This window comes from Desulfovibrio sp. JC022, assembly GCF_010470665.1.
Classification (GTDB): Bacteria; Desulfobacterota; Desulfovibrionia; order Desulfovibrionales; family Desulfovibrionaceae; genus Maridesulfovibrio.
On record NZ_VOPZ01000011.1, the window covers coordinates 57,526 to 115,196 of the forward strand.

General features: G+C 46.3%; 48 protein-coding genes (2 of these 48 only partly in view). 32 read left to right on the plus strand and 16 right to left on the minus strand.

Annotated features, from left to right (window positions below; translation table 11 throughout):
- Positions 1-1,123, plus strand: partial view of a serine hydrolase gene (locus tag FMS18_RS17305; protein ID WP_239061086.1) — the 3' portion only. It extends 122 nt beyond the left edge of the window; only the last 1,123 of its 1,245 coding nucleotides appear in the window; its start codon lies beyond the left edge, outside the window; its stop codon occupies positions 1,121-1,123.
- On the opposite strand, the gene FMS18_RS17310 is transcribed toward FMS18_RS17305, so the two are convergent.
- Positions 1,113-1,403 carry a hypothetical protein gene (locus FMS18_RS17310; protein WP_163295924.1) on the minus strand — a complete coding sequence of 97 codons (291 nt, stop codon included), beginning with the start codon at positions 1,401-1,403 and terminating at the stop codon, positions 1,113-1,115. The two genes, FMS18_RS17305 and FMS18_RS17310, sit on opposite strands and share 11 nt — an antisense overlap.
- Positions 1,404-2,133: 730 nt before the next feature.
- On the opposite strand from FMS18_RS17310, the gene FMS18_RS17315 reads away from it, so the two are divergent.
- Together FMS18_RS17315 and FMS18_RS17320 are read left to right on the plus strand one after the other, a co-directional pair.
- Entirely contained in the window at positions 2,134-3,687 is a 1,554-nt protein-coding gene (locus FMS18_RS17315) for an alkaline phosphatase (RefSeq protein ID WP_163295925.1), read from the plus strand.
- Between the two features lie 83 nt (positions 3,688-3,770).
- Positions 3,771-4,901, plus strand: coding sequence for a YibE/F family protein (locus FMS18_RS17320; protein WP_163295926.1), 1,131 nt, complete (start codon positions 3,771-3,773; stop codon positions 4,899-4,901).
- 61 nt (positions 4,902-4,962) lie between these two features.
- Here FMS18_RS17320 and FMS18_RS17325 read toward each other — a convergent pair whose 3' ends face one another.
- The gene (locus tag FMS18_RS17325; protein WP_163295927.1) at positions 4,963-6,279 is read right to left on the minus strand and encodes a M23 family metallopeptidase; all 1,317 of its coding nucleotides are present in this window, start codon (positions 6,277-6,279) and stop codon (positions 4,963-4,965) included.
- Between the two features lie 288 nt (positions 6,280-6,567).
- On the opposite strand from FMS18_RS17325, the gene hysB reads away from it, so the two are divergent.
- The 3 genes from hysB to hysD all read left to right on the plus strand — a co-directional run bounded on the left by hysB (position 6,568) and on the right by hysD (position 9,773).
- On the plus strand, positions 6,568-7,515 hold the full coding sequence (hysB, locus tag FMS18_RS17330) for a NiFeSe hydrogenase small subunit (RefSeq protein ID WP_163295928.1): 948 nt from the start codon (positions 6,568-6,570) through the stop codon (positions 7,513-7,515).
- A gap of 23 nt (positions 7,516-7,538) precedes the next feature.
- Positions 7,539-9,077: a NiFeSe hydrogenase large subunit HysA gene (hysA, locus tag FMS18_RS17335; RefSeq protein ID WP_163295929.1), complete on the plus strand. Its 1,539-nt coding sequence runs from the start codon at positions 7,539-7,541 to the stop codon at positions 9,075-9,077.
- 222 nt (positions 9,078-9,299) lie between these two features.
- A complete protein-coding gene (gene hysD, locus FMS18_RS17340; RefSeq protein WP_163295930.1) occupies positions 9,300-9,773 on the plus strand; it encodes a NiFeSe hydrogenase maturation protease in 474 nt (157 codons plus the stop codon).
- 67 nt (positions 9,774-9,840) lie between these two features.
- Here the strand turns inward: hysD and FMS18_RS17345 are convergent, their stop codons facing one another.
- Genes FMS18_RS17345 through sucD form a run of 3 tightly spaced genes read right to left on the minus strand, consistent with a single transcriptional unit; the run spans position 9,841 to position 13,818 of the window.
- Entirely contained in the window at positions 9,841-10,635 is a 795-nt protein-coding gene (locus FMS18_RS17345; protein WP_163295931.1) for a pentapeptide repeat-containing protein, read from the minus strand.
- A gap of 2 nt (positions 10,636-10,637) precedes the next feature.
- Positions 10,638-11,729 carry a glycosyltransferase family 4 protein gene (locus tag FMS18_RS17350; RefSeq protein ID WP_163295932.1) on the minus strand — a complete coding sequence of 364 codons (1,092 nt, stop codon included), beginning with the start codon at positions 11,727-11,729 and terminating at the stop codon, positions 10,638-10,640.
- Positions 11,722-13,818: a succinate--CoA ligase subunit alpha gene (gene sucD, locus FMS18_RS17355; RefSeq protein ID WP_163295933.1), complete on the minus strand. Its 2,097-nt coding sequence runs from the start codon at positions 13,816-13,818 to the stop codon at positions 11,722-11,724. The genes FMS18_RS17350 and sucD overlap by 8 nt, the downstream gene beginning before the upstream one ends.
- A gap of 263 nt (positions 13,819-14,081) precedes the next feature.
- Between sucD and FMS18_RS17360 the strand changes: the two genes are divergently transcribed.
- The 3 genes from FMS18_RS17360 (at position 14,082) to FMS18_RS17370 (ending at position 15,852) form a co-directional block, all read left to right on the plus strand.
- Positions 14,082-14,867, plus strand: a complete 786-nt coding sequence (locus FMS18_RS17360) for a hypothetical protein (protein ID WP_163295934.1) — start codon at positions 14,082-14,084, stop codon at positions 14,865-14,867.
- On the plus strand, positions 14,864-15,355 hold the full coding sequence (locus FMS18_RS17365) for a hypothetical protein (protein WP_163295935.1): 492 nt from the start codon (positions 14,864-14,866) through the stop codon (positions 15,353-15,355). Before FMS18_RS17360 ends, FMS18_RS17365 begins: the two co-directional genes overlap by 4 nt.
- A 134-nt stretch (positions 15,356-15,489) precedes the next feature.
- The gene (locus FMS18_RS17370; RefSeq protein ID WP_163295936.1) at positions 15,490-15,852 is read left to right on the plus strand and encodes a hypothetical protein; all 363 of its coding nucleotides are present in this window, start codon (positions 15,490-15,492) and stop codon (positions 15,850-15,852) included.
- 55 nt (positions 15,853-15,907) lie between these two features.
- Here FMS18_RS17370 and FMS18_RS17375 read toward each other — a convergent pair whose 3' ends face one another.
- Complete coding sequence (locus tag FMS18_RS17375) at positions 15,908-17,071, minus strand: HD domain-containing protein (RefSeq protein WP_163295937.1); 1,164 nt, start codon at positions 17,069-17,071, stop codon at positions 15,908-15,910.
- A 90-nt stretch (positions 17,072-17,161) separates the two neighbouring features.
- On the opposite strand from FMS18_RS17375, the gene FMS18_RS17380 reads away from it, so the two are divergent.
- The 8 genes from FMS18_RS17380 (at position 17,162) to FMS18_RS17415 (ending at position 27,398) form a co-directional block, all read left to right on the plus strand.
- Positions 17,162-17,842, plus strand: a complete 681-nt coding sequence (locus tag FMS18_RS17380) for a TVP38/TMEM64 family protein (RefSeq protein WP_163295938.1) — start codon at positions 17,162-17,164, stop codon at positions 17,840-17,842.
- A gap of 38 nt (positions 17,843-17,880) precedes the next feature.
- Positions 17,881-19,056 (plus strand): Crp/Fnr family transcriptional regulator, encoded by a 1,176-nt coding sequence (locus FMS18_RS17385; protein ID WP_163295939.1) that lies wholly within the window; start codon positions 17,881-17,883, stop codon positions 19,054-19,056.
- A 1-nt stretch (position 19,057) separates the two neighbouring features.
- Positions 19,058-20,197: a Crp/Fnr family transcriptional regulator gene (locus FMS18_RS17390; protein WP_163295940.1), complete on the plus strand. Its 1,140-nt coding sequence runs from the start codon at positions 19,058-19,060 to the stop codon at positions 20,195-20,197.
- Positions 20,198-20,353: 156 nt separating this feature from the next.
- Positions 20,354-21,277 carry a biotin--[acetyl-CoA-carboxylase] ligase gene (locus tag FMS18_RS17395; RefSeq protein WP_163295941.1) on the plus strand — a complete coding sequence of 308 codons (924 nt, stop codon included), beginning with the start codon at positions 20,354-20,356 and terminating at the stop codon, positions 21,275-21,277.
- A gap of 301 nt (positions 21,278-21,578) precedes the next feature.
- Complete coding sequence (locus FMS18_RS17400; RefSeq protein ID WP_163295942.1) at positions 21,579-25,157, plus strand: PEP/pyruvate-binding domain-containing protein; 3,579 nt, start codon at positions 21,579-21,581, stop codon at positions 25,155-25,157.
- Between the two features lie 142 nt (positions 25,158-25,299).
- Positions 25,300-25,740, plus strand: a complete 441-nt coding sequence (locus tag FMS18_RS17405; protein ID WP_163295943.1) for an exosortase system-associated protein, TIGR04073 family — start codon at positions 25,300-25,302, stop codon at positions 25,738-25,740.
- A gap of 88 nt (positions 25,741-25,828) precedes the next feature.
- Positions 25,829-26,653, plus strand: coding sequence for a thioredoxin domain-containing protein (locus FMS18_RS17410; protein ID WP_163295944.1), 825 nt, complete (start codon positions 25,829-25,831; stop codon positions 26,651-26,653).
- 97 nt (positions 26,654-26,750) lie between these two features.
- Positions 26,751-27,398 (plus strand): class I SAM-dependent methyltransferase, encoded by a 648-nt coding sequence (locus FMS18_RS17415; RefSeq protein ID WP_239061087.1) that lies wholly within the window; start codon positions 26,751-26,753, stop codon positions 27,396-27,398.
- A gap of 86 nt (positions 27,399-27,484) precedes the next feature.
- On the opposite strand, the gene galE is transcribed toward FMS18_RS17415, so the two are convergent.
- The gene (galE, locus tag FMS18_RS17420) at positions 27,485-28,471 is read right to left on the minus strand and encodes a UDP-glucose 4-epimerase GalE (RefSeq protein WP_163295946.1); all 987 of its coding nucleotides are present in this window, start codon (positions 28,469-28,471) and stop codon (positions 27,485-27,487) included.
- A 239-nt stretch (positions 28,472-28,710) separates the two neighbouring features.
- On the opposite strand from galE, the gene FMS18_RS17425 reads away from it, so the two are divergent.
- Complete coding sequence (locus FMS18_RS17425) at positions 28,711-30,246, plus strand: DUF4139 domain-containing protein (protein ID WP_239061088.1); 1,536 nt, start codon at positions 28,711-28,713, stop codon at positions 30,244-30,246.
- Positions 30,247-30,307: 61 nt separating this feature from the next.
- Here the strand turns inward: FMS18_RS17425 and FMS18_RS17430 are convergent, their stop codons facing one another.
- On the minus strand, positions 30,308-30,523 hold the full coding sequence (locus FMS18_RS17430) for a hypothetical protein (RefSeq protein ID WP_163295948.1): 216 nt from the start codon (positions 30,521-30,523) through the stop codon (positions 30,308-30,310).
- A 246-nt stretch (positions 30,524-30,769) separates the two neighbouring features.
- Here FMS18_RS17430 and FMS18_RS17435 point away from each other — a divergent pair, with 246 nt between their 5' ends.
- From FMS18_RS17435 to FMS18_RS17490, 12 genes are all read left to right on the plus strand, one after another.
- Entirely contained in the window at positions 30,770-31,249 is a 480-nt protein-coding gene (locus FMS18_RS17435) for a chemotaxis protein CheW (protein WP_163295949.1), read from the plus strand.
- A 188-nt stretch (positions 31,250-31,437) separates the two neighbouring features.
- Positions 31,438-34,887 carry a transcription-repair coupling factor gene (gene mfd / locus FMS18_RS17440; protein WP_163295950.1) on the plus strand — a complete coding sequence of 1,150 codons (3,450 nt, stop codon included), beginning with the start codon at positions 31,438-31,440 and terminating at the stop codon, positions 34,885-34,887.
- A 33-nt stretch (positions 34,888-34,920) separates the two neighbouring features.
- Positions 34,921-35,883 carry a peptidylprolyl isomerase gene (locus FMS18_RS17445; RefSeq protein ID WP_163295951.1) on the plus strand — a complete coding sequence of 321 codons (963 nt, stop codon included), beginning with the start codon at positions 34,921-34,923 and terminating at the stop codon, positions 35,881-35,883.
- A gap of 130 nt (positions 35,884-36,013) precedes the next feature.
- Positions 36,014-36,952, plus strand: coding sequence for a SurA N-terminal domain-containing protein (locus tag FMS18_RS17450; protein ID WP_163295952.1), 939 nt, complete (start codon positions 36,014-36,016; stop codon positions 36,950-36,952).
- Positions 36,953-37,056: 104 nt separating this feature from the next.
- Positions 37,057-37,944 (plus strand): RodZ domain-containing protein, encoded by an 888-nt coding sequence (locus FMS18_RS17455; protein WP_163295953.1) that lies wholly within the window; start codon positions 37,057-37,059, stop codon positions 37,942-37,944.
- Between the two features lie 31 nt (positions 37,945-37,975).
- A complete protein-coding gene (gene recO / locus FMS18_RS17460; protein ID WP_163295954.1) occupies positions 37,976-38,716 on the plus strand; it encodes a DNA repair protein RecO in 741 nt (246 codons plus the stop codon).
- 157 nt (positions 38,717-38,873) lie between these two features.
- Positions 38,874-39,746 carry a glycine--tRNA ligase subunit alpha gene (glyQ, locus tag FMS18_RS17465; protein ID WP_136675816.1) on the plus strand — a complete coding sequence of 291 codons (873 nt, stop codon included), beginning with the start codon at positions 38,874-38,876 and terminating at the stop codon, positions 39,744-39,746.
- A 16-nt stretch (positions 39,747-39,762) separates the two neighbouring features.
- Positions 39,763-41,856, plus strand: coding sequence for a glycine--tRNA ligase subunit beta (gene glyS, locus FMS18_RS17470; RefSeq protein ID WP_163295955.1), 2,094 nt, complete (start codon positions 39,763-39,765; stop codon positions 41,854-41,856).
- A gap of 179 nt (positions 41,857-42,035) precedes the next feature.
- Positions 42,036-42,299 (plus strand): 30S ribosomal protein S20, encoded by a 264-nt coding sequence (gene rpsT, locus FMS18_RS17475; RefSeq protein WP_163295956.1) that lies wholly within the window; start codon positions 42,036-42,038, stop codon positions 42,297-42,299.
- A 188-nt stretch (positions 42,300-42,487) separates the two neighbouring features.
- Positions 42,488-43,855 (plus strand): Trk system potassium transporter TrkA, encoded by a 1,368-nt coding sequence (trkA, locus tag FMS18_RS17480; RefSeq protein WP_163295957.1) that lies wholly within the window; start codon positions 42,488-42,490, stop codon positions 43,853-43,855.
- Positions 43,855-45,309 carry a TrkH family potassium uptake protein gene (locus FMS18_RS17485; protein WP_163295958.1) on the plus strand — a complete coding sequence of 485 codons (1,455 nt, stop codon included), beginning with the start codon at positions 43,855-43,857 and terminating at the stop codon, positions 45,307-45,309. The genes trkA and FMS18_RS17485 overlap by 1 nt, the downstream gene beginning before the upstream one ends.
- Before the next feature lie 19 nt (positions 45,310-45,328).
- Entirely contained in the window at positions 45,329-46,471 is a 1,143-nt protein-coding gene (locus tag FMS18_RS17490; RefSeq protein WP_163295959.1) for an FkbM family methyltransferase, read from the plus strand.
- A 32-nt stretch (positions 46,472-46,503) separates the two neighbouring features.
- Here FMS18_RS17490 and nadB read toward each other — a convergent pair whose 3' ends face one another.
- The 3 genes from nadB to nadC form a co-directional block, all read right to left on the minus strand.
- Positions 46,504-48,084, minus strand: a complete 1,581-nt coding sequence (nadB, locus tag FMS18_RS17495) for an L-aspartate oxidase (protein WP_239061089.1) — start codon at positions 48,082-48,084, stop codon at positions 46,504-46,506.
- A 77-nt stretch (positions 48,085-48,161) separates the two neighbouring features.
- Positions 48,162-49,184, minus strand: coding sequence for a quinolinate synthase NadA (gene nadA, locus FMS18_RS17500; protein ID WP_163295961.1), 1,023 nt, complete (start codon positions 49,182-49,184; stop codon positions 48,162-48,164).
- An 11-nt stretch (positions 49,185-49,195) separates the two neighbouring features.
- Positions 49,196-50,071 (minus strand): carboxylating nicotinate-nucleotide diphosphorylase, encoded by an 876-nt coding sequence (gene nadC / locus FMS18_RS17505; protein ID WP_163295962.1) that lies wholly within the window; start codon positions 50,069-50,071, stop codon positions 49,196-49,198.
- Between the two features lie 171 nt (positions 50,072-50,242).
- Here nadC and mgtE point away from each other — a divergent pair, with 171 nt between their 5' ends.
- The gene (mgtE, locus tag FMS18_RS17510) at positions 50,243-51,595 is read left to right on the plus strand and encodes a magnesium transporter (RefSeq protein ID WP_163295963.1); all 1,353 of its coding nucleotides are present in this window, start codon (positions 50,243-50,245) and stop codon (positions 51,593-51,595) included.
- A gap of 237 nt (positions 51,596-51,832) precedes the next feature.
- Positions 51,833-53,257 (plus strand): transferase, encoded by a 1,425-nt coding sequence (locus FMS18_RS17515; RefSeq protein ID WP_163295964.1) that lies wholly within the window; start codon positions 51,833-51,835, stop codon positions 53,255-53,257.
- A 210-nt stretch (positions 53,258-53,467) separates the two neighbouring features.
- Here the strand turns inward: FMS18_RS17515 and FMS18_RS17520 are convergent, their stop codons facing one another.
- From FMS18_RS17520 to FMS18_RS17540, 5 genes are all read right to left on the minus strand, one after another.
- Positions 53,468-54,139 (minus strand): adenylate kinase, encoded by a 672-nt coding sequence (locus tag FMS18_RS17520; protein WP_163295965.1) that lies wholly within the window; start codon positions 54,137-54,139, stop codon positions 53,468-53,470.
- A gap of 72 nt (positions 54,140-54,211) precedes the next feature.
- Positions 54,212-55,237, minus strand: a complete 1,026-nt coding sequence (gene tilS, locus FMS18_RS17525; protein WP_163295966.1) for a tRNA lysidine(34) synthetase TilS — start codon at positions 55,235-55,237, stop codon at positions 54,212-54,214.
- A 92-nt stretch (positions 55,238-55,329) separates the two neighbouring features.
- Entirely contained in the window at positions 55,330-55,665 is a 336-nt protein-coding gene (locus FMS18_RS17530) for a hypothetical protein (protein WP_163295967.1), read from the minus strand.
- Between the two features lie 11 nt (positions 55,666-55,676).
- Positions 55,677-56,996 (minus strand): glutamyl-tRNA reductase, encoded by a 1,320-nt coding sequence (gene hemA / locus FMS18_RS17535; protein ID WP_163295968.1) that lies wholly within the window; start codon positions 56,994-56,996, stop codon positions 55,677-55,679.
- A gap of 1 nt (position 56,997) precedes the next feature.
- On the minus strand, positions 56,998-57,671 hold the 3' portion of the coding sequence (locus FMS18_RS17540; RefSeq protein WP_163295969.1) for an inner membrane protein YpjD. It continues 154 nt past the right edge of the window; 674 of the gene's 828 nt are visible here — the last part of the coding sequence; its start codon lies beyond the right edge, outside the window — the gene reads right to left on this strand; the stop codon is at positions 56,998-57,000.

Sequence of the window (57,671 nt, forward strand, 5' to 3'; positions counted from 1 at the left end):
GAAAAAGATGTATGAGCATTGGAGCAGGAGAGGGTTTGCTTTATTATTTGTGATCCTTTTTGTTTTGATGATTTATATCTGTTCTGAGGCGGCCGGGCACAACGATTTTAACCGAATATTGCAGCAGGCAATTAAAGAATTAAACGTCCCCGGTGCTGTGCTGATGGTTGAAAAACCTGATGGTGGAATTTTGTTCTATAGAGCCGGTATACGCCGAATGGGCAGCCGTAAACCCATGAGTAAAAACTTGAAATTTAGGGTGGGGAGCATAACTAAGACTTATGTCGCATCAATAGTGTTGATGCTGGCCAGCGAGGGCCGGGTTCAACTCGATACAGAAGTTCATGAAATTCTGCCGGAAATTGTTTCCAAGGACGAGCACGTTACTGTCCGCCATTTGTTGCAGATGAGAAGCAGTTTGAGAAATTTCACTGAAGATGCCCAGTTTTTGAAATTGTTCAGGGAAAGGCCATGGATGCATTGGACTCCGGAACATTTATTAAGTTTCGGTAATGAGGTTAATTACCGTTCTGGAAGGAAATTTGAATATAACAACTCTAATTATGTTTTATTGGGATTGATCATTGAGAAACTCACCGGGGACAGTTTTGAAAATCAGGTTTATGAGCGTATTCTTGCTCCGCTTAACTTAAAGTCTACATCCTTTCCGGTCAAAAGTGCCAACATTGCGGAACCATTTGCGAGGGGCCATGACTACAATCCTCAAACCGGAAAGGTGATTGATTTGAGCCTGAGAATTAATCCTTCATGGGCTTGGTGTTCAGGAAACGGAGTTTCAACGGTTTCGGATTTGATGAAATGGAATAAGGCATTTTTAAATGGATACGGACTTAGTAAACGTATTTTTGCTGAACAGATGGATTTTCAGCCGGTGGCCCGAAGAATTTCATACGGTCTTGGAGTGATGAACAAATATGATGCCGTGGGCCATAATGGAAATTTTGCCGGGATATACACAGCAGTGGCTTACAGGTATAATGGTTACTATTTTGTTATCCTGACCAATGGACAGGCAAAAGGAGGAGGGCGCAAAGCCACAGCCGAATCAATTTTTTGGCAACTGATAGATAAGTCGACTCTTTTTAATCAGTCTAAAAGCTGAAGTTGAACCCCAACCCCAATCCGAATACTCCGGGGTGCCCGTCGGGACCGTCGTGGGCCGGTGTATCCGGGCCGTCCAGACCGAAAATAAGTCCTGTACTCATCTCGTCACTGATATTTAGTCCGGTAATTATGTCGCTGAAGGATATTTCTTTTTCTACAGATGTAATGGTTTGTGCTTTTGCCTGCTTTGATTTTTCGGGATAACCGAAATCAGCAGCGTGAGCATTAACCAGTCCGAATAGCATCAGGGCTGTAGTTATGATGATTGATTTCCACATTTTCCACCTTCCCTTTTTAGTTGCGGAAATTTTATCCCCTCGTTGTATGAAATATTACAAAATATGGACCAAGTGGCCTGAAACTCATGAATTCAAGTGGATAGGGCTGTGGTAATTATTGTGTTTTAAACATGGTGGGAAAAATAATCGATTTTTTAACAATCGAAACCTCGTGGAAAGGAAAGTTTGTCCCAGCAAGAAGGGTAGGTCTGTTGTTTGTCAGCTAAGTATTGAGAGGCTCTTCTTTTTTCAGAAACGAACCAATTGGGTCGGAATTTAAGATATTGTTTTCTAAAACGATCAAGTGTTGTTCTTATTATGATTCAATTCGAAAATAAATTTTTATTTTTAATTTTATTATTCTTATTATTTTTAATTGAATTCCAGATTGTTACAATTGTGTTACGATTGTTTTCTGATAGCTTTTTGAAAAACACCCATTGACAATACTTCCAAACACTTTAAAAGTTGGAAAAATTTTTTGCATAAAGCAAAAATATTGTGTTGTTGCTGTGGGTTTTGAAGGTCTCCATTTTGGAGACGGAGGATCACATAAGATGCGGGCTGATCCTGCCTGAGCTTCGCAATTACCTATATGCAATGTTGCATTGTGAACTTTCGTGGATATGCGGCGTGGAGTGATGCCGGATGTTTGCGTGAAGGGAGCATTACAGCTTTCATGTCCGGTTTTCGGCATGAGGCATAACTCGAAACGGTAAGGAATGTGATTATGTTAAGAAGGATTGTTCGCCCGTTGGTTCTGGCTGTCTGTCTGGCAATGGTAGCGGCTACCGCATTTGCCGGTGCGCCCAAGTATGTATTTTACTTCATTGGTGATGGTCTTGGACCCACACAGCGTATGGCTGCTGAGCTGTACAACAAAATGGAAAAGAATGACGCTGACGCTAAGCTGGTCATGAACACTTTTCCTCAGTCTGCACTGGTTACCACCTATTCCGATAACACCCTGATCACCGACTCCGCAGCTGGCGGAACCGCTCTGGCCTGTGGTTACAAAACCACTAACGGTTATGTCGGTAAACTTCCTGACGGAACTGATGTTAAGTCCATTGCTGAAGCAGCAAAGGATAAAGGCTATGCAGTAGGTATTGTTACTTCTACTCGCCTGACTCATGCTACTCCTGCTTCCTTCTCCGCTCACAACCCTGATCGTAACGCAGCAAATGAAATCGCTGTAGATCAGGCTGATTCCGGTTTTGATTTCTTTGCAGGCGGCGGCTACCGTCAGTATGTTGCAAAGGACAACGCACAGGGCCTTAAGTCCAAGCGTAAAGACGACAAAGACGTTGTTAAAATGTTCGCTGATAAAGGCTACAAGACTTTCGTTGGTGACTCCACCCGCGATGCATTCCGCGCTTACAAGCCCAAGAAAGGCGAAAAAGTTTTCGCAGCTCTGACATACAGCCACCTTCCTTACGAAGTTGACCGCCGTAACAGCAAGCTCACCGAAAACAAACTTCCTGCTCTGGTTGAACTGACCGAGAAAGCTGTTCAGTCTCTTGATGCTCAGGACAAGCCTTTCTTCCTGATGGTTGAAGGCGGCCGTATTGACCACGCAGCTCACGCTCACGATCCGACCTCCACTATTCTGGATACCATCGCTATGGATGAAGCAGTTGCAGTTGCATACGAATTCTACAAGAAACACCCTGAAGAAACTCTCATCGTAACTGCTGCCGACCACGAAACCGGTGGTGTTGCTCTGGGTATCTCCATGGACTCCAAAGGTTACTTCCTGAACCTCAAAGAACTCGAAAAAGTTCAGGTTTCTGCTGAAGATAACCTCGATAAATACTACAACAAGCTCTGTAAGAAAGAGTCTGATCTTAAAAAACGCCACGCTGCTTTCATCGCATACGTTGAAAAACAGTGGGGCCTGACCGATCGTACTCCTTCTGAAGACAAAATCCTTGCTGACGCAATGGTTGTTCAGGATAAAAACCAGCACCTCCCCGCGGACAAGCAGACCAACTACGGTTACGCTTACACCCCGACCATGTGTGCTGTTACCGACCTGATCTCTCAGCGTGCACGTATGTTCTGGTCCTCTTTTGTTCACACTGGAACTTTTATTCCTGCAACCTCCATCGGTGTGGGGGCTGAAAGATTCACCGGGTTTATCGATAACACCGATATCCCCAACCGTATGGCTGAAGTCATGGAAGTTAAACTTTCTGACATCAAGCACACCGATTCCAAGGCTCTGTTGGGTGATACCTTCGGTCCTCAGACAAAATACTCCAAGATTCCCTACAACAAATAGTTGTTACGGATAAAAGGCATATTTGTTTATGATTTAAAGGTCCCCGCATGAGCGGGGGCCTTTTTCCATATTAAGAGGTATCCATGAAAAGGTTTATATCCCCGATTTTTTTTATCCTGATGATCGTCGGCATTATCGGATTGTTACAGTCTGAGAATTCCGGTCCTGACCTGAATACCGGCATGCACGAGTTGCGTGCTACTGTTACCGCAGTGAATAATGAAGCCCTTGTTGAGATGGGTACAGCCCGTATCGGCGGGCAGCATGTTACTGCCATTTTGCAGGAGGGGGAAGCCAAAGGGCAGACTGTAACCGGGCCGAACCAGTTGACCGGACAGCCGGAGATGGACGAGATTTTCCATCCCGGAGACACAATCCTCATGGCTGTTCGGATCAATGACGGAAAAGCCGTGGAAGCACGAGCTGTGAACCAGTTCCGTCAGGGCTGGGAGCTGGCTCTGTTCGGTCTGTTTGTTATTATTCTACTGATATATGCCCGTTCAATCGGCTTGAAAGCTCTGTTCAGTTTTATCACCAGTTTTTATATTATCTGGAAATTTTTTATTCCCGGCCTGCTAAGTGGAGGTAACCCCATTCTGCTGACCGTAATTACTCTTACTTTGCTGACCGTAGTCATTATTACCTGTGTTGCCGGATTTTCACGGGTCACAGTGGTGGCTACAATGGGCACTCTCTGCGGTTTGCTGCTGGCCCTGACCCTGACCCTCTTTTTTGGTGAAAAGCTTAAACTGGCAGGTATGACCGCGCCATTTGCGACCATGCTGATCTTTTCAGGGCACTACACACTGGATCTGCTTGATATATTTTATGCTTCGGTCATTCTCGGTGCTTCCGGTGCAGCCATGGATATTGCCATGGACGTTGCCGCTTCCATGAATGAGGTTCTGGATAAAAAACCGGATATCACCCGTAATGAATTGATTGCATCAGGCTTTAACGTGGGGCGCATGGTTACGGGAACCATGACTACAACTTTGCTGCTGGCCTATTCCGGCGGCTATCTGACCATGCTCATGCTTTTTGTTACCAAGGAGACATCATTTACCCGCATGCTTAATTTTAAGCTTGTGGCGGCGGAGATCTTCCGTACGCTGGTGGGGAGTGTCGGGTTGGTACTGGTTGCGCCGATTACGGCCATACTGGCAGGATTTATTTTATGCGGAGTCAAGGAAGTAAATAAGTCTTCTAACTAAAAAATCCCGGACAAGTAATTGTCCGGGATTTTTTAGTTTTACAGGATAAAATAAATTTTATTTATTTCAGCTTGTTGCTGATGTTGTTCTTGATCCAGCGTCCATCCCACCATTCAATGGGATTGACCGGGATACCGGCGCAGATGACACCGTAGTGCAGGTGGTCACCACCGGCCATACCTGTGGCACCTGTTTTACCGATGACCTGCCCCTTGGCGACCATATCGCCGGGTTCCACACTGATCTGGCTCAGGTGGGAGTAGAGGGTCTGCAACCCGAGACCGTGGTCGATAATTACAGCATTGCCGTAGATGCCGAAATCGGATTCTGCAAGTACAACTCGTCCGTTGTTCGCCGCAGGGATAGGAGCTTGGCGCGTGCTGGCAAGGTCGATTCCCAGATGGGTCTGTTTGTCGATGCCCTTTCCGGCATAGTAGTATGTGCGTTTGTCGCCGAAGTCTGCACGGGTGGCGGCATTGGGCAGACGCTTGAATTTTCCTTCGAAGAGGAAAGTAGGGGAGGTGTCTTCAGCCACACGGTGAAGTTCAGCCCTGTTTTTCTTGCGCAGTTCACGGTTTACCTTCAGGAAAAGCTGAACCTGACTGGGCAGGCCGGGGAAATCGCCTTCAAACTGGGGCATCTTGGTATTCAGAAAGCGGTCGGAAATATTAATGCGGTCATGACGGTATTTCTTGCCGTTGGCGTGGTACCAGAATGATCCCTTGCGCATATTTCCAGCTTCATCTTCTGCAATCAGCACCGGATTGAAATCTTTCTTGTCAGTGTAGTAGGGCATGGCAAATAAACAGGCGTAGGTTCCGTCCGGCTGTTTGTGGCCCGGAAAAAAGTCTTCGTTTACCTGAACACCGGTTTTGGCCGGGGTTTCATTGACATTGTAGATCAGCAGTCCACAGCCGCCCTGATTAAGGTTATGGGTAGTTGTTTGAACAGTGATTTTAGGAGCGATGGTGTCAAGAGTGTAATTACCTCTGGCGATGACTGCGTTGCCGCTGCCGAATCCGGCGAGTGAGGTATCCACAGCCCAGACTGCCAGCTCAAACGGGCCTTCCTTGATCTGTTTTTTCTTGATCAAAATATCTTCATTGTAATCAAAACTGCCTTTGGGAAGAGTTTTTTCCGTGAGGGTCAGTTTTTTTTCGCCCTGTGAAAGAATTATTTTCACAGCCTTAAGGCCAGACTGCGTGTCACTGATATTTACATTGATTGGTGTCTTGTAAGTTACAAATCCTTTGTTCGGTGTCAGGGTGGCCTGAGGTGAAGTTGTGTCCTTGTAAAGCAGGTAGGCACCGGTTCCGATAACCGCAACAAGTAATATTAGTAGGAGAATTTGTCCGATACGACTTTTTTTCTTAGCCATTACATATCCTTAAAATTGTTCTTGTGAATCGAGATTCGTAAATTTTTCGTAATCCAGCCGACCTTAACCCTAAAAGGGGACAGGGTACAACATACAACATTGTTAAAAAAAGAACGATCTATAGGTTGCATCGAGACAGTCTATGCATGTATCAATTTTGTATCAGATATTGTTGACGAAAAATGCTGGAGTGTGTATTTGGTTTTAAAAAATATCGTCGCCGTGGCGGTTTTTTTTACTTAGTAAGGACAGTGCCTTACTACGCCGGCAACCACCAAGGAGGTAGGGATGAGTTTGACCAGGCGAGATTTCGTGAAAATGTGCACAGGAACTGTGGCTGGCTTTGGGATTTCCCAGATGTTCAACCCCAGTGTAGTGCATGCGCTGAAGAAGTTTGTACCGAATGTTTTCTGGCTGCAGGGACAGGGCTGCACCGGCTGTTCGGTTTCACTTCTCAACTCAGTGCATCCCTCTATCGCAGAGGTACTTCTCGATGTAATTAACCTTGATTATCACCCGACTATTATGGGTTCCGAAGGCCACGAAGCCTGGGATTTCATGATGGATCAGGCTAAAGAAAACAAAGGCAAATACATCGTTATCGTTGAAGGTTCCGTTCCCACAGCTGAGAACGGCCATTACTGTATCGTAGGTGCAGGCGCGGATCATAAAGAGTACACCATGACTGAAGCCACTCTCGAAATGGCTAAGAATGCTGCTCTGGTTGTAAACGTTGGTACTTGTGCTGCATATGGCGGTATCCCCGCTGCTGAAGGAAACCTTACCGGCTCCATGTCTGTAACCAATTTCCTCGCAGAAAACGGTGTGAAGACTCCTGTAGTCAACATTCCGGGTTGTCCTCCCCATCCTGACTGGATGGTGGGTACTCTCGTTGTTGCTATCAATGCCATCGAAGAAAAAGGTCTTGATGGAGGACTTGCTGAAGTCGTCAAAATTCTTGATGAAAACGGTCGTCCTACACCTTTCTTCGGTGAAAACATCCACGACAACTGCCCCTATCTTGAGGCCTTTGACAACGATGAGTATGCTGAAATCTTCACCGATCCGGTTAAATGCCGTTACGAGCTGGGCTGTAAAGGTCCCAACGCCAACTCCGATTGCTTCAAACGCAAGTGGAACGGCGGCGTTAACTGGTGTGTTGAAAACTCAGTATGCATTGGCTGTGTAGAACCGGGATTCCCGGATGAAATGTCTCCCTTCTACGAAGCCGGTTAACCGGAAAAGGAGTATAAATCCTTATGTCTTCAAAATCTCATGCACCCGCCGGTAAAGACGGGAAAATTAAGATTGCCATTGATCCGGTAACCCGAATCGAAGGTCACCTCAAGGCTGAGGTCGTAGTTAAAGACGGTAAAGTAACTGATGCATGGCTCTCCGGCGGCATGTACCGCGGTTTCGAGAACATCCTTGTAGGACGTGATCCCCGCGATGCAGCTCAGCTGACCCAGCGTCTGTGTGGTGTTTGCCCCACCGCTCACTCTACTGCTTCCACCCGCGCTCTTGATGATGCTTTTGGCGTAAAGCTGACCACAAACGGTCGTGTTACCAAAAACCTCATCTTCGGTGCTAACTACTTGCAGTCTCACATTCTGCATTTCTATCATCTTGCAGCTCTGGACTTCGTACGCGGTCCCGGCAAAGCTCCCTTTGTCCCCCGCTTCGAACATCCTGACCTGCGTCTTGATGAAAAAACCAACAAGGTAGCTGTAGACCAGTACGTTAAGGCTCTTGAAATCCGCCGTATCTGCCACGAAATGGTAGCTCTGTTCGGTGGTAAAATGCCTCACGTTTCCGGTCAGGTCGTTGGTGGTGCAACTGAAATTCCGACCAAGGAAAAGCTCGCTGAATACGCAAGCCGCTTCAAGCAGGTTCAGAAGTTCATTGAAGAAACCTACGTACCTACCGTTTACCTTATCGGTTCCGTCTACAAAGATCTGTTCAAGATCGGTGGCGGTTACAAAAACGCCATGGCTTACGGCGTATTCCCCATGGATGATGCTGAGTCCGAATATCTGCTCAAGCCCGGTGTTTACATCGATGGTAAAGATCAGGACTTCGACCAGAAGCTCATCAAGGAATACACCAAGTATGCATGGTACACTGATGAGTGTTCCGATCTGCACCCCAGTGAAGGTAAAACCATTCCTGATGTGCACAAGAAGGACGCTTACAGCTTCTGTAAAGCTTCCCGCTACAACGGCAGCGCTGTTGAAGTTGGTCCTCTGGCGCGTATGTGGATTCATAATCCCGAACTCAGCCCCATGGGACAGAAGCAGCTCAAGGATCTCTTCGGCATCGAAGCCAAGATGTTCCGCGATCTGGGCGAAGACATGGCATTCTCCCTTATGGGTCGCCACGTTGCTCGCGCAGAAGAAGCCTACATGGTTGCAAACGCAATCCAGGATGCATGGCTCAAAGAAATCAAGCCTGGCGAAGAAACCTTCGTCAAGTCTGAAATTCCTGAGTCCGCAGAAGGTCTCGGTCTTACCGAAGCACCCCGTGGCTCCCTGCTGCACTACATCAACATCAAGGATTCAGTAACTGCTAACTACCAGATGATCCCCGCGACCCTCTGGAACAGCACCCCCCGTGATGATAAAGGTCATCGCGGAACCATTGAGGAAGCCCTCATTGGTACTCCGGTTCCTGATCCGTCAAGTCCTGTAGATATCTCAAGGATCATTCGATCCTTTGACCCGTGACTGGGTTGTGCCGTGCACGTGCTGCACGCAGAGACCGGTGAAGAGCATGTTGTTCACGTAGGCGAAGGTTGCTAACGTAACGACATTTCACTGAATATAAGCTCCCGGGCGCAGGGTTCCTGTGTCCGGGAGTTTCCCTTTCATACGATTATGATTTTTCGTATGATGATTTTGAGGCGGAATTTTTAATAGCTTTATTTAAAATTATTAAGGATTCCAAAGGGGATTATCCCCTTTGGCCGCCGGAGGCGAAATCTTTCGTCAAAGGCGCGAAGCGCATCAACTAAGGATTTCATAATGAAAAAACTGCTGGTTTTAGGGATTGGGAACATTCTCCTTGGCGATGAGGGCGTCGGGGTGCATGCTGTAGAAGAATTGAAGAAAGATGAATGGCCGGAAAATGTCCATCTTGTGGACGGCGGTACATTTACCCACGATATTTTTCATATTCTGGAAGGCTATGACGGCCTTCTGGTACTGGACATCGTTCATGGCGGGAAGGATGCCGGTACCATTTATTATCTTGAAGAAAAAGATATCATCGACAACGATAAACAGCGTCTGTCTTTGCATGACATTGATCTCGTTGATTCCCTGAATATGGCCGGAGCTGTCGGGAAGCGTCCTGAAATGCGTATTTTAGGCATGGAGCCTGAGAACTACACCGAATGGAATATGGACATGACAGAGACATGTCAGGCCGTATTCCCCGGTTATCTTGATAAGGCTCGGTCTGAGATTAAACGCTTTATTGCGGAGTTCGCTCAGTAGGGTGGTTGATTTTAGGTTGGATTATAGATTTTGATTAACGGCAGTTCCGTATGGGGCTGCCGTTTTTTTAATTGTCGATCCAATCGTAGTATTTAAATAAGCTTGGTTTAATTTGTTTAAGTTTCGTCTTTAACCCTGGATCAATGGTGGCATTATATAGTGTTTGTGTTTTCGATAGCTGCTCTGCTGTAAGATTCTGTGCTCCTGATAAATCGCTATATGCTAACTTTGCACCAGCTAAAATTGTTTGATTAAATTTTGCGTTAGAGCAATTTGCGTAATTAAGATTAGCTGTAGACATATTTGCATAACTTAAAGTCGCATTGTTTAGTTCTGCTCTCTTAAAATACGCATTTTTCAAATGAGCACCTTCTAAGTTTGCATTGTTTAGTTCTGTTAAATTGAATATGCCTCCACCTAAATTTGCCTCAGTCATATTAGCAAAGTTTAGATCTGCTTCACTTAAATCGAATCTTATACAATCACTAATTGGTGTGTATGAATTATTTTCTAATGCTTTATTGAGGGCTTTTTTGAGGTTAAAATTATTAAATTTTGCACCAGCTAGTTCTGTTTTATAAACTTCAATTGTTCTTTTTAGTGCCTCGCGGCCTTCAAAGTATTTCTCTTTAAAAAGCAAGGTGTCTAGTATGCTGAATGGGAAGTAAATTACTGGTTTGGGGGCAACTTCTAAATTCTGTAAATGTGCTAATGATGCGCAAACGATTTGTTTATTAGCAACACTCATGTGGGTATTGAAATTTGAAATTTGCGACCGCGCATTTGTTAAGTCGCTTGTGTGTATTTGCATAGCAATGGGAAAAAGTATTAAATATACGTTAAATAAAGTAAAACGTCTCATTCCTACTCCTCCACAATCTCAACTAACTTCCGCAAAACCAGCGGAGTATTGAAATTTTCCAAAACCCGCTGACGTCCGGCTGCACCCATTTTATTGCGTAATTCCTCATCAAGAATCATCTTTTTTAAAGCTGCTGCCAGCTTTTCTGTGTCTTCTACGGGAACAAGAATCCCGGTTTCACCGTCAGCTACGACTTCGGGGTTGGAACTTATATCAAATCCTACTACGGGTTTCTCCAGAGTCATGGCTTCCACAAGGGCATAACCGAACCCTTCCCAGAGGGATGGCAGGCAGAAAATATCCTGTGAGGCATGAAAAGATTTCATGTCTTTGATAAAACCGAGGAATGAAATTTTGTCGTTTACGTCCAGTTCTGTGGCGTAATCTTTTAATTCCTGCTCCATTTCACCGCTACCTGCGATGAGTATTTTGAAATTTAATCCTTTCTCTTTGAGCAGTTCTGCAGCCTTGATGAGATGTTTTTGGCCTTTTTGAGCGGTCAAACGGGCGGCATTCCCGATTACAACTTCTCCATTTTCGGGAGAGTAAGGCGGAAAAAAGTCCTGTTTATCAAATTCAGCAACATCGAAACCGTTGTATATCTGGCGAATTTTGCTTTCATCAATAAGGTCGGAATTGTTGGCTAGAACAGTCCGTTTTGTCTCTAAGGAATTGACGATTAAACGATCAACAACGTTCTTAAAAATATAGCGATTGAACAGCGAATTCTTCACCGGAACGGCAATTCCGCGACGGTAGATTACACGGTTAACTCCGGCACGTTTGGCGGCAATGCCTCCGCTTTTAAGGTCTGAGGGCAGGGCGGTGATCAGGGTCTGGATGTTGTTGGCCTGAAAAAAAGATTTCAAGCGGCCCATTAAAGCTGGGTTTAAGAAGGAAATATTGCCGATCGGTTCACTGTGCAAGGTGATGCCCGGTTCATTTTCAAGGCGGGTTTTAAGCTCTGATTTATGGTTGGTTACGACAAATACGTTGTAACCCTGATCCCGGAGGAGCAGGGAAAAGTGATGGTTCCACTTTTCTCCGCCGCCCCAGGCTTTATTACTATTAAAGAAGCATATGTTTTTATTCACTTAACTTAATTCCAAGTGCGTCTGCGGTAAGCTGTGGGATAGCCTCAAGGCTGGGGCAGACAGTGAAGCCGGCTGCTTTCATTTTTTCCAGCTTACCCTGTACCCCGGTTCCTTCTTGGAGGATCGCACCTGCGTGGCCCAGACGTTTACCCGGAGGCGCGGTCTGACCAGCAATAAAGGAAAGTACGGGTTTGTCAAATCCTGTTTCGATAACATAATCAGCAAGATCCTGCTCTGCGGTACCGCCGATTTCACCAAGAACCATAACAGCCTTGGTTTCATCGTGGTTGCGCAGCATCTCAAAAACATCCGCAAAAGTGGTGCCGATGTATGAGTCACCGCCAATACCGATAGACAGAGACTGCCCGATACCCACCTGATTAAGGCGGTCGGCAACTTCATAGGTCAAGGTACCGGAACGTGAAAGTACGGCGACCGGACCGGGGGAGAACGGGGTGGTCGGCAGAATGCCGATTTTGGTCTGTCCGGGTACGATCAGGCCGGGGGTGTTAGGGCCGACAATGCGTGATTTACCGCCTTTGACCTGCTCCAGCACGTTGAGCATGGCAGACTGTACAATGCCTTCGGTGATGCAGACCACCCACGGAACTTCGCAGGAAGCCGCTTCAAGGATGGCGTCAGTTGCCAGTTTTGGCGGTACAAAAATAATGCTGGCCCCGATTTCATGGTGCCGCTGGGCTTCCTTGATAGAGTTATATACCGGAACTCCGAGTACTTCCTGTCCGCCTTTGAACGGGGTAACCCCGGCAACGATGTTGGAGCCGTACTCGAGCATTAATTTGGTATGCAGACGGCCTTCAGCACCGGTGATACCCTGCACAAGGATGGGAGTATCTTTATCGATGCCGAATTCATGTGGAGATTTATAGCCGACATCTTTGGGACGGGAGTCGGGCATGGCTGCGATGGGTTCCGGGAATTCGATCTTGGTTGTGTCCGCAGGCTTGAGCTTGGTCAGCAGGTCGAGGGCTTCCTGCATGTTTCTGGCCCGGTGCAGCTTATCGCCTTTGACCTGTTTGAGGACCTCAAGACCTTCCTCCGCACTGTTACCGGACATGCGCACAACAATGGGCTTTTCCGGTTCCTTGCCGCCCAGAGCGGCCACGAGAGCCTTGGCAACCAATTCGCAGGAAAGGATGCCGCCGAAAAGGTTGATTAAAATCGCCTTGACCTGATTGTCATCAAAGAGCAAACGCAGGGCGGTTTCAATCCGTTTCTGGTCCGCTGCGCCGCCAAGATCGAGGAAGTTCGCCGCCGGGAGGTCGGAGAAGTTTAGTGCGTCCATGGAGGCCATGGCCAGACCTGCGCCGTTGGCGATCAGTCCTACCCAGCCTTTGAGAGAGACGAAGCTCATTCCGGCGTCGCGGGCTATGTTTTCCACCGGGGTGGAGTGTTCAGGCTGGTAGTACTTCTCAAGTGAAGGATTGAGGTCGACTATGTTGTCGTCCATTTCAATTTTACCATCAAGGGCGAGCAGCTTGCCGTATCCGGTCAGAGCCAGCGGGTTGATCTCAGCCAGCAGCAGACCGTGGTCGAGCATAGTGTTGTAAAGATTGGTAACGATTTTACTGAAATCACCGAAAAGTTCTTTTGCAATGCCGATATGAAAGAATGCAGCGCGAATCTGGTTGGGCTGGAGTCCTCCGGGCAGGCTGATTTCCTGAATGAGCAGGTTTTCAGGACCCATGTTTTCGATTTCAACACCACCTTCGCGTCCTACAGTCATGATGACTTTGCGGCGTTGGCGGGATAAGGTCAGGGAAAGATAAAATTCTTTACGGATATCCACCGCAGGCTCGGCCCGCAGGAAGGGGACCTTGTTGCCTTTGATTTCCATGCTGAGGATTTCACGGGCGATTTTTTCATACTCGTCCCTTGAATCAACCTTCTGGATGCCTCCGGCCTTGCCGCGGCCTCCTACCGGTACCTGTGCCTTGAGAATCCACGGCAGAGGGAAGTAGGGTTCCAGGCCGGGAAGATCCTTTTCAGTGATTTTCACTCCGGTGGGGACAGGAAGTCCGGCAGCCTCTTTGAGCAGTGTTTTACTTAAATGTTCGTTGAGCAGCATACTCCCTCCAGTATGTCTGATGTAGATGTACTGTTAAATTGAGCAGGTAATTTAACAGTTAAAATTATCGGTTAATCATCTTTGAGATGATACTCGTACCCATGGCGTATAATTCAATTATATGGCACTCTCAAGGTTAATTAGTAATTTCATTTGCGGTTTGAATACTTGTTTTGTCCCTGAAGCGTGTAAAATAAAAGGATAGGGCGGAAATAAAAAATTTCCGTATAAAGTTTTTTAACTGCTATTTTGAAGGAAATATTATGGCTGACTTTAAAGACTTAACCGACGCTTTGACGGATGAAGTCCTCAGCGATATGGCGGATTCCTTTTTCGGTGCCCGTGTTGATGTGGATGACGCTCTTGAGCTTTTTCATGAAGTTTCAGAGAAGCTGCATGTAAAGCTTTATCAGGTTTTCCGGGCTTGTGTGCTGCTGGAAAAACTCTGCCTTGGACCGGATGGATTTGATGATTTTTGGGTTTCTGCCGGTATGAGCCGGAGCCGTTTTTACTACCCTGCCGGGGTTGAGTGTGCTCAGATTTTTGATAAACCGCCCTTTGCCTTCACTGGACGGGGGGAATATATCAAATGGTTTGGCATCGCTTACGATATGCTTGCCGCAAGTATTGAAGAGTATATGCACGGATCAATCAAGGATGATGGTAATGGTCGTAAAATCCGTACCGTTAATCGTGAGGATTTTTTTAGAATGGCCGATGAGATTAATGTTAAAATTGAGAAAGTAAATAAAAACGTTACAGCATCAGATGTGTTGAAGTTTACCAAATCTCTTGATCCGGCAGCCGTGCAAAAAGAGAGTATTGCAGGGTGCGTCGGTCCGCAATGTAAAGTTATTGATGATGAAATGGCCTTCACACTGGTCACGCTGAAGGACATTGATTTTCCGCAGTTCCCGGATCTGCCTGACCGTAATGAAGTCTCATCATATATTTCCGGTTATTGTTCACAGGTCTGGGCCCGCGATAAAGTCAGAGTCAGGGCTTTGATCGAAGATTTGAAAAAGAATGTGAATAAGGAGTTATCATGAAAAAACTGGTTGGTTCCATATTGGTTTTGATGCTCGTGTTGTGTCTGGGAACAGTTGCACTTGCTGAAGAAAAGAAAGCCGTACCCGATTCAAAAAGCAAGCCTGTAGCAGCTGAAAAAGTAGCACAGGGCACTGAAAAACAAGGTATTCCGGTAGTTGTTATCCATAAAGGTGATGATGTGCTTGGCGGCACTCTGGCCTTAAAGTTAAAGGAACACTTCAGGAAATCAGTTCTTTTTAAATTGGCCGGGAAGGATGTCAAAGCAGTGCGCATCAATGTTGAGTCGCGCAGTGAATTCACTGAAAGGCCTGAAATTGGCTCTGTTTATTCCGTGGTCTGGACTTTTGCGGAAAGTGAAGAGGTGGTTCCTTTTTATCTTAAGCAGGAGCTTGGTCTTGTCAGTTCGCACAATGTAGAAAATGATGCCGCTGCACTGATGAATAAAACTGACAAAGTGGCCGGTGAATACAAATATCTTTTTGAGTAGTAGATTGGCGTTTAAATTGTGATGGCTATTGCTCAATTTTTTTAGTTTTGTTTTGCACAATCACTTATAAACATGTAATGTTTCTCCTTGTTGGATGTTGTTAATTTTTTTAAAGGTATCCGAAGGAGTGTTAGATGAAGAAAGTCTTGTCGTTTACATTGCTATTCGTTTTGTTTTGTGCTGCCACAGCCCTGGCTGAAGATTTTATTCCGATTGAAGTCGAGAATAAGTGTTCATGCTACCTGTCTATCCCTTCTGTGGTGAAAGGAACTACGCATAAAACCAATGGTCTGGTTGCTCCCGGTGAGTCTAAAACTCTGTACTATACTCCAGAATATCTGAAATGGACTAGCAATAAAGTTGTAATTTATATGCAGACTGCTAAACTGCAACGGCTCAAGGATGAGTCTCGCCCTGTTGGTTTGAACCCTAAAAAAATAGTGCTGAAAGCCTCTGGCTTTGAATTGGCTTGTACGGCTAAAGTTAGTGTCCAGTAGTTAAATATATATCTTTTCTTGTAATGGGGTAACTGTTTTAGATAAAAATCTAGACCTAAGCCCATTTTCTGTTGCTGCTAAAGGCTTTAATCCTCATGGCCCGCATGTTGCGCAGTTTTTCTCCTGATTTTTTTCCTAGATTTCGCTCGTGGATTGGCAGGGATACTTTCAGTATCTCTGCCAGATCTGCGGGGGCGTGCTTTAGTACTTCTTCTTTCCTGTCCGCATGGCAGAGGTTGATCATATTTTCAAGCAACCCGGATACATGCAGTTTCATAAGCAGGTCCACTTTAGTTCCGGGCCTGAGTTCCTTATAATTGCCTGCTTTCATGTGTAGCAGGGCGGCAGTTTCCCCGGCGCGGATGAACTTAACCGGGAGCATGAGTCTGCTGCCCAGTTTCTTTGCCGGTTCGGCTCCGGCCTTATCGTGCCCGTAGTGTGAGGGTAGAATCTCTGAAGGTGTAAGTACCTTGCCCAGATCGTGACACATGGCCATCCAGCAGGTCAGTTGGTCGCCTGCTACTTTATCCATAATTTCAGCTGTATGTCCGGCAATTGATTTATCGTGGTACTCCGGCGGCCCTGCCGGTATCTCATCTGCTCCGTAAAATTCGCTGAACCATGGTTCAAGGCATTTTCCCTTTATCAGTAGCCGCAGAAAATTTCCCGGCTTGGGGCCGTTCAATCCTTTGCGCAGTTCTACGCCGATGCGGTCCGGGGCGATTTGTTTAAGCCAGCTGTTTGCAGAGCAACGTTTCATCTGCGCAATTAATTCCGGGTGGGCGGAGAATTCAGGAAATCGGGCCATGAAGGCTGCTGCCCGGAATACGCGCAAGGGGTCTTCTTTAAAGGTATCAGCGAAGCAGGGACGCAGAATTCGGTTGTAGAGATCTTCCAATCCACTGGGATGGGCGTAAAGTTCCCCTTCTTCATCCAATGCAAGGCTGTTTATCGTGAAGTCGCGGGCTTGAAGGTCAAGATCAATGGTTTCATCTGTGTTGTTTCCCCTGACTCTCGGCAAGGAGAATTCAAGTCCTTTCAAATAGAAAATTTCATACGATTTACCTACAGGCCGGGCTTTCGGGAAGGCTGTAAGGAACTCTTCCGCAGAACCGGACGCAATGAGATAATCCAAGTCCTTGGGTGTTCTGCCGAGTAACAGGTCTCTAATTGATCCTCCTGCAATAAGGATCTTTAATTTATTTAAATTTTCAGGCATTTATAATGTTTTTGTCTTTTAAAGGCTGATAACGAATGATCTCTGTGTTGGGTTCTTGATTAATTCAGGTTTGATGTTATCGTATGATTAATGAAAAATAAAATACTGATACTCATATTTATTGCGTTAGCCGCGGCTTTGTTTTTTGCTTTTGATCTGGACAGGTTCCTTACTCTCGAATACCTGAAAAATTCGCGTCAGGAATTTCAGGTCTTTTACGATCAAAACCCACTGTTTACAATCTCTTCTTTTTTTCTGGCTTATGTTTTGATTGTCGGTTTGAACCTTCCCGGAGCTGCCGTGCTGGGGCTTGCAGGCGGAGCTATGTTCGGATTTACAGTGGGAGTGGTGACCATTTCATTTGCCAGCTCCATCGGTGCTACACTGGCTTGTTTTTTTTCACGCTACCTGTTCAGGGATTACGTGCAGCGCAAGTTCGGCGATAGGCTGGAAAAGGTCAACCGGGGCATTGAGGAAGAGGGGGCTTTTTACCTTTTTACCATGCGGCTAATTCCGGTGATTCCTTTTGTGATTATCAATCTGGTTTTGGGATTGACACCAATGCGATTGAGAACTTTTTACTGGGTGTCACAAGTGGGGATGCTGCCCGGAACCATGGTATATGTTAATGCCGGAAAGGAACTGGGGGGTATTGATTCCTTGTCAGGTATTGTTCAGCCGGGTGTGTTGATTTCATTTGCCCTGCTCGGTCTGTTTCCTCTTGTGGTCAAGAAAGCGGTGGGGCTTGTTAAGCGTCGCCGTAGTGTGTAATATTCAGAAAAATTCATTTTAATTAAGTACGGTTAAAGATGATTGTCAGGACAGCACCAAGTATTAGGACCTACCATAAAGGTAAGGTTATTTTTCACGAAGGGCAGGAAAGTAAGATTGCTTACATGATCAAGTCCGGCAGTGTTGATATTTTTAAGGTTATCGACAAAAAAAAGACGGTCATGGCTACCCTGCGCCGGGGCGATATCTTTGGTGAAATGTCACTTCTGGCAAACCAGAAACGTACAGCAAGTGCCGAGGCTTCCAGCTTTTGCGAGCTGGTGGTGTTGACTGAAGAAATGATGAAGAAACTGCTCCAGTCTTCACCGGAAACCGTGCGCAAGATGTTGGAATTACTGGCAAAGAGGGTTGCAGCTACAGACTTGAAGGCTTCCGGGTCGGAGCAGAACGATTCTTTTCTCGCTCTTGCAACCATTCTTGATCTTGCCTATCGGGAATTTGCTTATACTCCTCGCGATAAGCAGCGCGAAATCGAAAATTTTAAGATGGGCCTTTCGGTTAAATCCTATACCGAAACAGTAAAGACTCTGGCTGTTTTTTCAAATCTTGAAATAGAATCTTTCCTTGAAACAGTTTTCAAGCTGCGTTTGATTGATATGAAAAGTGTGAAAAAGGGAGATAAAAGCGCGTTTGTAGAGAGATACATCAGTATCAAGAATTTTGAGCAGTTCATGCCTAGTTTGCGTAATCTTTATAAGCAGATGAGAGAGCTGGGTGCTAATGTTGATCAACGCATGAGTTTCATGAGTTTCAGCGACCTTGCCCAAAGGACCGGAAGTACCCCGGATCAGATATATAAAAAGGTCATCAAAGAAGAGATGCCTGAAAATCTACTCTTTTTTAACCGGGAAAAGGTCATGGAATGGCAGAAGGGTAAGGACCCCGATTTTTTCAAAAAATTTCGCAGGCCGCGTAAGGCTCTGGAAGATCTCGAATCGGTTGAAGATATTATTTTCATTGATAATCCAACACTCGGAAAAGCCCTTGAAGGATTTAATTATTATAAAATTTCGGTCCTTTATTCGGCTATGGACCAGCAGGGTAGGGATAAGCTTAAGCGGAATATCGGCAAGAAGGTTGCCCAGATTCTGTTGCGTGAGCCTCCTGCTGATCGTGATGCCCATGATTCTGAAGTTCTTGAGTGTTGTGACGAACTCCTTGATATTGTACGTAAATTAAAGGGAGTTAAGTGATATGGCAGCAGTCAGGCCGCAGTCAAAAACATTCCTCAAAGGTGAGGTGATTTTCCGGGAAGGGGACAAGGGGCATGTTGCTTACCTGATCCAGTCCGGTTCCGTTAATATTGTAAAAAATATTAAGGGCAAAAGACAGATTCTCGCAACTTTGGGTCCGGGTGAGCTTTTTGGCGAAATGGCTATTATTTCAAAATGCGAAAGGGTTGCCGGGGCTGAAGCCGGTTCAGAATGTGTTTTATTGGAACTGACCGCACGGTTGATCCTGCTGCTGCTTAAGAAAAGTCATCCTACTGTATTTCATCTGACCAGAGTTCTGGCATCCCGCCTTGCCCGGGCCGATCGCGCGATTTCAGAAAGCCGTAGCGATAATTCATGGCTGACTTTCTGCCGCTTGCTGCACATGAAACATCGTATTTTTCAGACCGCTCCTAAAAGCGAAGATGCGCCCATTGGCATAACTCTTGAAGAATTATCCAAGGAATTTTCAGATATTACCAATGCTCCGCAGCACGAAATTGACCGTCATCTCAAGTCCGCAATAGGTTTTAACATGGTCTCGGTGAATAAAATTGCATCGCAGACCTACCTGAGCATCAACAACCCTGATGATTTTCTTATTATTGCGGAGAATCTTTCTGAAGATATCAACAAGTTCAGCGGCAAGGTCTTTATTTCTGATTTTGTTGATATTTATGATTTTTCAACCATTGTCGATTCCAACCCTGAAATGATTTATAAAAAAATAGGGGTTGGTGATTTTCCGGAAGATATCTGCATGCTGCACAAGGATGCCACTTCTAAATGGGTTGAAAAAAAGGGAGCGCAGTATTTTAAAGAGGTCAAGCGCAAGCGTAAATCCATTGATGAGCTTGAAGGTGTTGAAGATATAGTTTTTGTTGACCTCGGAACTTTGAAGCAGGTTTTTCGCAAGATCGGTTATTATAAACTGGGGATTCTGCTGGCTATTGCCGGAGAGGATGCGAAAAAACGAATTCTTGCAGCTATTTCAACTAAAATTGCCGCCGCTATTACCCGTGATTCCCGTTCCTCAGACGCTATTGACCAGAGCGAATCAGATGATGTGGAAGAGGAACTGATCGATATGATCAGGGAGATTAAGTCCTCCAAAACAGAATAGTCAAACGTCTTATAAAGCACCATCTGTTGCGTAAAGTGAAGAATGAAAAGAAGTTGCACATCGCGCTGGCTTTGGTTAATAATATAATTAAGCTAAAGTATTAATAAAAACAGGGTTAACCTTGTCAACCAGCCTAAGAACATGGGATAGTGCAGCATGATTACACGAATTACCATTATCAACGGTAAGGAAACCAGTCCTCTTCCTAAGACAACCCCGGAAAATATTTTTCAGGCTCATCCCTTATGGGCGCGGGATATTGAAAGTTTCGGCCCGTGGAACAGCGAAGATGCCGAGTACAGAACCTATTCAACATGGATCTCCGGCTCGCGGACCGGGGTGCCTGTTGCTGTTTGCGGTTCTTGTGTCTCAAGTCTCGATGTTGCATGGCGGCTGAATGCCCTTGAAGATCTTTCGGAATGGGGAAGTGTACTGGCTGTTGAACAGAACACCGGACGCGGGCAGGTGCGCCGCGAGTGGATTTCACCTCCCGGAAACTTATACGGTACTATTAAGTGGCCTGCGTTGCCGGAAGTTAAGCCCGGTGAGGCACGTCCTGTCTGGAACCGGATTCTTCCTCTTATAGTAGGCTACCTGACCTGCAACGCATTGCGCGATATTGGTGTGGAAGTTCAACTCAAGTGGCCTAATGATATCCTTATTGATGGAAAGAAGGCCGGAGGAATTCTCATTGAAGAACGCGGTAATGCGACCATGGTCGGAATCGGCTTGAATCTCTCTTATGCTCCGTCTCGCGATCTTCTCCGTCCTGATCACGCTGTTCCTGCCGGAAAGCTCAATACTGATACAATGCAGCTTGGGCCTTTGGAAACCTGGGTTGAATTGATTAAGCACTTCAGGGGGAATTTTGAGCAGATCATCTCTATGAAGAATACTGATGATTTTCTTTACGAACTTGCGGACCGTCTGGTCTGGTTCGGTGAGGAAGTAAGGATTGTGGATGGCCCTGAAGGAATTGAACGTGGTGTTATTTGCGGTTTGCGTTCTGATGGCGGTCTTGTGGTTGATCACAATGGTGAGCAGCATGAGATTTATTCCGGTTCTGTAATGCCGTTATAACTGTGTTAGGTACTGTTTTTTCTTGACATACAGGCCTTGCTGGGGAATTGCTTTTTTGTTGCCGGGTGAATTGAAGGGAAGCTTTTCACCCGATTACGGCAACCCCGGAATGCAGCGGAGTTCTTCCGCGTGCGCCTGAATCAGTATCATTACTGTTGGCACCCCTGTCTTTTTCTTAAGCAGGGTGCTATGTCTGTTTATATTCTGTTAATTTCTTTTCGATTACTGATTATCTTATTTACCCGGATTTTATAGCAAAATCCAAAGGCATATCGTTTTAATGATGTGTAAGGAGGAAGTGATGGCTGGTAAGACGGAAGAAGCCGTTTCCGCTAAAGGTGCGGGAACCGCAGCTCCCAAGAAGTCCCAGGCTAAAAAACAGCTTGAAAAAAAGCTGATTCTAACCGGTGCCGATATTGTTAAGATCGGCGAAGATGCCGAACTGCTGGTCGGCGGAAAGAACTATAATACTGCCTTGATCAGTCAGGTCGAAGGCATCAGATCTCCCCAGTTTAGAGCCGTATCGTCTATTGCATTCCATAAACTTCTTGATGAGACAAAAGTCAACGCCAGTGTTGTCAGGGCTGTTGTAGACAGCGAATACAATGCTGTGGACTGGAGCAGTGAAGAAGTTAACAGCGATAGTGAATTTTTGCAGAAGTTTGTCCGCTCCATCGCGCTGGTGATCAGGAAAGAGGCAGGCAAACATTCTGAAACCCAGATTCAACTGCGTACCTTTATCAACAATGTTGTTGAAGGTTTTGCCACCTCTCCTGAAGGGATTGACCAGCTGCGTAAGAGATCCGTACTTGTTCAGAGTGCGATCCTTTCGGTTATACTGCCTAAAGAAGTCGAAAATGCAGTCAAGGAAGCTTATCTTTCAATCTGCAAGGATGCTGGGCTTGAAAACGAGCCTGTGGCTGTCCGTTCCTCCGCTGCCGGTGAAGACAGCCGTAAAAAGGCCTTTGCCGGGCTTCAGGATACTTACCTTAATATTGTCGGCGATGATAATTGCGCCGAAGCATACCATTGGGACTGCGCATCAGCTTACAACCTGCGCAGTATGACCTATCGCCGTGAAGCTATTCTTGATGCTGTTACTCTGGCTGAGAATACCGGTGATGCCTCTATTGCCGAGAATGCAAAGATTGAATGGGCCATCGAGAATACCTCACTTTCCGTTTGTATCATGCGCATGATTAACCCGGTTATTTCCGGTACCGCGTTCAGTGCTGATACTGCCACCGGTTGCCGTGGAACAGACCGTAAAGATCTTGTTTCCATTGATGCCAGTTACGGCCTCGGTGAGGCTGTTGTGGGCGGCATGGTCACCCCGGATAAATTTTACGTATTCCAGCGTGATGACGGTTCTGAAGTTGTTGTCCGTAATATGGGTAGCAAGGACAAGAAGATAGTCTACAGCGAGAAGGGAGGAACCAAGGTCGAGAAGGTTCAGCCCGGAGCTGTGTACCGCTGGGCACTTTCCCTTGCACAGGCTGAGGAAGTAGCCAAAGGCGTGCGTTCCATCTGCGAGGCATACGGCGGTATGATTATGGATACCGAGTTCTGCCTTGATGCGGCTGACCGTCTCTGGTTTGTTCAGGCCCGTCCTGAAACCCGCTGGAATGAGGAATTTGAACAACATCCCGATTCCATCTTCATGCGCAGACTTGAGGTTGACCCCAAGGAGCTTGAAGAGGCCGAAGTCGTTCTCGAGGGTAACGGTGCTTCACGCGGAGCAGGGCAGGGCACAGTTAAGTTCCTTCGTTCCGCTCTTGAGCTGAATAAAATCCACAAAGGCGATATTCTAGCGGCAGAGCGCACCGACCCGGATATGGTTCCGGGGATGCGTATTGCTTCCGGTATTCTCGCGGATGTGGGCGGCGATACCAGCCATGCTGCAATCACCTCCCGAGAACTTGGAATTCCGGCAATCATCGGTATCCAGAGACTTGAAATTATTCGTTCCCTTGAGGGGCAGGAAATTACTGTCGACGGTTCACGTGGTAAAGTTTATCGCGGCATGTTGCCTCTCATAGAGGTCGGTGGAACTATTAACATTGCGGAGCTTCCGCCTACCAAGACCAAAGTCGGCCTCATCCTCGCTGATGTGGGACAGTCACTGTTCCTTTCCCGGTTGAGGGAAGTTCCTGATTTTGAAGTTGGTCTGCTACGTGCTGAATTTATGCTCGGTAACGTTGGCGTCCATCCGCTGGCTCTTGAAGCTTACGATAACGGGACCCTTGATAAACTGGTTCAGGATAAGCTTGATGAGCTTGATTCAAGACTGACCACAGTCATGAAAACCCAGCTTGATTCCGGACTTATTTCCCTGAACATTAATCTCAGGGAATATGTGGGTGCTTTGACCGGGCTGACCGAAGAAATGGACTCCATGGCCAATGCCAACACAGCGCGCGGAACCGAAGAGGTTCTGGCTATGCATCGCAAGCTGCGTGAACTGGATAAGAAGCTTGACCATTATCTTGAGCATGCCACAGAAAGTCTCTATGCACTCAAGACTTCAGTTAATATTGAGGAACATCTGCGCGGCGTTCTCGGTATTCATGCCGGCGAACATGCAGATTCCAAGTTTATTTATAAACGTACTGAATCCCTTGATGAACTGCCCGAGATGCTTGTGAAAGCCAAAGAGAACCCTGTGGTTCTTGAGTATATTGAAGGGATTAAAGCGTTACGCGAAGAAGTGGCTCTCAAAATGGGACTTAAGTCTGAAATGGACGAGGTCACCACCCTTCGCCAGCGTATAGCAGATATTATCAAAGCACGTGGTCTCAGGACCGGTAAGGAAAACTATATTCAAACTTTGTCTCAGGGGTTGGCTCTGTTCGCCATGGCCTTTTACGGCAAGGATATTGTTTACAGGACCACGGACTTCAAGACCAACGAATATCATAACCTGCTTGGCGGTCTGCTCTTTGAGCACCATGAAGATAACCCCATGCTTGGTTATCGCGGTGTTTCCAGAAATATTCATGATTGGGAACTGGAAGCCTTCAAGCTGGCACGCGGTGTGTTCGGTGGTAAAAACCTGCACATCATGCTGCCTTTCGTGCGCACCATTGAAGAAGCGCGCAGCATGAAACGTTACCTTTCGCAGGTGCACAATCTTGATTCCGGCAAGGACGGCCTGAAGCTGATTCTTATGGCTGAGATTCCCAGTAACGCAGTGCTCAGTAAGGAATTCATCAAGGAAGTCGATGGTTTTTCCATCGGTTCCAACGATATGACCCAGCTGGTGCTCGGTACTGACAGGGATAACTCCAGTCTTCAGCATATCTATGATGAAGAAGATCCTGCTGTTGTATGGGCTATTCTCTCTGCGATTTTCACCGGACAGAAGTTCGGTAAGAAGATCGGTTTCTGCGGTCAGGGTGTTTCAAACAGCGTTATCCTACGCGGTGTTGTCTGCATTGCCGGGATTGTTTCCGCGTCTGTTGTTCCTGATACTTATCTCCAGACCAAGCTTGATATGGCTGCTGTTGAAGCGGAAAATATCAAGGTCAGTGAATTGGGACAGTGGATCAGGGCACGTCATTTTGAACGTCTTGCCGAGCTCATGGAAGAAAACGGCTACAGCCACATTATCAAAAAGTACAAGACTCCTGAAGATCTTGAAGATTGGTATGAAGGTGAAATCAGAAGACTTAACGAGCAGCTCCGTGACAACATGGACTCGCCCAGAGAGGATTTCATCAGACAGGAAATGGATACCTTCCGCGGTACTTTCCACAAGCCGGTTATCTATTCCGCTTGGGATTGGAATCAGACTGTTGAAGATGCCATGCATCATGCCGGATTTGCCACTTTTGAAGAACAGGACGCAGCCCTCGAAGAGCAGCGTAAGAAGCAGTGGTAAGATTCCAGTAAATAAAATATTGAAAGGCCGTCCCGATGGGGCGGCCTTTTTCTGTTCTAAACCCTTTATTAGTCCTGTAAACACTCGCATAGTCTTGACAGAGAACTGGAGCGGGGGCATATATTTATGAACAGGAGAGAAAATGATTGAATCCAAAAGATTTATAAAAATATTGCTTATCGCAGTAGCCTTGTCATCAATGCTGCTTGGCGGTTGCTCCCTCAACTCAGCAAACTATGTGGGGAATGAAGAGAATTATTCTGACCGTGCTCCCCGTAAGCTGGGCCGGGGAATGACGAATATTTTGACCGCTCCGCTTGAAATTCCCAACCAGGCTGTTGATCTCGCTGCTGAAAATGATGAACCTGCGCAGCAGGCTGCCGGATATGTGGGCGGTTTTTTTGTGGGCGTAGCTTATGCCGGCGGACGTGTTGTTTCCGGTATGTATGATATTGTAACTTCTCCTTTTGGTGGACCTTCGGTTCCCACGATGGACCCGGATCTGATCAAATCGGATTTTTGTGCCAAGGTTGAAAAAAGGGACGAATCTTTTAAAGATGTGACCGGGATTGGAGCAGAATAATTTAAGCTCTATTTGGATTTCTAATTTAAAACCTCCACGGCAAGACCGCATGGAGGTTTTTTGTTGAACTGTAGCTGAAGAGGGTATTATGCTAAAGAGAATTGTATTTGTATTATGTCTACTCGCGATGGTTTCCGGTTGTGTGAACAAGCAGATGCTCAAGGAACAGATTACCGAAGCAATACGCGAGAACCCCCAGATTGTGCTTGATGCCATGCGTGAAAACAGCGTGGATATGCTGACCATTGTGGAACAGGGTATTGATCAACGAGAAAAGCTTAAGCGCGAAGCTGCTCTTGCAGCGGAAATTGAAAATCCCTTTAAGCCTCGGATCTGGTCTGAAAGACCTATGCTGGGCAATCCCTCTGCGCCGGTAACTATTGTTGAATATTCTGATTTTCTTTGCCCTTATTGCAGTAAGGGAGCAAAAGTTGTGAGCAAACTGGTGGCTGATCATCCTGAAAAATACAAACTAATTTTCAAACACCTGCCCATGCATAAACAGTCCCGTGAGCTGGCTCTTGTCTTTGAGGCCATCGCACAATTTGATAAAGAAAAAGCTTATAAATTTCATGATCTTGCTTTTGAGCGACAGAAAGAACTCTACGAAGACAAGCAAGGTGTTGTCTTAGGAAAAATTCTGGCGGAAATCGAAGTCAATGCAGATCAGCTTCAGAAGACTCTAAATTCTGCTCAGTTGCAGGAATTTCTGCTGGCTGACGAGAAAGAAGCAGGGGAGTTCAGAATTGATGCCACTCCGACTTTTTTGGTCAACGGCGTGTCCGTTCGCGGCTATCTTCCTGCGGACAGATTTGAGCAGATGGTGGATATGATCATGGAAAAGTCAGCAAAGGCGGCTCCGGTGGAAACTCCTGAAGGTGAAGTCTGCGAAGATTGCCTGAACCAGATGTAAGCGGTGTTGTATGAGAGATATTGCCAAAATTTCTGATCCCCCGGAGGATTTGCATATTTGTTTCGGCGGTGGGAATTTTCGCGCTGTTGGAAATAAGATGATTGGTTTTTGCCGGGATAAGCTTGATTTGCAGCCTGATGAAAAGGTGCTTGATATCGGTTGTGGAATTGGTCGATTGGCTTTTCCATTACTTGAATATCTTTCAGATGAAGGAGGATATGAAGGTTTTGATACCTTTCCTGTGGGCATTAAATGGTGCACAGAGAATATAACACCCGAATTTCCTAATTTCCGTTTTCAACTGGTTGATATTTTTAACTCAACATACAACCCGTATGCGCAGACAAAAGCCGCGGATTTTGTTTTTCCCTACGAAGACGACAGTTTTGATCTGATCATGCTTAATTCCGTATTCACACATATGATGCCGGAAGACATCATGAACTACATCAGGGAAATGGACCGGGTACTGACTGACAAAGGGCGTATTTTTGCGACTTTTTTTCTGGTTAATGATGAGTCCAATGCTTTGATGGATCAGGGAAAAAGTACGCATGACTTTTTCAAGTATGGTGTTTTCTACACCGCCGACCCTAAAGACCCCATGGACGCTGTTGGCTATGATGAAAAGTTTGCTTTGAATATGTTTGAGCAACGGGGTTTTAAGGTTAAGGAAATACTTTTCGGAGATTGGTGTGGGCGCAAGGCGATTAATCATCAGGATATATTGCTGGTTACCCGTTAGATCTTAATGATTTTGAGAAAAATAAAGCTGGAGTTTACGTCTTTAACGTAAGCTCCAGCTTTTTTGATTTAAACCAATTGAGTTTGTTAGAAAGCAGGGTTCTTGTGCCAGCGGTATGCTGTTTCTATGATCTCACGCAGGTCAGCGTATTGCGGGGTCCATTTTAGTTGTTCTGCTGCTTTTGAACTGTCCGCCACCAGTCTGGGGGAATCTCCGGCTCTTGCTGGTTCGTAGTCGAATTCAATTTTCCGCCCGATAACTTCGCTGGAAGATTTGATCACATCAAGAATGCTGAATCCTTTGCCGTTTCCAAGATTGAAAGAGTGTGCGCCTTTGCTGTTGTTCATATACTCTATAGCTTTGAGATGGGCATCACAGAGGTCCAGTATGTGGATATAGTCGCGGACGCAGGTTCCGTCCGGGGTCGGGTAGTCGCTGCCGAAAATTTTCAGTCTGCGGCCCTCGTCAATGCTGCTTAGTAGGATGTTGGGGATGAGGTGTGTTTCCGGTGAATGCGCTTCGCCGATAGTGCTGTCCGGGTGAGCTCCGGCGGCATTGAAATATCTGAAGCAAACCGAATCCAGCCCATAGGCAACTGCGTAATCCTGTAAAATCTCTTCTACCTGAAGTTTTGTTCTACCATAGGGATTCAGCGGCTTGAGAGGGTGGTCCTCAGTGATCATTTCCATCACCGGTTCACCGTAAACCGCAGCTGTGGAAGAAAATACAAATTTATCTACGCCGTGTTTGCGCATGGCTTGCAGCAGATTGAGGGTTCCGGTTACGTTGTTATCGTAATACTCAAAGGGTTTTTCTACGGATTCGCTGACTACGATCAGTCCTGAAAAGTGAAAAACTGCATCATATGATCCTTCTGCAAACAGTTTTTCAAGGTCTGCGGGATTACGCAGGTCTCCTTGGACGAATTTACCCCATTTAAGTGCCTGTGCGTGCCCGGTGGAGAGATTGTCAAATACAGTGACATCATGCCCGGCCTCGGCAATCATTCTGGTCATGTGTGAGCCGATATATCCTGCACCGCCGCAGACGAGCAGGGAAAGTTTATTGCTCATTTTTGTGCTCCGGTTGTAGTGAGTAAATTTGTTATCAAAGAGGAGGATTATTTATCAAAAAAAATGATTTGTCGAGGGGAGCCGTTGATTCATGTTGTTATGGCGGACGGTATAATCTATTTAGCTTGTAACTGATTGAGTGTTGTTGGATCTTATAGATATCTGTTATGATGTAATATCAAGAACTATTTTTTTGACCGCTAACCGAGGATAATAATTTGCGGAAAACAATCATATGCATGACTCTGCTTCTGTTTGTCGCGCTATGCGGCATGGCGTCTGCGGCATCTGAAAGGGTAGTTTTCTATCCTTCCGGGGCTGATTTCAGCAGCAAGGTTAAAACTGACATCAAACAGGATGTCAATGGCGATTACGTTGCGTTCACCCTTACAGGGCAGGCTGTTCCGGATACGTTTACTATCGCATCCTTAACCAAAGGGGTGGCCATTAATGATGTTTCGTGGAGCCGGAGTGATTTGTCACGTTCTCCCGCTGCAATTGAACTGGGTAAAAAAATTGATCAGCTGAAGTTCAAGCGCAACGCTGTTATTTCGCAGAAACAGGCAGTAGACGGCGGAATCGCATTTTGGAAGGAAAGGGGCAAGGAACAGCAGATTAAACCATCTGATCTGGGAAATATCGCAGGGCAGGTGGTCAGCAATCTTTCCAAGCTTTATACGGAATCAGCGAAACTCAAGGTTAAGATTGATGAATTGCAGGAACTCATTAACGACTTGATACGACAGTTGAAGGAAATGTCAGGCGGCGGCAAGCTGATTTGGAATGTAAAAGTTTCTGTAGTTTCCAAAGGTGCCAAGAGTGCTGATTTCAAAGTAGGTTACATGCTGCGCAATTGCGGGTGGACTCCAAAGTACAAGCTCGATGCATTTCCCGGTTCCGGAAAGGTTGAATTTACCTTTGAAGCTGAAATATATCAGGGTAGCGGCATGGACTTTAAAAAATGTGATGTAGCCCTTGCAACGGTAAAAAAACGTTCCAGAATATCCCCTCCACAACTTGGAATCTGGATAATTGAACCACGCCCTGAGCCGGAACCGGTAGTGGCTCGCTATGCCATGGATGAAATGAATATGGCAATGGAGTCAGCTCCCATGGCTAAAAGCGCAGGGAGCGGTATGTCTTTTAAACGGGCCCCTAAGCGGGTTAGCAAGGCAACTTATTCATTGTGGGAGATGGGTAGAAAATCCATTCCTGCGGGTAGTACCAGAAAATATGCGGTGGAGAGTGAGACTTGGAAGTCTGAATTCTCATTTATAGCCCGTCCTTCCCTTACGCCGGATGTTTTTGTTTCCTCTAAGACTATTCTTGCAGAAGCCAAGGATTATCCAGCTGGAATAGCCCTTATGTTCATGGAAGGAACCATGATCGGGAAGAAACGTTTTTCTTTTTCCGGCAAGGAGAAGAAGCTGTTTTTCGGCTCTGATCCGATGCTTAAGGCTGAACGTAAAACTGTAGAGAAAAAATCGGGCGAGCAGAGCATGTTCGGTTCCAAGCAGACTTACAACTGGAAATATAAACTTGAGCTTGAGAATAGCAGAAAATCCCCAATTAAGGTGCTGGTACAGGAACCATCCCCTATTTCCGGTGATAAGCGAATCAAACTTGAGGTTACAACTAAGCCCAAAGCTGAGATTAAAGATGATAATTTTGAGTGGCTGGTTGAAGTTCCGGCTGCTGGAAAATACTCGGTAAATTATGCCGTGGAAATGAAAGCTCCGGATGATATGGAAATTGATCTTGGGATCGGAAAGTAAGGAAAATAAGTAGATTAAGTATGAAATACAAAAAGGCCCGCCATTTGGCGGGCCTTAGTTTTTAAGGATCCAGAGTTTTCATTGATGATCTGAGCTGTAATTCCTGAAGGATCAGTCTTTCATACTCCGGGCTGTATTGAATATCTTCTTGATTATCCTGTTCGAGCATCTTGGCCAGAAACTGTGTTTCTTCCCAGAAGTCTAGCAGTTCTTCGTTTGCTAATGATTTAATTTGGTCTTCCAATGTAATATTTTCTGTCGGGGAAAACTGAGCCATGCGAGTTCATACCCTCCTGAGCTTCGCTTTTTGCTATCCAGTATCTCTGATAGTCATTAATATGCCACTAGTCAATTTCTGTGCTAAGAAAAAGGTGTAATTGTTTTATAATTTCAGGATTAGCTTGCAAATATTTCAGATGAATAATAATATAAAATTAAATTAGACTTTTGAAATTTTTAGAAATTAAAAAATTGATCAAATTACTTGGTCATCCACTGTAAAAAAGTAACAGGGGGGACAAATATGGAAGAAGGTAAGAAGATTGCGCTTGACGCGGAATTGATTCAGCTGGTTACCTTCAGTATCGGTGAAGAGGAATTTGGTGTTGATATTCTCAAGGTTCAAGAAATCATCCGAACCATGGAAATTACCAAAGTTCCCAGAGCACCGCAATTCGTCGAAGGTGTAATCAACCTTCGGGGAAAGGTTATTCCCATCATAGATCTCAGAAGCAAATTCGGCCTGCAATTTCGTGAACACGATCAGCATACCAGAATTATTGTAATCGAAATTAACGATATGATAGTAGGTTTTGTTGTGGACTCCGTTTCCGAAGTCCTGCGAATTCCTGCATCTACTGTTGAACCGCCGCCGCCTGTTGTCTCCGGTCTTGAATCTGAATACATCAGCGGAGTTGGTAAACTTGAAGATAGACTGCTTATCCTGCTCGATCTGAACAGACTTCTGTCCAACGAAGAACAGGAACAGCTGGCACAAGTCTAGCCGCTGTTGAAAAGGTTTGATTTCGAGATATCTTCGGGTGTTTTGAACTTCAATCTTATAAGTGCTTTTGTCCGGTTTACTAAATAATTGTTTTAAAACTGGACAGCGGCATCATTTCTCTGCAAAAAAAAGTCGTCCTCTGCTTGAGCGGGGGACGACTTTAATTTTGATAAATTTCTGGAGTTAGTTTGTCCTTACCAGCCCAGCTCTCCGCTTTTGCTTCCGGAAGCGGAGATAACTTACGTATTTTTAAAAGCGGCCATGGAACACAGGCTTTCACTGCTCACAACCTCCATTCACGGGGGGAGTCGGTCGTGCTTGTCGCTCCGGGGGCGCGCGAATATTCAGAACTCAAAGCTCTGCTGACTCTTTTCAGCCGCAATGAACTTGACCGCAAGGGAAAGATTGTTCCTTCATGGGAAAGGGATTGGGTTTTTCTACCGCCTTATCTGAGCAAGAATCCCGCTGCCTCGGATTGGGCTGAACGCTGGGCTGCTTTGCACGCACTTACCCGTGGCGGTAAACAGTCAGTGCTGATGACTGCTGACAATTTACTACCCAAATGGCCGTCCCCGGATGTTCTGGAGAGCAACTATATCGTTCTTGCTAAAGGCGAGGAGATGGACCCTGAATTGCTCATGGAGCAGGCGGTGACATGGGGATATACAAGAACAAAGCTTGTTTCCGGATACGGTGAAATGTCCATGCGCGGTGATATCCTTGATATTTACGCACCCGGATATGACCTGCCCATACGCTTAGAATTTTTCGGGGATATTCTTGAAGAAATCCGTGTTTTTGATCCTTCTTCCCAGAGGTCAAAGGCTGATCTGGATGAAGTTACCCTGTTGCCCGTTGCTCCGGCAATGCTTACCGGGAATTACGTAGATGAGGCTGAAGCACTTTGGGCACAGCTGAAAAAAACAGGTGAAATTTCCTCGGAAGGGTATACCCGTCTGCTTGAAAAGGCCGGAAATGCTGACGGCATGATCTGGCCTGGACTTTTTTATCCTGAAGCTGTTGATCTAAAAGCTTTCTTTCCGCAAAAATCAGTTTATGTGCTTTCGTCCGCATCCAACCTGCGTTCAAAATTGCAGGATCAGGAATACGGCTGGAAAACATTTTTACATGATAAATCAGCCCATAACGGCTGCAAATGGCCTATGCATGTTATTTGTTGGAATGAGGAAAAAGCTCGTTCCACATGGCGTGAAGAACGGCAGATGGTTTTTGAAGACCTGGTTATCGGCAGAGAAAAGGATGGAATAGATCTTTCTGAACGGGGGCTTTCCGCATTTACTGATCTTTTTTGGAAGCCGGAACAGATTAAACGCCCTTGGGCAGCACTTGTTGCTGCTTTGAAAGAATGGAAAAGTGAACGTTTCCAGACTGTACTGAGCTTTCGGACCGAGCGTTCCCGTAAAAAATTTCTTTCCCTTATTGAGCCGGAGCAACTAACCATTGCTACGGAGTATTCACCTTTGAACAAGGGAATCTATGCTCTTGTTTCGCCTCTTAGGCAAGGCATGGAGCTGGAGTGGAACCAGACGGTTATTCTCGGTGAAGATGTAATTCAGCCGCAGGCCGCAAAGGGCACCCGCAGCCGTGATAAAGCCTTTGAAGGCATGACCAGCTACGAGGACCTGCTCCTTGAGGATCTGCTGGTTCACCGTGACTATGGTCTTTCTCGTTTTGGTGGTCTGCATCATATGAATATAGGGGACGTGGCTAACGATTATCTGCTTCTCTTTTTTGATTCCGAAGATAAACTCTATGTCCCGGTGGACCGTTTAAATCTGGTTCAGAAGTACAAGGGCCCTGAAGGCTCTTGCCCTATTCTGGATAAGCTGGGCGGGGCACGCTGGGCCAAGACTCGCGAAAAAGCCCGCAAAGCAATTGAAAAGATAGCCGGGGAACTGGTGGAAATGTATGCTTACCGTAAAATTGCCAAAGGTTACGCATACGGTCCGCTTGATGAAATGTATTGGGAATTTGAATCTACTTTCGGATTTGAAGAAACCCCGGATCAGGAAAAAGCCATTAAGGATGTTTTCCGCGATATGGAAAGCCCTGAGCCCATGGACCGCCTTGTTTGCGGTGATGTAGGTTTCGGTAAAACAGAGGTTGCTCTGCGTGCAGCCTTCAGGGCTGTGCTTGACGGCAAACAGGTGGTCCTGCTTTGTCCCACAACTGTTCTTGCAGAGCAGCATTATCAGACCTTTGTGCAGCGTATGGAAGGTTTTCCGGTAACAGTGGGCATGCTTAGTCGTTTTGTTACAAAATCTCGTCAGAAGCGGGTTTTGGAGGAAATGTCATCGGGGGGGCTTGATATTCTCATCGGAACCCACCGGGTTCTCTCCAAGGATGTAGAAGCTCCTAATCTCGGCCTGCTTATCCTTGATGAAGAGCAGCGTTTCGGTGTGCGCCATAAGGAACGGCTTAAGGAAATGCGTAAGAATATCGACGCCTTGACCTTGACGGCAACTCCCATCCCTCGAACCTTGCAGCTTTCTCTTTCCGGGGTGCGCAGCCTGAGCACCATTGAAACTCCTCCCGTGGATCGCAAGCCTGTTGAAACAGCACTTATTGAGCGTGATGAAGCCATGCTGGCTTCCATAGTGGCCCGCGAACTTGAACGCGGGGGGCAGATTTTCTGGGTCCATAACCGGGTTCAGGGTCTTGAGCGGGTGGTTGAGTATGTTAAGAAACTCGCCCCTGAAGCTTCGGTGGGTATGGCTCACGGTCAGATGACTGAAAAAAATCTTGAAGAAACGATTCATAAATTCTGGCACAAGGAACTGGATATTCTGGTTGCCACAGCCATTATTGAATCCGGGCTTGATTTCCCTAATGCCAACACCCTGATTGTGGATCAGGCCCAGATGTTCGGCCTTGGGCAGCTTTACCAGCTTCGCGGCAGGGTGGGGCGCAGCACCCGTCAGGCATATGCATATTTTGCTGTATCATCACTGGACTCTCTTTCTGAAAAAGCTAAACGCAGGATGCAGATTATTTTGCAGCTTGATTACCTTGGAGCAGGTTTTAAGGTAGCCATGGAAGATTTGCGTTTGCGCGGAGCAGGCAACATACTCGGTGAAGTCCAGTCCGGTCAGATGGCTAAGGTTGGACTTGATCTGTTTCTTGAAATGCTGGACGAAGAAGTTCGCAGGATTAAAGGCGATGATTCTACGACAGTTAGTGACCCTGAGATGAATTTTGTATTTAAAGCCCATTTGCCGGAAGATTTTGTTCCTGATGCAAGAGAGCGGCTGAGGTACTACCGCGCTCTTTCTTCAGCAGACAGCGAGGCTGGAATTGAAGAGCTCGCCGCCGAGATCAAAGACCGCTTTGGACATTTTCCGGATGAGGTTGAGAATTTCATAGCTGTACTTTACCTTAAGCGGACTCTGGCCCGTCTCGGTGTTGTACGGGCTGATTTGTTTCCCACTCGGGTTATCCTAACCTGGTTGGAAAACAATAACCCGGTAGATCCGGCAAAACTTATCGCCTGGATCGGTGAGCAGGGTGAGAAGGCTAAGCTCAAGCCACCTGCTGCCCTTGAGGTACGACTTGACCAGAATGTTTCTATTTCACAAGGCCTTGATTCTGTTTGCAAAAAACTTGAACCGCTACTTTAACTTTACCGTAATACGGTTTATTAGGAAGCTGATATGAAAAGAATACTGATCGGTATCCTGCTGGCTTGTTTTCTCATCGGGGGATGCCAGAATAAAAGCGAAGAACCGGGAATTATCGCACGGGTAAACGGAAAACCAATTTACCTGAGCCAGCTCGATTATAAATATGATCTTACCCATGAAGGTAGCAGCGGCTTTGTTCCTTCTGTGGCGCAGGTCCGGGGTGAATACGGTCAGATTCTCGGAGACCTCATTGTTCAAGAATTGGTATCGCAAGAACTGGAGCAGCGTGAAATTCCTGTTTCCGACAAGGAAATGAAGGAAGCTGAAGATGAAGTCCGCTCTGATTATCCTGATGATTCTTTTGAACAGATTCTAATTGAAGAATACATTGATATTAATTCATGGCGTTCCCAGCTTAAATACCAGCTGGCTATGGATAAATTTTACCGCGATATTCTGCGTCCTGAAATCAAGATTGATTACAAGGAAGCGGAGAAATATTACCGGACCCATCTTTCTGATTTTTATATGCCTGCCGGATACCGTTTTATTATGGTTAAGGGTATGGGCAAAGATCTGGTACTTAAAGGAGTTGAACTTTACCGCGAAGGGCTGAGTCCTGCGGCAATATCCGCTAAATTACGCAAGGTTTCAGTACGTGAAATCTGGATTAGAAGCGGGCAGATTCCTGCGGCATGGAAAACTTTTGTGGAGGATCTTGAGCCGGGTAAGGCTTCCCCTGTAATTACTCAGAAAAAAGAAGTTTTCTGCCTGATTCTCAAGGAAAAAAAAGAAGCGACACTGCTTACTCCGTTGCAGGCTTACCCCATGGTTGAAAAAGTTTTGCTGGAAAAGAAACTTGAGGAAAAATTTGAAGCATGGCTCAAAAACAAAATGGCGACTTCGAATATCAAAATCAGCAAGAATCTGATGCCGGAATTAGAAAACACTGTGCCGGAGGTTGAGTCTCCAGAGACAGCAAAAGCTGAATAGTTGCATAGTTTAATGAAAGAGTTTAGTTAGTCATAGGAATTAGCTAAGTAGCGGCCGTTTTGCGGCTGTTTTGATAAATCTGACGATCAAACCGGACTTGAGTCCGGTTTCTATATTCAGGAGAATTGAATTGAAGCGCATTATTGCCGGTTTTCTGGCCAGCATGGTCATTTGCTCCGCATCATTTGCCACTGCTGAGGAAAAAGTTGTTGATGGAATCGTTGCAGTTGTAAACGGTGAAGTTGTGACAATGTACGAACTGAACAGAAAGATGGCTCCCATCATGAAACAGTTCAAAGGCAAAACTCTTTCCGCAGTTGAAGTGGAACAGCTGAAAAAAATACGTCAGCAGATTCTTGATCGTTTCATTAACGAAATCATTATTGATCAGGAAAGTAAAAGACTTAAGGTTGATGTTTCCACTCAGGATGTTGAAACTGAGATTAAAGCTATTAAAGAAAAAAGTAATTTGAGCGATGAAGAATTCGAACGTCAGCTCGAACTTCAAAAAACCAACCTCACTAAATTTAAAGAAAAAATCGGAAAAGATATTCGTAAACACCGCCTTCTTTCTTACAAAATCAAAAGTAAGGTTGTTGTAACTGACAATGAAATCAAGGCGGCGTGGAACAGCACCCGAACCGATCAGGGTGATGTTGCCAAAAGTGTACATCTGAAATTGATTCTTTTTCCTGAAAATGTTTCTGCTGAGCAGGTTCGCGAGCAGATTATGGTCGGGGAAACCACTTTTGAAGAAGCTGCCGATAAATATACCACTGGCCCCGGAGCGGGAAGTGGCGGAGATCTTGGTGTGCTGGAATGGGACGATCTTGCGCAAACCTGGCATGATGCCCTTGAAGGGTTGAAACCGGGCGGTGTAAGTAAGCCCTTTGAAGTTCAGAGCTTTAACGCTTTGCTCAAGCTTGATTCCTATGTCAACACTGAAGAAGCATCTTTTGAAGACAGCAAGCAGGAAATTTATCAACGGCTTTACCGTCAGAAACAAGACGAATTATTTGCCGGTTTTATCAAAAAGCTCAGGGAGAAGGCTGTTATTGAGCTTAAATAAACGGGGAGAACTGTAGCGGATCTCGGCTGCCTTGCGGGCAGCTTTTAACGACGGTTTCAAATTGATTTTGAAACATTACTGCCAGACTGTATCGAGAGGGTCGTATGGATTTAAAAGAGCTTGGTTCCCGATTGAAAGATGAACGAGAACGGCAGGGGTTGACCATTGAGCAGATCATGGAGATCACCAAAGTCAGCCGCGTGAATATTAACGCCATTGAAAGTGGCAACCGGAAAGAATTCCCTCACGAAGTATATGCCAAAGGATTTGTAAAGACTTACGCCAAAGCCCTTGGTTTGGATGCTGAACAAATAGGTGAAGAATTTTCACAAATTATGGGGGCCGGAACTGCTGAAGCAGAAGGTATGGCTGAAGAATCCAGCCTGCCTGATTATGGACCGGGACCTAAGAAGAACCCTGCCGGAACGATTTTTCTGGTTTTGATTTTGGCCGCAATTGTTGGTGGACTTGTGTATTACCTACATGACAATTCATTTTTTGGTGCTCAAAATGACCTTCAAACAGAAGTTATCGTAGAAGAGACTGTTCAGGAAAAGCCCGTTGTGGCGGATCAGGAAGCAACAGCTCCGGTTGTTGAAGAAAAGCAGGCTGAAGTTTCTGAACCCGCTCCTGCTGAATCCGCAGAGCCCGCAGTGAAGGATGCATCGGTTGAGCCTGAAGTTGAAGATGTGGTCGAAGCTGTAACGCTGCCGGTTGTAAAAGAAACGGTTGCTGTAGCTGAACCGGTCGGTAACATCGTGGCTATTACCGCCAAACCGGGGGAAGCCTGCTGGCTCGAAGCTGTGGTTGACGGTGATAGCAAAGAATATGTACTTCAGGAAGGTGACACTCTTTCTCTTCCTTATGAGGACAGTTTGAAAATCAAACTTGGCAATGGCGGCGGCGTTGAAATTCTTTCCAACGGCAAGCCTTTTGAATTTGAGGCACCTAAAGGTAAGGTTAAAAAACTGGATTTCCCCGCAGCCCGTTAAAAGGTGGCACTCCAGTTGGTCATGATACCAGATGGAACTGACTGAAAAAGTAGTAATACTCAAAACCGGTAAGTTTAAGGAAAACGATCTGTGGGTGCGCTATATTTCCTCCACACGGGGAGTGCAGAACGCATTCGCCTTCGGAGGCAGCAGAAGCCGCAGACGTTTTGGCGGATGCCTTGAACCATTTTCTCAAGTACTCTTTAAAACCGGCACCAATAAAACCGGTACGTATCAGGTTTTACAGGAAGGGAGCCTTGTTAAAGGGTATCCCGGAATCCGTTCAAACCTGCGTAAAATGGGGCTTGCCGCCAATTGTTTTAAGTTTATCGAGTCTGCGGTTTTAGAGCGCGATGGAAACCGTGCTGTTTTTGAACTGTTGACCGAAACGCTGGATGTTATCGAAGAAGCGGAGCCGGATGACTTCTTTCCGCTTTTCTTCCGGGCCAAGGTTGCATTTGAACAGGGATACAATCCTGACTTTACAATTTGCGCTCAATGCGGCAAACCTTTGTTCAGTTCTCGTCCTGTGGTCTTTAATATTGAAAAGGGCCAGCTGAGTTGTCTGGACTGTTCTGACGGCAGGCAGGACGAAACCATAAGTGCGGGAACAGCGAGAACTCTGGCCTGGATTCAGGATACCGGACCGTCCAGCTGGGTGACCCTGCAACTTCCTGCGGAAATCCGGCAGGAATGCTTTTCAGTTATGGACCGTTTCATGGCTTACCATATGGGACTTATCTGGGAAGGTAACGGATACCGGAAGATATAAAATTTTCTCTGCCCGGTAAGGGCAGTCTGTTCAGGATGGATCTATGTCCTTCCTGTGTTTATTTGTTTGTAAACCGGACATTTCTTTCCTCTGTACGCGGTACAGGGCACGGAAATGAATCAATACAAATGTTTGTTTGCTAGATGAGAGGAATTTGATGAATTTTCAAGATGTTATACTTAAACTTCAGGACTTCTGGTCTGATTACGGATGTTGCATTGTCCAGCCTCTTGATATTGAGGTCGGTGCGGGCACATTCAACCCTTCAACTTTTTTCCGCGTAATCGGACCTGAGCCGTGGAATACCGCATATGTTGAGCCTTCCCGCCGTCCCACTGACGGCCGTTACGGTGAAAACCCCAACAGGCTTCAGCACTATTTCCAGTTTCAGGTAATCCTGAAACCTTCTCCTGACGATGTTCAGGACCTGTACCTCAAGAGTCTTGAAATTCTTGGTATCGACGCTAAAGAGCATGACATCCGTTTTGTTGAGGATGACTGGGAATCCCCCACACTCGGCGCATGGGGTCTTGGCTGGGAAGTATGGCTTAACGGCATGGAAGTTACCCAGTTTACTTACTTCCAGCAGGTGGGTGGTATTGATCTCAAACCTGTTTCCGTTGAACTCACATACGGCCTTGAGCGTATCTGCATGTACTTGCAGGGCGTTGAGTCTGTTTACGACCTTAAATGGAATGACAAGGTTACCTACGGACAGATTTTCCACCAGAACGAAGTTGAGCAGTCCAAATATAACTTTGAACTCAGCGACGCCAATATGCTGCTGGACCTCTTCGATAAATATGAAGCTGAAAGCAAGAAGCTCTGTGAAGAAGGGCTGCCCCGTCCGGCATATGAATACTGCCTGAAGTGCTCCCATACCTTCAATATGCTTGATGCCCGCGGAGCTATTTCTATTACTGAAAGGGCAACCTATATCGGCAGAGTGCGTAATCTCGCTTCCGCAGCCGCAAAGCTTTATGCGGAAGAACGCGAGAACCTGAATTACCCCATGCTTGAAAACGATTAAAAAAACGGAAGCTAAGATGGCCGATTTTATACTCGAGATTGGAATTGAAGAGATGCCCGCCCGCTTTGTTCCCCGGCTGGGTATCGATATTAAAGATATTTTCAGCACTCTTCTTGAAGAGAGCATGATTGATAACGCAAGCGTTGAAACTTTTGCCACCCCGCGCAGGCTGACAGTCTTTGTTAAAGATATGGCAACCGTGCAGAAAAAGGTTGAAGAAGAAGTTTCCGGTCCTCCGGCCCGCATTGCTTATGATGCAGATGGTAACCCCACCAAGGCTCTTACCGGTTTTGTAAAGTCTCAGGGTATTGCCCTTGAAGATGTTTACACCCTCGAGACTGGGAAGGGTGATTACCTTGCGGCTAAGAAGACTGTTGGCGGCGGTGAAACCATCTCCATCCTGCCTGAACTTTGCGTGACTGCGATTAAAAAACTTTCCTTCCCCAAGAAAATGAAATGGGGCAACCTTGATTTCGCTTTCGGACGTCCGTTGCGCTGGTTGCTTTGCCTGTTCGGTACTGACGTTGTTGAATTCGAAATGGCCGGCATGCCTTCAGGCCGCCAGACTTTCGGTCATCGCGTAATGGGTGCCGGTCCTTGGGAAGTTGCATCTGCCGATGATTATTTTGATGTAATCAAAGAAAAGTCTTCCGTTATCATTTCTCCCATTGAAAGGGGAGAGCAGGTCCGCAAGGGAGGCGATAAGCTCGCTTCCGAACTGAGCGGTTCCGTGGTCTGGAAGGATTCCCTGCTGGAAGAAGTCAGCAACCTTGTTGAGCTTCCCGTGCCCATCATCGGTAACTTTGATGAGTCTTTCCTTGAACTTCCCAAGGAAGTGCTGCTGACCAGTATGGAAAGCCACCAGAAGTGCTTCGGTATCCAGAAGGAAGACGGAGAATTGCTCCCGCACTTTCTGTGTACCCTGAACCTCGTTCCCAAAGATGTGGAACTGGTGCGCAAGGGCTGGGAAAAGGTTCTCCGTGCAAGACTCGAAGACGGTCGCTTTTTCTGGAAAAACGACCTCAAAACCGATTTCGACACCTGGCTTGCCAAGCTGGATAATGTTGTATTCCTCGGTCCCTTGGGTTCCATGGGCGACAAGTCGCGCAGAATGGAACGTCTTGCCGCATTGATCGCAGGTAAGACCGATGCTTCCTTGCAGACTGAAATGGCACGTGCCGGACGTCTTGCAAAAGCTGATCTCGTTTCCGAGATGGTCAACGAATTTGATAAACTTCAGGGTAAAATGGGCGGCATCTACGCTTCTAAATGCGGCGAAGATGACATTATCTGCAAAGCCCTGTATGAACAATATTTACCTGCCGGACCGGAAAGCCCCGTGCCTTCCACTCTTGGCGGTGTGATTGTTTCCATGTCCGATAAGGCTGACACTCTGGTCGGTTGCTTCGGTCTGAATAAGATCCCCACTGGCGCAAACGATACCTACGCTCTGCGGCGTGCCGCTCTGGGTATCGTGCGTATGATTATACAATATGACTTGAGAGTGGACATCCTTGAAATCATGGACATGGCCTATGAAGGTTACTCCAAAGATATCAAATGGAAACTCGAAAAGTCTGAACTCCTCGAAAAGCTTGGAGAATTCATTTCCAACAGGCTCCGTGCCTACTTCACAGGTAAAGGCTATGAAACAAGAGTTGTTGATGCAGCTCTTGGTGCCGGCTACCGTGATGTTACTGCTCTTAAGGCAAGAGTCGAAGCGTTGGCTGAATTTGCTAAGACTGAAGGTTTCGAGCAGGCCGTGCTTACTTTCAAGCGCGCAGCCAACATCATCAAGAAGCAGGGCAGTGAGCAAGGTGTGTCGCTCACCGGCGGTTTTGAAGTTGATAAGTTGGAAGAAGCGCAGGAAAAAGAGCTTGCCGTTAAGCTTGATGAAACTGCCGCTCGCTTTGAGGAGCTCTGGGAAAAAGACGAGTTTACCAAGCTGTTCGCAATCCTCGGCGAACTGCGTCCCTATGTTGACGATTTCTTTGATAATGTAATGGTTATCTGCGAAGACAAGGGGCTTAGAATGAACCGTCTCAACCTGCTTAAAGCACTGGTCGACAGGCTTAGCAGGCTGGCTGATTTCGGAGCTTTGCAGGTTTAATTCTGCGGCTCCGGCTTTAAAAAGAGTTTTGGTTGATTTTTTTCTAGACTTTTTCTTAGAAAAAATCGTCCCTTAACCTTGACAGGAATATCTGTTATTGGTTAAAGACACTCTTCGATTGAACGCAATCCCGGTTGACCGGGTTTTAAAAATAGAATTTAATTTTAAGGAGAAATACCTTGGCGAATCATAAATCCGCACTCAAAAGACACCGTCAGAGCATTAAGCGCAACCTGCGTAACAACATGGTACGTACCCGTATCAAAAACGTTGTTAAAGAAGTTCGTGCAGCTGTAGAAGCTAACGACACTGAACTCGCAGCAACTTCCCTGCGCAAGGCTACTGCTGTCCTCGATAAGGCAGCTACCAAAAAGGTAATCCACGCACGTGCAGCAGCACGCAGGATTTCCCGCCTCAGCGCAGCCGTTAACAAAATGGCTTAGTGTCTTAAAAGATTCTTTTCTTTACAAGACAAAATCAGCCCGTCGCCTTGTGCGACGGGCTTTTTACGTTCTTTGCACTTTGAAACAAAGTTGTTGTTGCTGAATTGAAGCTATCAAGCTATAAGCAACTATTGATTTCAACAGTACTTTTCTGTCTATCGCCAGATGTAATGCGCAAGGAGTAACTTTTGAGGGTTATCATAGTAGGAGCCGGAGAAGTCGGTTTTAATGTAGCCAGACGTCTTTCCGGTGAGAACAAGGATGTTGTCGTAATTGACATGAATCCTAAAGCTCTTAGTAAGGTTTCCGATTCGCTGGATGTCCAGACGATTCAAGGGTCCGGTTCCAGTCCTGAAATTCTGGAAGAAGCCGGAGTGAGTGAAGCTGATATTTTTCTGGCGGTGACCGACAAAGATGAAATCAACCTCATCTCGACTTTTCTTGCCAACAAGTTGAATTCCGACATAATCAAACTGGCCCGCATCAGAAATGACGATTACACCAAGTATTCCGACATGTTCTCTGAAGGGGACCTGCGAATTGACACCATTATCAATCCGGATGAAGAAGTTGTTGAGTCCATTCTGAGGGTTATGAGTGTTCCCGGATCTGTTGAAATCAATGATTTTGTCGGCGGCAAGGTTAGATTGATCGGGGTTAAATTGCCCGATGACAGCCCCCTTGTAGGCGTGCAGCTTATGAAAGTGCGTGAGCAACTGGGCGAAGATATTGATGTTGTTATTGCCGCACTTGTACGGGATGACCAACTGATCATTCCCGGCGGTCTGGACACAATTGAGCAGGGCGATATAGTCTACTTTACCTGTGTTCGCGATCAGCAGAATGAATTGCTCAAACGTGCCGGCATATTATCCGATCCTATTAAAAAGGTACTTATTGTCGGCGGCGGAAATGTTGGCTCTCTGCTTGCCCGCGCACTCGACAACAAAAAATACCATACCCGTCTGGTCGATAATGACGCTGATCGTTGTGCTGATTTATCCGAGACTCTGGACCGGGTAATTGTCCTTAATGGGGACGGCACTGATCAGGATCTTCTTAATGAAGAGAATGTAGGTGATCTGGATATGGTTATCTCCGTGACCGGTGATGAGGAAATGAATATCCTTTCCTGCCTGCTGGCAAAAAATCTCGGTGCGCGAAAGACCATCACCCGTATCAATAAATTTGCCTACATTCCGCTTATTCAGCCCATCGGCATTGATCATCTTGTCTGCCCGAGACTTTCAGCTATCAATTCCATTTTGCATTTTGTACGTCAGGGTAAGGTAATCTCCGCTGTTTCCATCAAAGGAGAGGAGGCCGAAGCTCTCGAAGCCATAGCGCAGGAAAAATCAGATATCGTGGGCAAGCCGATTATGGAACTTAACCTGCCCAAGGGAACCCTGATCCTTTGCTTTCAGCGCGGCGATGAAGTAATTATCCCCACAGGTTTGACTGTGATTGAGCCCAATGACCGACTCTTGATTATTTCCACCCACAAAAATATTCCCAAAATTGAGAAGGCTCTCACCACCACGCTGGAGCATTATTAATGCGCTGGAAAATCGTTCTGCACATAATCGGAGCGTTGACGCTTTGTGTAGGGTTAACCATGCTTTTTCCGCTGGGATTCTCACTTTATTATCAGGATGCCGGAATTCTGCCCCTGCTTAAATCCTTCGGGCTTACCTGCCTAAGCGGGCTGGCTATGTTTCTCCTTTTCATGGATCGGGAAGGAAACAAGGGACTCAGTCATCGTGAAGGCATGGCAATTGTTGCTTTAGGTTGGGTTTTTGCAGGATTTTTTGGCAGCCTGCCGTTTTATTTCGGTGACGTATTTACCAGTTACGTTGACTGTTTTTTTGAATCTCTATCCGGTTTCACCACCACCGGAGCCTCGGTGATGATGGATATTGAGAAGAATGCCAAAGGTATTCTTTTCTGGCGCAGCCTGACCCACTGGCTGGGCGGAATGGGGATTATCGTGCTTTCGCTGGCGATCTTGCCTTTCCTTGGGGTAGGGGGGATGCAGCTTTACAAAGCGGAAGTTCCCGGACCGGTTCCAGATAAACTTAAGCCGCGTATTAAGGACACAGCTCTGGTGCTCTGGAAGGTTTATGTGCTTTTTTCCGCCATTGAAGCGGTTCTGCTTATGTTCGGCGGCATGGATTTTTTTGATTCCCTTTGTCATACATTCGGCACCCTTGCCACCGGGGGATTTTCTACCAAGAATTCATCAGTTGCCTATTTTCAGAGTGCTTACATTGATTATGTAATTACATTTTTTATGCTTGTGGCAGCTGTTAACTTCAGTCTGCACTATCAGATGATCAAGGGCCGTCCGCTGCTGCTCTGGAGAGATCCTGAATTCAGGTTCTTCGGAGTCATCACCCTCATCATTATGGCCATTGTGACCATTTCAGTTTATTCGGCCACAAACTACGATTCTATCGCCGACTCTATCCGCTATACCTCATTTCAGGTTGCATCCATTATGAGTACTACGGGATACGCAACAGCCGATTATGAAATCTGGCCTGCGGTTGCGCAAGGGTTGTTGCTTTTCTGTATGTTCCTCGGTGGTTGTGCCGGGTCCACCAGTGGTGGGATGAAGCATCTGCGTATCATGCTGCTTCTGAAGCAGGCTTATCAGGAAGTTTTTCGTGTTATTCACCCCCGATCTGTAAACCGGGTCAAGCTTGGCAAGACTGTAGTAAAACCGGATACCATGAATGATATCCTCGGATTCTTCGTACTCTGGCTGCTGCTTTTTGTTGTCTGCGGTTTGATCGTGGCGGCAACCGGAGTGGACGTTGTTTCATCTTTTGCAGCTTCTTTGGCCTGTATCGGCAATATCGGGCCCGGTATCGGTAGCGTCGGGCCTACTGAAAACTATGCCCACATACCAGAAGTAGGCAAATGGGCTCTTGTTTTCTGCATGTTGCTGGGACGTCTTGAAATTTATACCGTGATCGTGCTTTGCGTTCCTGAGTTTTGGAGAAAGTAGGGACTTTCTCATAAAACATATGAGTGACATTGAAATCAGATATATTGACCATACAGCTATCCCTGAAAACAGCAGAATTTGTTTGTACGGTATAGGCAAAGGCGGGGCGGAGTCGTTGAAGCTGCTGCGCCAGATACGTTCTGATGTGGAAATTGTTTTTTTTGCTGATACTTATCAGTCCGGTTCATTTGAAGGGTTTGAAATATTAAGCCCGCAAGCTCTTGTTGAGCGTAAAAATGAATATGATCTGATTCTGGTTTGTTCCTGCTATTATCCTGAGATTATCAAACACCTTCACTCGTTGGATATTAATAACGTCGCCGGATTTTCGTGGCCCAAATTTTATGGCTATCAGTTTTTGCCTGACGAAATTGTTACGCTGGATAATGAAATAAAATTTATTCTGGAAAATTTGCATTCCGAGAGCGACCGGGCTTTGTACAAATTCTTATTCGAGGCGAGGGGTCTCGGTTCGGATCATATCCAACTCAGTTCTCACGACGGTGATTGGGCTTATTTGTTCAAAGAATATAAAGAATTTAGTCGCAAATTTTCCGTTCATATTTTTTATAGCTATTTTGATTTTGTAAATTTGTCAGATGTTGAATATGTTGTACAGGCCGGAGTGTATGACGGCAGCGAAGCACTATTCCTGACCGGGCTGGAACAAATAGAAATGCTCTATGGTTATGATCCTCAAGGCAATACAGCTTTTAGTGAACAAACTTTGCAGATGCTAAGTGATTCAGGAAAATTTACTCTGATTACCAAGGGACTTTGGAACAGTGAAGTCATAGCGGACTTAGCTCTCGACGGAAGTGCCAGCTTTGTTAGAGGAATAGCTGAAAATCAGGATACTGGAACCGTTCAGCTTGCTACTTTGAATAATGAAGCTGAAAGACTTGCCATTCCCCGACTTGATTTTCTTATTGCTGATATTGAGAATTCAGAAATGCTCATGCTTGAAGGGGCGATGAAGATAATTGAACGGGATAGACCACAATTAGCAATTTGTTTCTATCATTCAAAGGAGCAGTTTCTCGGTGTGCCTATAATGTTAATGAAGCAGTTAAAAAATTACGTATTCAAAATAGGCCATTATTCAAAAGGACTGGATGAGAGCGTTTTTTACGCCATACCAAAAGAAAAATTTAATAAATAAAAGGGGAAGCTTCAAGCTTCCCCTTTTTACTTTTAATCTATGCGGTAGTGACAACCTACGCTGTTTTTATTGCGTAAAGCTGCGAGCGTTACAGTCAGTGCTGACTGGCTGCCGTGAAACAGGTCGATGATCGGCCTGCTGATGGGAGTACGCTTATAGAATGAATGCAGGTTGCGATTCAAGTTCTGCAAATCATCAATGGCCCGGTTCAAGCGAGCTGTGGAGCGGGTGATACCCACGTAGTTCCACATGACGTTGCGGATGAAGGCCCAGTCCTGCGCGATGAGTGCCGGGTCTTCGTTTTCATTGGAACCGGGATTTTCCCAGTCCGGAACTGCATTAAGCAGTTTTTTGGGAATTCTGGATTTTTTTTCAACACGCGAGGCGATATCTTCGCCTGAAGTGTATCCCCAGAGCATGCCTTCCAGCAGGGAGGTGCTAGCAAGACGATTTCCGCCATGCACTCCGGTGCAGGAACATTCGCCGATGGCATAAAGGCGGTCCAAAGTGGATTTACCTTTTTCATCCACCAACACACCGCCGCAAAAATAGTGAGCGGCAGGAACAACCGGGATAGGCTGGTTGTTAATGTCGATGCCATTATCTAGACATTTACCATAAATGGTCGGGAACCTTGTGGGCAGATCCTGCTTAACATGGTTGGCTGCGTCCAGATAAACACATTCTTCCTTGGTCCGGAGCATTTCTTCCAGAATAGAACGGGTGACTATGTCGCGGGGAGCAAGATCACCACGTGGATCATAGCGGTGCATGAACGGCTCACCATAACAGTTAATCAGTTTCGCACCTTCACCGCGTACAGCCTCTGAAATAAGGAAGCGTCGGCTGGCCCTTGTGCGTACCCGCTGGAAAAAGGAAGTGGGGTGGAACTGGACCATTTCAGAATTTATAACCCGTGCTTTCGCACGGTTAGCCATGGCTATACCGGAACCGATGGAACCGGGGGTGTTGGTGGTGTGCAGATAAATCTGCCCCAGTCCGCCGGTTGCCAGCACGGTGAAATCGGCCAGAAAGGTTTCCACCATATTCCGTGATTCATTGTACACGTATGCGCCGAGACATTTGTTGCTCAAGGAGTACTTGAACTCGTTCTGGCGGGCGTGGTGATGGTTGGTCAAAAGGTCAATGGCGGTCCTGTTTGTACAGACCCGGATATACGGATGGTCGACAACGTGCTTGATCAGCACATCCATAATCGATTTACCAGTATGGTCGGCGCAGTACAGGATACGGGAAACAGCGTGTCCGCCTTCTTTGGTCAGGCTGTATTCTCCATCGTCATTTTTATGGAATGCAACAGGATATTTTTCCAGCAATAGCTTTTTCAGAACTTCAGGTCCGTTTTTAGCCAGTGTGCGTACCGCTTTTTTGTTGTTGTAGTTCCAACCTGCGGTATTAATATCCTTTTCCAGTGTCTTCGAAGAATCGTCCGGGCCGGTATAAACAACGCCGCCCTGGGCCAGCCTTGTGTTGCCGGTGAAGAGATCGTCTCCCGGAGTTAATAGTGTAACTTCTATACCTTTTTCTGCTATCGTCAGAGCTGATATACATCCGGCGATACCTGACCCGATAATCAAAACTTCAGTTTTCATTCGGTTTTCCTGCATGCCTAATATCTCATTTCACGGCAGCCTTTTCAGGTTCCGGCTATAGGTTATGTCAGTGTTTTTTATTTGCAGACTTCGAGCATTCTTTCGAGGGCAAGTCTTGCCGGTTCACGAATATCCTCAGAAACATCCTCATAAGGGGCTGTTTCCAGATTCTGGAGAAGTTTGGCAAGATTCTTTTCCGTAATTTTAGCCATATTGCTGCAAAAACTGATGCCCAGCGGCAGGATGTTCTTTTCAGGGAACATTTCTTTCAACCTGTTAACTAGATTGGTTTCCGTACCGACTACTATAGTAGTACCCGCAGGAGCATCATTAACATATTTAATCAGATATGATGTTGATCCTGCACCATCAGAAGCCTGAACCAGTTCAGGGGGACATTCGGGATGAACCACTACTTTGCAGCCGGGATATTCAGCACGGAAGCTCTCAATCTGGGCCAGCTTGAACCGCTGATGAATGGCGCAGAGGCCGGGCCAGATCAGCAGTTCCTTGTCTCTGGTTTCTTCAACATCAAACTGTGTCCCTTGGGAACGGATGTTGAGGATCATGCGTTTGTCAGCAGCTATGCCGAGCGTATCCGCAGTGTTCAGCGCAAGGTTCCTGTCCGGCAGGAAGAGGACTGCATCCCCTTGTTCCTGTGCCCAGCGGAGCATTTTTTCAGCATTGGCGGAAGTGCAGACTGTGCCTCCGTGTTTACCACAGACAGTTTTAACCGCAGCAGGTGTGTTCACGTAAGCGAGCGGAATGATTTTTCTTCCGGTCTCGCTGATGAGTCTGGTCAGCACTTTGTCCACCAGCCATGCCGGAGCCATGTTAGCCATGACACAGCCCGCGCTTGCATCGGGGATATAGACCTTCTGGTCTTCCCGGCGCACGATTGCAGCGGATTCGGCCATAAAGTGGACACCGCAGAATACGATATATTCTGCTTCCAGCTTTTCGATCTGACGGGCCAGTTCAAGTGAATCGCCTTTAAGATCGGTATGTTTTATAATTTCATCAGACTGGTAATGGTGTCCCAGAATCGCCAGTCTCTTTCCGTATTTTTTCTTTTGTTCAGCAATTATATCCGAATACATCAAAGTAGAACCTACATTGGTATGATCTGCATGCTCATGTCAGAGCATTTTGCGGAGTGGGTGATCCGGCCTACGGATATGTAATCCGGCTTTGCTTCTGCAAGCGCGGCAATGGTCTCAAGGGTCACGTTTCCGCTGATCTCGGTTTCAATTTCATCGGGAATGGTGGAGATGGCACCCTTTGCCTCTTCGAAGCTCATGTTGTCGAGCATGATGCGTTCAACATTACAGGCAATAGCTTCATCCACTTCTTCCTGATTGCGGCATTCCACCTCGATGGGCGGACATTCCTGATCGTATTTGGCGCGCAGTTTTTCCACGGCGGATGTGATTGATCCGGCGCGGTCAATGTGATTGTCCTTAAGCATGAGCATTTCCACCAGATTGAGACGGTGGTTTTTGGCTCCGCCGCAAAGGACAGCGTATTTTTCAGGGTAACGCAGGCCGGGCAGGGTCTTGCGGGTATCGAGGAGGATAGTCTCGCTATGATCCAGCGCGTCCACGTATTTACGGGTTTCAGTTGCGATTCCGGACATGTGGGAGATGAAGTTCAGGATTACTCTTTCAGCCTTGAGGAGCAGGCCGGCCGGGCCTTGAATGGCCGCGATGAGTGTTCCTTTGGAGATTTTATCACCTTCATCAACATTAAGATGCACCTGACACTTATTTTCCTGATCTGCAAATTCAAGAATCAAGTGGATGAGGGGTAACCCGGAGATTACAGTATCTTCCTTAGCGATGATCTGAGCGGTTGCAATATCGTCCTGCTCAAACAGGCCCATTGAGGTCAGGTCCGGGCCGTCTTCGCTTAAAGCTATTCTTATGGTGGCTAGAAGGAACATTTTTGCTTCAGCTTGAAAGAAGTCGTTGAATGCGTTTTCAGTCATATGATTCCTATTAATATTCTGTAACATTGTGTTTGAGGTCATGTAACGAAATTTCGTATCCCGTTTTATAAGGCAGCACAAGGGCTGAGAAGGATTTCACAAGCTAAATTTTCAGCAGTTTCAAAGTGATAAATTTTGACCTTTAAGTTTATTTGGTATAGTTGATGCGCCATGGCTAATCCAAAAGGAATACCCGAACCACTCAGACGGTGGCAGGAACACGGCAAAGGACGCGCCGGTCAAGTTGATCAGCGTGTTATTGATGCTATGCACCCTGCGGATGCTGCTGATCATATTGAAGAACTTGGACTGGAAGAACAGGTCAAGTTTATCAAACAGTTGCCCAGCCGTGATGCCGCAGACTCCATTGCTGAGATGGAAAAATATGATCAGCGGGATCTTATTGAACGGCTTAATGTCGGAATGGCTGCCCGTATCCTTGAGATCATGTCCCCGGATGATGCCACGGATATTCTTGAGGATCTTGATGACGATCTGCGGGAAACCCTTTTGCGCCAGATCAAAGCCGAAGACAGGGAAGAGATTTCAACCCTGCTGACCTTTGATCCCGACACCGCCGGCGGTGTTATGACCACCGAGGTCGCCATTGTCCGCGACAATATGACCGTTGATCAGGCTATTGCTGAGATCCGTAAGGAAGTGGAAGACAAAAGTATTCCTTACTACGCCTATGTTGTGGGTCGCCGTAATCAGCTTGTAGGTGTAGTTTCCATGCGTGATTTACTTGTTTCACGCGCGGGCAAAATGCTCACTGACTTGACCCACAACCAGCACCTTATCTCTGTTAACTATAACGTAGATAAAGAGGAAGTTGCCCGGCTTATCGCGCACTATAATTTTCTGGCTATGCCTGTGACTGATTTTGACCACCGCTTTCTCGGAGTTGTCACTGTTGATGATGTCATTGACATTATTAATGAAGAGGCCAGTGAAGATATGCAGTCAATGGTTGGTGCGGGTACTGATGAAACGGTTGATTCGCCGTGGAAATATTCGGTAAAAAAACGTCTGCCATGGCTGGTTATCAATGTAGCGAACTCTGCAATCGCTGCGTGGGTTGTCCATCTCTTTGAAGGAAACATTACAAAGATGGCCATTCTTGCTGTGCTTATGCCCATTGTAGCAAATCAGGCGGGTAATACAGGACAGCAGGCTCTTGCAGTTATGATTCGCCAATTTGCCACCGAGAAGTTCGACCGTAAGAAATCATGGGAAGCTGTTTTGCGTGAATTCAAAATCGGTCTTGCCAACGGTCTTTGCATCGCCTTCCTGGTATTGGGCGCAGTTTTCATGCTAACCAACAATTACGCATTGGCATTGGTTATGTCCGGTGCATTATTTATTGATATGGTACTCGGTGCAGTGGTCGGTGGAGCAATTCCCATTATTCTCAAAGAATTCGGTCGTGACCCGGCACAGGCTTCATCAATTTTCCTGACCACGATTACGGATAGCTTCGGTTTTCTCTCGCTGCTGGGGCTTGCCGGAATTTTCCTGCTTTAGTAGCTCCAGCCATTAGATGATATTTTTTGGCCCATCTGAGTAAACACATACTCAGATGGGCCTTTTTTATGGTTCAACTTAATAAAATTACGACATTTTTTCTATTGAATGGTGGAGGGGGAAAAGGTACCTTCTTAAAAATCAAATTCTGCAAAGGGCGTTTAAACGCAAAGCAGACAATCCGGTCTTTTCGTCCGGCATAACCGGGCCATCAGTCCGGCAGATAAGAGGTTAGACATGAGAAGAGTCAAAAAGCTTATCAATCATATTATATCAAGGGTAAATGTAAATCTCCGGCCCATGGGCCTTGATGTTGAACAGGCCTTGACCAGCACTATTGATGTTAACAAGCTGACCGATGATTATGCGTACTATGCATTATCTATTGACCACCCCATCTATTTCCGGTTCAGGGAAAGTAATCTCGGCGGATCGTATTTTCTTGGAAAATGTGATGTTGACCGTTCAATAATTGTCAGAAGTGACATCCGTGGCGATGAACTTAAAGCCGAAGGAACGGAAGTAGAGTTCGGCGGAGTTAAAACTGAACTGTACCGGGATGAAATTATTCAGGTAGTAAACAGTTTTCTTTTTAAGACGCTGGTCCATAACCACTCCCGCAACCCGGAAATCCCGGAATTTTTTCGTATCCAGAATACTGTGGCTATGCATTATGCCAACATCCACGGGACTACAACCGAAGGTGCCTATCTTGGAGCGTTCTCAACTGCGGACCTTTCTGTGCTGCATAATTGTATTCTTGGTAATTACAGTTATGTTCAGGCTGGCGACCTTTCCAAGGTCTGCATTGATCCGGGGCGTATCTGGATTAAGGCTGAAGGAAAATATGAATTTGACTACAACTATCCGCAGGCCACCCTTGAAGAATATATTTCATGGGATCAGGATGGTGAACTTATAGGGCTCTTTGCTGATTTTCTCAAAGGTCGCAGAAGTGATTTTCTGCCTGTTTACGATTCGCTGGCAGATAAATTTCCGGTCTGGGTTCCTGAAAATGCCTTTGTTAGCCGTTATGCTGTAGTCAAAGGAAATTGTGAGATTGGCGAGAATTGTCTTGTGGCTCAGCGGGCATATATTGAAAATTCGGTACTCGGGGCCGGTTCCAATGCTCAGGAAAATAGTTTTATTGTGGATACCTGCTTTGCCGGACTGGTCGTTGTCGCTCATGGCGGTAAATTGGTTCATTCCAATATCGGCAAGAAAGTCTTCATCGGCTTTAACTCATTCCTGCATGGGACAGAGGAAACTCCGGTTTCTGTAGGAGCAGGTTCGATTGTAATGCCTCATACCATCATTCATGCTTCCGAGCCTATTGATATTCCAGATGAAACTATTGTTTGGGGCTATGTAACCAAACAAAGCGATCTTGAAACACAATCCATGTCGCTGACTAATTTTTCTAAAGGAAAGGCCATCTGCATGGACAGAATGTCTTTTTACGGTGACGGCGCGGCGTTTATCCGCGATTTCCAGAACCGTATTGAGCATATTCTGGTGGAAAACGGTGCCCGCTTTGACGGCAATGCCGAGAGCAGGGGACACGCACAGAGAACGCAATATGTTTCCTACAACCTTTTCCAACCCTATCTGGCCGGGGAAAAGCAGGGCATGTTCCCGACTATTATTGTTGAAGATGATTAACTTTGATGCCTCCGGCGGCCCCGCCGGGGCCTTAAACTCTTTTGCAAAAGGGTTTGTTCCACTGTCGCCTTCCCTAAGACTCGCGGAAGCCGCTCACCTAAGGGCTGATGCAAGAATCCCAAAACCTTTTTATTTGGGCTTCGCCACTTAAGAAAAAAAGGCCGCTGTCCTGAGACAGCGGCCTTTTTCATATTATCGGCTAACGTCGAACTATACGAGCTGAGCCATGAGGGTCTCTTTGATCGCATCGATGGTGCCTTCACCGTCGAGTTCAATGTATTTGAAGCCGGCTTTAGGAGCCAGATCTTTGTAGAAGTATGCTGCTGCAACAGTACCGGTCTTGTCATCATAGTAGATGTCGTGACGTTTGCTGATTGCATCTTCGTCCTGGTCATCAGCGCGCTCGGAAAGAGCACCGCCACATACGCGACATTTGTCACCAGCGGGCTTGATAGCGTCGATGAATTTGTTGTTGGGGTGGTTAGGATCGTTTTCGCAAAGGCGACGGCCCATGATGCGGTTTTTAGCAACTTCGCGGGGCAGCAGGATTTCGATAACGTAGTCGAGCTTTACGCCGTCTTTTTCAAGAGCTTCCCAAAGCTTTTCAGCCTGTACGATGGAGCGGGGGAAACCGTCGAGCAACCAGCCGTTTTCGCTGGAAGACTGGAGAACGTCCAGAACCATGGGGATGGTGATATCATCAGGAACGAGTTCACCTTTATCAATGTATTCTTTAGCTTTCATACCGAGCTCGGTGCCGCCACCGATGTGCTTACGGAAGATTGCGCCGGATTCAATGTGATCGAGGTCGAATTTTTTCTTAGCGAGAGCGCCCTGAGTTCCTTTACCACTACCGTTGGGTCCAAAAATAAGAATATTCATACTGTGTCCTCCTAAAGAATTAGTAACAAATTTCACAAAGTTCTAAACCTTGCTGTCGTCGCTGTCAATGCCCTAATTAATATTGAATAAGAGCCCTGCTTTATTGACCTTAACAACCTTGTTTCCGGGGAACTGGAAGGTTGAACCTGATTTACGAGCAGAAAAAGCCCGATCCAGCTGCATTATTGAGTCAAAAAGAGCATGTCCCGGACCGAGGCCATCTAAAATTTTTTTATAAATACGGAGTCTTAATGCAGAATGACATTTGTTCAAAATTGAACAAGGCAAGAATATTTCGCCATTTTCTCCTGACTCTATATACTCAGAAACATCTGCAATCTTTTCATCCCAATAAGTTTCATCAAGCTCAGCCTGATTTTTCAACCTGATCAGTCCTGCACCCAGATTAGGATTCTCTGCATTGAGCAGAGGCATGATATTATTTCGGAGCCGGTTACGGGTATAGTCGTCACTATGATTACTTTCGTCTTCTCGCCACGGACAGCCGATAGAACGCAGGAAGTTTTCAAGGTCTTCTTTCTTAGTTGAGAGTAGGGGACGTAACAGTTTCCGCTTCGGGTCATAAGCAATCATCCCTGCCAGGGCAGGCCAGCCGGTACCCCGAATGAGACGCATAACAATATCTTCGGATAAATCACCGACATGATGAGCCAGCAGCAGATACTCAGCTTTAAATTTCTTCAAGCATTGGTTGAAAAAATCATAACGGATAATGCGTCCAGCCTCTTCAAGTCCCATGGAATTTTTCGCGGCATAGCCCGCAACATCGGCTGCAAGTGGTTCAACAGGAACATCCAGCATAGCGCATAAATCTTCAACAAAAATACGGTCTCCGGCAGACTCCTCCCGCAAGCCATGATCCACATGGGCGCAAAAAACCCTGCCCCCCGATTTACGGGCGAGCAGGGTAGCGATAATCAATAAAGCAGTGGAATCAATGCCACCGGATACGCCGACAAGCATGGGAAAAGCGGCAAAGTTTTTGCCTGATTTTTGTTTACCAAATTTCTCAATATTCAAGCAGAATCGAGCTAATTTTGGATCAAGTTCTTGAATTGATTTTGGCAATGATCCCATTTGATATACAGCGCGGCGAAGCCTACTAAAAGTTTTTGGGATTCTTAAACCCTTTTTTCAAAAAGGGTTTAAGCCGCCGGAGGCATTCTTTTCTACAAATGCACACCGAGATCCATGATAAATTTATCCATGTAATCGAGCATATGGTTGCGCTGTTCAGGGGTGGCATAGGCTACGCATTCGCAGCGGATTTTGTTGGAAGCACGGACCAGCAACTCGATTTTCATACTGTTTTCCATGACTTCAAGAGCCATGAAGTAAGGACCGCATTCACCGAGATGTTCCTTCTGGACATCCTCAAGAAGATCTTCTGGGATAGGAAGATAAAATATATCGTCAATAGGCCCGGAAAAGCCGATTTCTTTAAGAGCATCAACAATTTTAGCCAGATCTTCTTCATAAATATCTTCAAGAAGGTAATTTCTCATGAACTTATCCTTTAGTCTTCAAAATTATTCTTTTTCTTGCGTCCGCAATGAGCATCAGCAGGAATGGTTTCATTATCAAGGTTAAACATGCGCCGGGCAAGATCAACAAATTCATCAGCCTTGCCTTCTTCCTCGGTACGGCGTTTTAGAAAGGCCACCGGCTCGTGGAGCAACTTTTTACCAATGGACATGGCCATGGTCTCAAGTGCCTTATGAGTCTTGGCATCCACATCGCCGAGACGTTTAAGAGTCTTGGCAAGTTCCTGCTGGGCAACGTGTTCACTGCGGTTGAAAAGGTCCACAATGGTTGGTTGCAGGTCGAGGGAATTAATCCAGTTGCCAAAAGACAGGGTCTCAAATTCAACGATGGAATTGGCCTTGATCGCCTCGTCTTCGCGCTGAGATTTATTTTCTTCAACCACATCTTTAAGATCATCAATATCGTAAAGATAAACGTTATCCAGTCCGTTTACATCCGGGTCAATGTCGCGGGGCACGGCAATATCGATAAAGAACATGGGCCGGTATTTGCGTTTCTTAATGACCTTTCTCATCTCCTTGGCGGAAATAACCGCGTGGGGAGCACCTGTAGAACTGATGATAATATCAGTCTCCACAAGGTGGTCATAAAGATTTTCAAAAGGCACCGCTTTTCCGCCCATGCATTTACCCAGCTCTTCAGCACGGGAGTATGTACGGTTGGCGATGGATATCTGTTCCACACCGCTGTTCAGCAGGTGGGTTGCGGCAAGTTCTGCCATTTCCCCGGCCCCGATGAGCATGGCCCGCTGCCCTTGAAGTTCGCCGAAAATCTTTTTGGCAAGTTCAACTGCTGCGTAACTGATGGATACCGCGCTGGAGGCAATGGAAGTCTCAGTACGAACCCTTTTTGCTACGAAAAAGGATTTGTGCAGCATGCGGTTGATAATGACCCTTGCAGCCCCGGCTTCAACCGCTTTGCGGTATGATTCCTTGAGCTGCCCGAGAATCTGCGGTTCTCCAACGATCATTGAATCGAGGCTGCATGCCACCCGGAACAGGTGTTTCACCGAGTTCAATCCTTCATGGCTGTACGTGTTTGGTTCCAGTTCTCTAACTGAACCGCCACACCGTTTTGCCCAGTATTCAAGGATATTTCTATCGGTAATGTCCGGAGAGCAGACAACCAGTATTTCAACCCTGTTACAGGTGGATAAGGCCATTACTTCACGCACGCCCAGTTCAAGCAGTCCGGCTTCGAACTCCTCTACATTTGTCAGGGCGTAACGTTCTCGCACATCCACTCCGGCAGAGCGGTGGTTGAGGCCGATCAGGTAAATATTATGGTCCATATCAGACTTTAAAGCTATGGTGAGTGGGGATAAAAAAGTTGATCCCCCACAGGGAAATCATGGTGATGACAAAAACTATGATCACCAGAATTGCCGGTTTCTTACCTCTCCAGCCCATCATAATGCGCTGATGAAAGACGAATGCAAAAAGAAACCAGACCACTAAAGTAACTATTTCTTTCGGGTCCCATGAGAACATTTTGGAAAAAGCAGCTCTTGCCCAGAGGAATCCGGCAGCAAGTCCCAAAGTGTAGAGAGGGAATCCGATAATAATCGACCAATGGTTTACATTGTCGAAAGTATTAAGCGAAGGCATTTCCTTGCCCATTCCGGTAAGGTTTGCCTTGGTTTTGATTTTGTTGTTCAGGTAAAGAAAAGCAACTCCGGCTCCGGCAGCCATGGCCATAAGCGCGATGCTGACAAAAATGGTCCCGATATGCAGCCCGATAAAAAGACCTGCCAGATGAGCGGGGATAGTTACCTTGAGGCTCTGGGACGCAAGGGAGATGATAAAAAGCAGCAGAGCAAAAGGGGATGCTGTGAGTGCAAAAAAAGTAGAGCGCAGCTTCCACCACAGTCCGAAATAAACGAGGATGAAACTCCAGCCTAGCAGGCTGAAATAAAAATATCCGCCGCTTAAAACAGTTTCCTTATAAAGGGTGACCGCCAGAAGCA

What these genes read in the sequence shown, in the direction of transcription:
- FMS18_RS17365 (WP_163295935.1), top strand. Translation starts at nt 14,864, where the DNA reads ATGAAAAAACTGGTTGGTTCCATATTGGTTTTGATGCTCGTGTTGTGT.
- FMS18_RS17315 (WP_163295925.1), top strand. Translation starts at nt 2,134, where the DNA reads ATGTTAAGAAGGATTGTTCGCCCGTTGGTTCTGGCTGTCTGTCTGGCA.
- FMS18_RS17430 (WP_163295948.1), bottom strand. Translation starts at nt 30,523, where the DNA reads ATGGCTCAGTTTTCCCCGACAGAAAATATTACATTGGAAGACCAAATT.
- FMS18_RS17445 (WP_163295951.1), top strand. Translation starts at nt 34,921, where the DNA reads ATGAAAAGAATACTGATCGGTATCCTGCTGGCTTGTTTTCTCATCGGG.
- FMS18_RS17370 (WP_163295936.1), top strand. Translation starts at nt 15,490, where the DNA reads ATGAAGAAAGTCTTGTCGTTTACATTGCTATTCGTTTTGTTTTGTGCT.
- FMS18_RS17310 (WP_163295924.1), bottom strand. Translation starts at nt 1,403, where the DNA reads ATGTGGAAATCAATCATCATAACTACAGCCCTGATGCTATTCGGACTG.
- FMS18_RS17520 (WP_163295965.1), bottom strand. Translation starts at nt 54,139, where the DNA reads ATGAATATTCTTATTTTTGGACCCAACGGTAGTGGTAAAGGAACTCAG.
- FMS18_RS17375 (WP_163295937.1), bottom strand. Translation starts at nt 17,071, where the DNA reads ATGCCTGAAAATTTAAATAAATTAAAGATCCTTATTGCAGGAGGATCA.
- FMS18_RS17425 (WP_239061088.1), top strand. Translation starts at nt 28,711, where the DNA reads ATGACTCTGCTTCTGTTTGTCGCGCTATGCGGCATGGCGTCTGCGGCA.
- FMS18_RS17325 (WP_163295927.1), bottom strand. Translation starts at nt 6,279, where the DNA reads ATGGCTAAGAAAAAAAGTCGTATCGGACAAATTCTCCTACTAATATTA.
- glyQ (WP_136675816.1), top strand. Translation starts at nt 38,874, where the DNA reads ATGAATTTTCAAGATGTTATACTTAAACTTCAGGACTTCTGGTCTGAT.
- FMS18_RS17490 (WP_163295959.1), top strand. Translation starts at nt 45,329, where the DNA reads ATGAGTGACATTGAAATCAGATATATTGACCATACAGCTATCCCTGAA.
- nadC (WP_163295962.1), bottom strand. Translation starts at nt 50,071, where the DNA reads ATGACTGAAAACGCATTCAACGACTTCTTTCAAGCTGAAGCAAAAATG.
- mgtE (WP_163295963.1), top strand. Translation starts at nt 50,243, where the DNA reads ATGGCTAATCCAAAAGGAATACCCGAACCACTCAGACGGTGGCAGGAA.
- hemA (WP_163295968.1), bottom strand. Translation starts at nt 56,996, where the DNA reads ATGGACCATAATATTTACCTGATCGGCCTCAACCACCGCTCTGCCGGA.
- FMS18_RS17405 (WP_163295943.1), top strand. Translation starts at nt 25,300, where the DNA reads ATGATTGAATCCAAAAGATTTATAAAAATATTGCTTATCGCAGTAGCC.
- FMS18_RS17530 (WP_163295967.1), bottom strand. Translation starts at nt 55,665, where the DNA reads ATGAGAAATTACCTTCTTGAAGATATTTATGAAGAAGATCTGGCTAAA.
- FMS18_RS17410 (WP_163295944.1), top strand. Translation starts at nt 25,829, where the DNA reads ATGCTAAAGAGAATTGTATTTGTATTATGTCTACTCGCGATGGTTTCC.
- FMS18_RS17360 (WP_163295934.1), top strand. Translation starts at nt 14,082, where the DNA reads ATGGCTGACTTTAAAGACTTAACCGACGCTTTGACGGATGAAGTCCTC.
- galE (WP_163295946.1), bottom strand. Translation starts at nt 28,471, where the DNA reads ATGAGCAATAAACTTTCCCTGCTCGTCTGCGGCGGTGCAGGATATATC.
- FMS18_RS17390 (WP_163295940.1), top strand. Translation starts at nt 19,058, where the DNA reads ATGGCAGCAGTCAGGCCGCAGTCAAAAACATTCCTCAAAGGTGAGGTG.
- FMS18_RS17385 (WP_163295939.1), top strand. Translation starts at nt 17,881, where the DNA reads ATGATTGTCAGGACAGCACCAAGTATTAGGACCTACCATAAAGGTAAG.
- FMS18_RS17320 (WP_163295926.1), top strand. Translation starts at nt 3,771, where the DNA reads ATGAAAAGGTTTATATCCCCGATTTTTTTTATCCTGATGATCGTCGGC.
- nadB (WP_239061089.1), bottom strand. Translation starts at nt 48,084, where the DNA reads ATGAAAACTGAAGTTTTGATTATCGGGTCAGGTATCGCCGGATGTATA.
- FMS18_RS17515 (WP_163295964.1), top strand. Translation starts at nt 51,833, where the DNA reads ATGAGAAGAGTCAAAAAGCTTATCAATCATATTATATCAAGGGTAAAT.
- recO (WP_163295954.1), top strand. Translation starts at nt 37,976, where the DNA reads ATGGAACTGACTGAAAAAGTAGTAATACTCAAAACCGGTAAGTTTAAG.
- FMS18_RS17435 (WP_163295949.1), top strand. Translation starts at nt 30,770, where the DNA reads ATGGAAGAAGGTAAGAAGATTGCGCTTGACGCGGAATTGATTCAGCTG.
- FMS18_RS17455 (WP_163295953.1), top strand. Translation starts at nt 37,057, where the DNA reads ATGGATTTAAAAGAGCTTGGTTCCCGATTGAAAGATGAACGAGAACGG.
- FMS18_RS17395 (WP_163295941.1), top strand. Translation starts at nt 20,354, where the DNA reads ATGATTACACGAATTACCATTATCAACGGTAAGGAAACCAGTCCTCTT.
- FMS18_RS17345 (WP_163295931.1), bottom strand. Translation starts at nt 10,635, where the DNA reads ATGAGACGTTTTACTTTATTTAACGTATATTTAATACTTTTTCCCATT.
- FMS18_RS17380 (WP_163295938.1), top strand. Translation starts at nt 17,162, where the DNA reads ATGAAAAATAAAATACTGATACTCATATTTATTGCGTTAGCCGCGGCT.
- FMS18_RS17400 (WP_163295942.1), top strand. Translation starts at nt 21,579, where the DNA reads ATGGCTGGTAAGACGGAAGAAGCCGTTTCCGCTAAAGGTGCGGGAACC.
- sucD (WP_163295933.1), bottom strand. Translation starts at nt 13,818, where the DNA reads ATGCTGCTCAACGAACATTTAAGTAAAACACTGCTCAAAGAGGCTGCC.
- tilS (WP_163295966.1), bottom strand. Translation starts at nt 55,237, where the DNA reads ATGGGATCATTGCCAAAATCAATTCAAGAACTTGATCCAAAATTAGCT.
- FMS18_RS17485 (WP_163295958.1), top strand. Translation starts at nt 43,855, where the DNA reads ATGCGCTGGAAAATCGTTCTGCACATAATCGGAGCGTTGACGCTTTGT.
- FMS18_RS17415 (WP_239061087.1), top strand. Translation starts at nt 26,751, where the DNA reads ATGATTGGTTTTTGCCGGGATAAGCTTGATTTGCAGCCTGATGAAAAG.
- glyS (WP_163295955.1), top strand. Translation starts at nt 39,763, where the DNA reads ATGGCCGATTTTATACTCGAGATTGGAATTGAAGAGATGCCCGCCCGC.
- hysB (WP_163295928.1), top strand. Translation starts at nt 6,568, where the DNA reads ATGAGTTTGACCAGGCGAGATTTCGTGAAAATGTGCACAGGAACTGTG.
- hysD (WP_163295930.1), top strand. Translation starts at nt 9,300, where the DNA reads ATGAAAAAACTGCTGGTTTTAGGGATTGGGAACATTCTCCTTGGCGAT.
- nadA (WP_163295961.1), bottom strand. Translation starts at nt 49,184, where the DNA reads ATGTATTCGGATATAATTGCTGAACAAAAGAAAAAATACGGAAAGAGA.